This is a genomic window from Moraxella sp. TY6 (genome assembly GCF_048551375.1).
Lineage (GTDB): Bacteria > Pseudomonadota > Gammaproteobacteria > Pseudomonadales > Moraxellaceae > Faucicola.
In genome coordinates this window covers 1-56382 of sequence record NZ_JBLYZJ010000007.1, presented here as the reverse complement: position 1 = coordinate 56382, position 56382 = coordinate 1, and the positions used below count along the sequence as shown (strand labels likewise).

General features: G+C 44.3%; 62 protein-coding genes (1 of these 62 only partly in view). 9 read left to right on the top strand and 53 right to left on the bottom strand.

Annotation, left to right across the window (positions count from 1 at the left end; translation table 11 throughout):
* The 5 genes in view from ACK1U4_RS06795 to ACK1U4_RS06775 are tightly spaced (at most 2 nt apart) and all read right to left on the bottom strand, a layout consistent with a single transcriptional unit that may run on beyond the window.
* Window positions 1-60, bottom strand: the 5' portion of a protein-coding gene (locus ACK1U4_RS06795) for a baseplate J/gp47 family protein (RefSeq protein WP_419400128.1). The gene continues 987 nt to the left of window position 1, outside the view; 60 of the gene's 1047 nt are visible here — the first part of the coding sequence; its start codon is at window positions 58-60; its stop codon lies off the left edge, out of view.
* Window positions 60-425: a phage GP46 family protein gene (locus tag ACK1U4_RS06790; protein ID WP_419400127.1), complete on the bottom strand. Its 366-nt coding sequence runs from the start codon at window positions 423-425 to the stop codon at window positions 60-62. The genes ACK1U4_RS06795 and ACK1U4_RS06790 overlap by 1 nt, the downstream gene beginning before the upstream one ends.
* A 2-nt stretch (window positions 426-427) precedes the next feature.
* Window positions 428-892 carry a phage baseplate assembly protein domain-containing protein gene (locus ACK1U4_RS06785; RefSeq protein WP_419400126.1) on the bottom strand — a complete coding sequence of 155 codons (465 nt, stop codon included), beginning with the start codon at window positions 890-892 and terminating at the stop codon, window positions 428-430.
* Complete coding sequence (locus ACK1U4_RS06780; protein WP_419400125.1) at window positions 889-2079, bottom strand: phage baseplate assembly protein; 1191 nt, start codon at window positions 2077-2079, stop codon at window positions 889-891. The genes ACK1U4_RS06785 and ACK1U4_RS06780 overlap by 4 nt, the downstream gene beginning before the upstream one ends.
* The gene (locus ACK1U4_RS06775; RefSeq protein WP_419400124.1) at window positions 2063-3280 is read right to left on the bottom strand and encodes a DNA circularization N-terminal domain-containing protein; all 1218 of its coding nucleotides are present in this window, start codon (window positions 3278-3280) and stop codon (window positions 2063-2065) included. The genes ACK1U4_RS06780 and ACK1U4_RS06775 overlap by 17 nt, the downstream gene beginning before the upstream one ends.
* Before the next feature lie 170 nt (window positions 3281-3450).
* On the opposite strand from ACK1U4_RS06775, the gene ACK1U4_RS06770 reads away from it, so the two are divergent.
* Window positions 3451-3978, top strand: coding sequence for a hypothetical protein (locus ACK1U4_RS06770; protein ID WP_419400123.1), 528 nt, complete (start codon window positions 3451-3453; stop codon window positions 3976-3978).
* A gap of 1 nt (window position 3979) precedes the next feature.
* On the opposite strand, the gene ACK1U4_RS06765 is transcribed toward ACK1U4_RS06770, so the two are convergent.
* The 16 genes from ACK1U4_RS06765 to ACK1U4_RS06690 form a co-directional block, all read right to left on the bottom strand.
* A complete protein-coding gene (locus tag ACK1U4_RS06765) occupies window positions 3980-6136 on the bottom strand; it encodes a phage tail tape measure protein (RefSeq protein WP_419400122.1) in 2157 nt (718 codons plus the stop codon).
* Window positions 6133-6363 (bottom strand): hypothetical protein, encoded by a 231-nt coding sequence (locus tag ACK1U4_RS06760; RefSeq protein ID WP_419400121.1) that lies wholly within the window; start codon window positions 6361-6363, stop codon window positions 6133-6135. Before ACK1U4_RS06760 ends, ACK1U4_RS06765 begins: the two co-directional genes overlap by 4 nt.
* An 11-nt stretch (window positions 6364-6374) precedes the next feature.
* On the bottom strand, window positions 6375-6674 hold the full coding sequence (locus tag ACK1U4_RS06755) for a hypothetical protein (protein WP_419400120.1): 300 nt from the start codon (window positions 6672-6674) through the stop codon (window positions 6375-6377).
* Between the two features lie 2 nt (window positions 6675-6676).
* Complete coding sequence (locus ACK1U4_RS06750; protein ID WP_419400119.1) at window positions 6677-7051, bottom strand: hypothetical protein; 375 nt, start codon at window positions 7049-7051, stop codon at window positions 6677-6679.
* 65 nt (window positions 7052-7116) lie between these two features.
* Window positions 7117-7911, bottom strand: a complete 795-nt coding sequence (locus tag ACK1U4_RS06745; protein WP_419400118.1) for a phage tail sheath C-terminal domain-containing protein — start codon at window positions 7909-7911, stop codon at window positions 7117-7119.
* Window positions 7912-7937: 26 nt separating this feature from the next.
* On the bottom strand, window positions 7938-8492 hold the full coding sequence (locus ACK1U4_RS06740) for a hypothetical protein (protein ID WP_419400117.1): 555 nt from the start codon (window positions 8490-8492) through the stop codon (window positions 7938-7940).
* Complete coding sequence (locus ACK1U4_RS06735) at window positions 8489-8761, bottom strand: hypothetical protein (protein ID WP_419400116.1); 273 nt, start codon at window positions 8759-8761, stop codon at window positions 8489-8491. The genes ACK1U4_RS06740 and ACK1U4_RS06735 overlap by 4 nt, the downstream gene beginning before the upstream one ends.
* Window positions 8762-8817: 56 nt before the next feature.
* Window positions 8818-9429, bottom strand: coding sequence for a phage protein Gp37 (locus ACK1U4_RS06730; protein WP_419400115.1), 612 nt, complete (start codon window positions 9427-9429; stop codon window positions 8818-8820).
* On the bottom strand, window positions 9429-9866 hold the full coding sequence (locus tag ACK1U4_RS06725) for a gp436 family protein (RefSeq protein WP_419400114.1): 438 nt from the start codon (window positions 9864-9866) through the stop codon (window positions 9429-9431). Before ACK1U4_RS06725 ends, ACK1U4_RS06730 begins: the two co-directional genes overlap by 1 nt.
* 109 nt (window positions 9867-9975) lie before the next feature.
* Window positions 9976-10893 carry a Mu-like prophage major head subunit gpT family protein gene (locus ACK1U4_RS06720; RefSeq protein WP_419400113.1) on the bottom strand — a complete coding sequence of 306 codons (918 nt, stop codon included), beginning with the start codon at window positions 10891-10893 and terminating at the stop codon, window positions 9976-9978.
* A 17-nt stretch (window positions 10894-10910) separates the two neighbouring features.
* Window positions 10911-11840 (bottom strand): hypothetical protein, encoded by a 930-nt coding sequence (locus tag ACK1U4_RS06715; RefSeq protein WP_419400112.1) that lies wholly within the window; start codon window positions 11838-11840, stop codon window positions 10911-10913.
* Between the two features lie 10 nt (window positions 11841-11850).
* The gene (locus tag ACK1U4_RS06710) at window positions 11851-12267 is read right to left on the bottom strand and encodes a hypothetical protein (protein ID WP_419400111.1); all 417 of its coding nucleotides are present in this window, start codon (window positions 12265-12267) and stop codon (window positions 11851-11853) included.
* Between the two features lie 71 nt (window positions 12268-12338).
* On the bottom strand, window positions 12339-13451 hold the full coding sequence (locus ACK1U4_RS06705; protein WP_419400110.1) for a phage protease: 1113 nt from the start codon (window positions 13449-13451) through the stop codon (window positions 12339-12341).
* Between the two features lie 222 nt (window positions 13452-13673).
* Complete coding sequence (locus ACK1U4_RS06700) at window positions 13674-14153, bottom strand: phage virion morphogenesis protein (RefSeq protein ID WP_419400109.1); 480 nt, start codon at window positions 14151-14153, stop codon at window positions 13674-13676.
* A 177-nt stretch (window positions 14154-14330) separates the two neighbouring features.
* Window positions 14331-15683, bottom strand: coding sequence for a phage minor head protein (locus ACK1U4_RS06695; protein ID WP_419400108.1), 1353 nt, complete (start codon window positions 15681-15683; stop codon window positions 14331-14333).
* On the bottom strand, window positions 15683-17341 hold the full coding sequence (locus ACK1U4_RS06690) for a DUF935 domain-containing protein (protein WP_419400107.1): 1659 nt from the start codon (window positions 17339-17341) through the stop codon (window positions 15683-15685). The genes ACK1U4_RS06695 and ACK1U4_RS06690 overlap by 1 nt, the downstream gene beginning before the upstream one ends.
* A 219-nt stretch (window positions 17342-17560) precedes the next feature.
* On the opposite strand from ACK1U4_RS06690, the gene ACK1U4_RS06685 reads away from it, so the two are divergent.
* The 3 genes from ACK1U4_RS06685 to ACK1U4_RS06675 are packed head-to-tail and all read left to right on the top strand — an operon-like array spanning window position 17561 to window position 19500.
* On the top strand, window positions 17561-18577 hold the full coding sequence (locus ACK1U4_RS06685; protein ID WP_419400106.1) for a hypothetical protein: 1017 nt from the start codon (window positions 17561-17563) through the stop codon (window positions 18575-18577).
* Window positions 18578-18585: 8 nt separating this feature from the next.
* Window positions 18586-19146, top strand: a complete 561-nt coding sequence (locus tag ACK1U4_RS06680; RefSeq protein ID WP_419400105.1) for a hypothetical protein — start codon at window positions 18586-18588, stop codon at window positions 19144-19146.
* 18 nt (window positions 19147-19164) lie between these two features.
* Window positions 19165-19500: a hypothetical protein gene (locus ACK1U4_RS06675; RefSeq protein ID WP_419400104.1), complete on the top strand. Its 336-nt coding sequence runs from the start codon at window positions 19165-19167 to the stop codon at window positions 19498-19500.
* On the opposite strand, the gene ACK1U4_RS06670 is transcribed toward ACK1U4_RS06675, so the two are convergent.
* The 20 genes from ACK1U4_RS06670 to ACK1U4_RS06575 form a co-directional block, all read right to left on the bottom strand.
* Window positions 19501-21057, bottom strand: a complete 1557-nt coding sequence (locus tag ACK1U4_RS06670) for a hypothetical protein (RefSeq protein ID WP_419400103.1) — start codon at window positions 21055-21057, stop codon at window positions 19501-19503.
* Window positions 21047-21181 carry a hypothetical protein gene (locus tag ACK1U4_RS06665; protein WP_419421666.1) on the bottom strand — a complete coding sequence of 45 codons (135 nt, stop codon included), beginning with the start codon at window positions 21179-21181 and terminating at the stop codon, window positions 21047-21049. The genes ACK1U4_RS06670 and ACK1U4_RS06665 overlap by 11 nt, the downstream gene beginning before the upstream one ends.
* Complete coding sequence (locus ACK1U4_RS06660; protein WP_419400102.1) at window positions 21178-21729, bottom strand: DUF3486 family protein; 552 nt, start codon at window positions 21727-21729, stop codon at window positions 21178-21180. Before ACK1U4_RS06660 ends, ACK1U4_RS06665 begins: the two co-directional genes overlap by 4 nt.
* A gap of 94 nt (window positions 21730-21823) precedes the next feature.
* Window positions 21824-22141 carry a hypothetical protein gene (locus tag ACK1U4_RS06655; RefSeq protein WP_419400101.1) on the bottom strand — a complete coding sequence of 106 codons (318 nt, stop codon included), beginning with the start codon at window positions 22139-22141 and terminating at the stop codon, window positions 21824-21826.
* Window positions 22138-22479, bottom strand: coding sequence for a hypothetical protein (locus tag ACK1U4_RS06650; RefSeq protein ID WP_419400100.1), 342 nt, complete (start codon window positions 22477-22479; stop codon window positions 22138-22140). Before ACK1U4_RS06650 ends, ACK1U4_RS06655 begins: the two co-directional genes overlap by 4 nt.
* A complete protein-coding gene (locus ACK1U4_RS06645) occupies window positions 22476-22679 on the bottom strand; it encodes a TraR/DksA C4-type zinc finger protein (protein WP_419400099.1) in 204 nt (67 codons plus the stop codon). The genes ACK1U4_RS06650 and ACK1U4_RS06645 overlap by 4 nt, the downstream gene beginning before the upstream one ends.
* Window positions 22672-22938, bottom strand: coding sequence for a hypothetical protein (locus ACK1U4_RS06640; RefSeq protein ID WP_419400098.1), 267 nt, complete (start codon window positions 22936-22938; stop codon window positions 22672-22674). The genes ACK1U4_RS06645 and ACK1U4_RS06640 overlap by 8 nt, the downstream gene beginning before the upstream one ends.
* Window positions 22938-23510 carry a D-Ala-D-Ala carboxypeptidase family metallohydrolase gene (locus ACK1U4_RS06635; protein ID WP_419400251.1) on the bottom strand — a complete coding sequence of 191 codons (573 nt, stop codon included), beginning with the start codon at window positions 23508-23510 and terminating at the stop codon, window positions 22938-22940. The genes ACK1U4_RS06640 and ACK1U4_RS06635 overlap by 1 nt, the downstream gene beginning before the upstream one ends.
* Before the next feature lie 112 nt (window positions 23511-23622).
* The gene (locus tag ACK1U4_RS06630; protein WP_419400097.1) at window positions 23623-24018 is read right to left on the bottom strand and encodes a Mor transcription activator family protein; all 396 of its coding nucleotides are present in this window, start codon (window positions 24016-24018) and stop codon (window positions 23623-23625) included.
* 36 nt (window positions 24019-24054) lie between these two features.
* The gene (locus tag ACK1U4_RS06625) at window positions 24055-24516 is read right to left on the bottom strand and encodes a gp16 family protein (protein WP_419400096.1); all 462 of its coding nucleotides are present in this window, start codon (window positions 24514-24516) and stop codon (window positions 24055-24057) included.
* Window positions 24517-24581: 65 nt separating this feature from the next.
* The gene (locus ACK1U4_RS06620) at window positions 24582-24890 is read right to left on the bottom strand and encodes an HU family DNA-binding protein (RefSeq protein WP_419400095.1); all 309 of its coding nucleotides are present in this window, start codon (window positions 24888-24890) and stop codon (window positions 24582-24584) included.
* Between the two features lie 43 nt (window positions 24891-24933).
* A complete protein-coding gene (locus tag ACK1U4_RS06615) occupies window positions 24934-25551 on the bottom strand; it encodes a DUF3164 family protein (protein ID WP_419400094.1) in 618 nt (205 codons plus the stop codon).
* The gene (locus tag ACK1U4_RS06610; RefSeq protein WP_419400093.1) at window positions 25544-25801 is read right to left on the bottom strand and encodes a hypothetical protein; all 258 of its coding nucleotides are present in this window, start codon (window positions 25799-25801) and stop codon (window positions 25544-25546) included. The genes ACK1U4_RS06615 and ACK1U4_RS06610 overlap by 8 nt, the downstream gene beginning before the upstream one ends.
* On the bottom strand, window positions 25801-26367 hold the full coding sequence (locus tag ACK1U4_RS06605; RefSeq protein WP_419400092.1) for a hypothetical protein: 567 nt from the start codon (window positions 26365-26367) through the stop codon (window positions 25801-25803). Before ACK1U4_RS06605 ends, ACK1U4_RS06610 begins: the two co-directional genes overlap by 1 nt.
* Window positions 26364-26783, bottom strand: a complete 420-nt coding sequence (locus ACK1U4_RS06600) for a LysR family transcriptional regulator (RefSeq protein WP_419400091.1) — start codon at window positions 26781-26783, stop codon at window positions 26364-26366. Before ACK1U4_RS06600 ends, ACK1U4_RS06605 begins: the two co-directional genes overlap by 4 nt.
* Window positions 26771-27106: a hypothetical protein gene (locus ACK1U4_RS06595; protein ID WP_419400090.1), complete on the bottom strand. Its 336-nt coding sequence runs from the start codon at window positions 27104-27106 to the stop codon at window positions 26771-26773. The genes ACK1U4_RS06600 and ACK1U4_RS06595 overlap by 13 nt, the downstream gene beginning before the upstream one ends.
* A 111-nt stretch (window positions 27107-27217) precedes the next feature.
* Window positions 27218-27868 (bottom strand): hypothetical protein, encoded by a 651-nt coding sequence (locus tag ACK1U4_RS06590; protein WP_419400089.1) that lies wholly within the window; start codon window positions 27866-27868, stop codon window positions 27218-27220.
* A gap of 12 nt (window positions 27869-27880) precedes the next feature.
* A complete protein-coding gene (locus ACK1U4_RS06585; protein ID WP_419400088.1) occupies window positions 27881-28660 on the bottom strand; it encodes an AAA family ATPase in 780 nt (259 codons plus the stop codon).
* An 80-nt stretch (window positions 28661-28740) separates the two neighbouring features.
* Complete coding sequence (locus ACK1U4_RS06580) at window positions 28741-31071, bottom strand: Mu transposase C-terminal domain-containing protein (RefSeq protein ID WP_419400087.1); 2331 nt, start codon at window positions 31069-31071, stop codon at window positions 28741-28743.
* Window positions 31068-31337 (bottom strand): hypothetical protein, encoded by a 270-nt coding sequence (locus tag ACK1U4_RS06575; protein ID WP_419400086.1) that lies wholly within the window; start codon window positions 31335-31337, stop codon window positions 31068-31070. The genes ACK1U4_RS06580 and ACK1U4_RS06575 overlap by 4 nt, the downstream gene beginning before the upstream one ends.
* Before the next feature lie 153 nt (window positions 31338-31490).
* On the opposite strand from ACK1U4_RS06575, the gene ACK1U4_RS06570 reads away from it, so the two are divergent.
* From ACK1U4_RS06570 to ACK1U4_RS06560, 3 genes are all read left to right on the top strand, one after another.
* A complete protein-coding gene (locus tag ACK1U4_RS06570) occupies window positions 31491-32303 on the top strand; it encodes an ORF6C domain-containing protein (protein ID WP_419400085.1) in 813 nt (270 codons plus the stop codon).
* A 165-nt stretch (window positions 32304-32468) separates the two neighbouring features.
* Complete coding sequence (locus tag ACK1U4_RS06565) at window positions 32469-32690, top strand: hypothetical protein (RefSeq protein WP_419400084.1); 222 nt, start codon at window positions 32469-32471, stop codon at window positions 32688-32690.
* 380 nt (window positions 32691-33070) lie between these two features.
* Window positions 33071-35200 (top strand): SWIM zinc finger family protein, encoded by a 2130-nt coding sequence (locus ACK1U4_RS06560; protein ID WP_419400083.1) that lies wholly within the window; start codon window positions 33071-33073, stop codon window positions 35198-35200.
* On the opposite strand, the gene ACK1U4_RS06555 is transcribed toward ACK1U4_RS06560, so the two are convergent.
* From ACK1U4_RS06555 to ACK1U4_RS06515, 9 genes are all read right to left on the bottom strand, one after another.
* Window positions 35189-36982: a fructose-specific PTS transporter subunit EIIC gene (locus ACK1U4_RS06555; protein ID WP_419400082.1), complete on the bottom strand. Its 1794-nt coding sequence runs from the start codon at window positions 36980-36982 to the stop codon at window positions 35189-35191. The two genes, ACK1U4_RS06560 and ACK1U4_RS06555, sit on opposite strands and share 12 nt — an antisense overlap.
* A gap of 30 nt (window positions 36983-37012) precedes the next feature.
* Window positions 37013-37957: a 1-phosphofructokinase gene (gene pfkB / locus ACK1U4_RS06550; RefSeq protein ID WP_419400081.1), complete on the bottom strand. Its 945-nt coding sequence runs from the start codon at window positions 37955-37957 to the stop codon at window positions 37013-37015.
* Between the two features lie 10 nt (window positions 37958-37967).
* Window positions 37968-40922: a phosphoenolpyruvate--protein phosphotransferase gene (ptsP, locus tag ACK1U4_RS06545; protein ID WP_419400080.1), complete on the bottom strand. Its 2955-nt coding sequence runs from the start codon at window positions 40920-40922 to the stop codon at window positions 37968-37970.
* 351 nt (window positions 40923-41273) lie between these two features.
* On the bottom strand, window positions 41274-41915 hold the full coding sequence (pgsA, locus tag ACK1U4_RS06540; protein ID WP_419400250.1) for a CDP-diacylglycerol--glycerol-3-phosphate 3-phosphatidyltransferase: 642 nt from the start codon (window positions 41913-41915) through the stop codon (window positions 41274-41276).
* Window positions 41916-42237: 322 nt separating this feature from the next.
* Window positions 42238-43470 (bottom strand): NAD(P)/FAD-dependent oxidoreductase, encoded by a 1233-nt coding sequence (locus tag ACK1U4_RS06535; protein WP_419400079.1) that lies wholly within the window; start codon window positions 43468-43470, stop codon window positions 42238-42240.
* 177 nt (window positions 43471-43647) lie between these two features.
* Entirely contained in the window at window positions 43648-46611 is a 2964-nt protein-coding gene (locus ACK1U4_RS06530) for an insulinase family protein (RefSeq protein WP_419400078.1), read from the bottom strand.
* A 243-nt stretch (window positions 46612-46854) separates the two neighbouring features.
* On the bottom strand, window positions 46855-47430 hold the full coding sequence (locus ACK1U4_RS06525; protein WP_419400077.1) for a hypothetical protein: 576 nt from the start codon (window positions 47428-47430) through the stop codon (window positions 46855-46857).
* Between the two features lie 120 nt (window positions 47431-47550).
* Window positions 47551-47808 carry a type II toxin-antitoxin system YafQ family toxin gene (locus ACK1U4_RS06520; protein ID WP_419400076.1) on the bottom strand — a complete coding sequence of 86 codons (258 nt, stop codon included), beginning with the start codon at window positions 47806-47808 and terminating at the stop codon, window positions 47551-47553.
* Complete coding sequence (locus tag ACK1U4_RS06515) at window positions 47801-48094, bottom strand: type II toxin-antitoxin system RelB/DinJ family antitoxin (RefSeq protein ID WP_419400075.1); 294 nt, start codon at window positions 48092-48094, stop codon at window positions 47801-47803. The genes ACK1U4_RS06520 and ACK1U4_RS06515 overlap by 8 nt, the downstream gene beginning before the upstream one ends.
* 130 nt (window positions 48095-48224) lie before the next feature.
* Between ACK1U4_RS06515 and ACK1U4_RS06510 the strand changes: the two genes are divergently transcribed.
* Window positions 48225-49229 carry an adenosine kinase gene (locus ACK1U4_RS06510; protein WP_419400074.1) on the top strand — a complete coding sequence of 335 codons (1005 nt, stop codon included), beginning with the start codon at window positions 48225-48227 and terminating at the stop codon, window positions 49227-49229.
* 201 nt (window positions 49230-49430) lie between these two features.
* Here ACK1U4_RS06510 and ACK1U4_RS06505 read toward each other — a convergent pair whose 3' ends face one another.
* Genes ACK1U4_RS06505 through ACK1U4_RS06495 form a run of 3 tightly spaced genes read right to left on the bottom strand, consistent with a single transcriptional unit; the run spans window position 49431 to window position 54712 of the window.
* Complete coding sequence (locus tag ACK1U4_RS06505) at window positions 49431-50603, bottom strand: HlyD family type I secretion periplasmic adaptor subunit (RefSeq protein WP_419401975.1); 1173 nt, start codon at window positions 50601-50603, stop codon at window positions 49431-49433.
* Between the two features lie 51 nt (window positions 50604-50654).
* On the bottom strand, window positions 50655-52832 hold the full coding sequence (locus ACK1U4_RS06500) for a type I secretion system permease/ATPase (RefSeq protein WP_419401974.1): 2178 nt from the start codon (window positions 52830-52832) through the stop codon (window positions 50655-50657).
* A 56-nt stretch (window positions 52833-52888) separates the two neighbouring features.
* Window positions 52889-54712: a TolC family protein gene (locus ACK1U4_RS06495; protein ID WP_419401973.1), complete on the bottom strand. Its 1824-nt coding sequence runs from the start codon at window positions 54710-54712 to the stop codon at window positions 52889-52891.
* 294 nt (window positions 54713-55006) lie between these two features.
* Here ACK1U4_RS06495 and ACK1U4_RS06490 point away from each other — a divergent pair, with 294 nt between their 5' ends.
* Complete coding sequence (locus tag ACK1U4_RS06490) at window positions 55007-55855, top strand: hypothetical protein (RefSeq protein ID WP_419401972.1); 849 nt, start codon at window positions 55007-55009, stop codon at window positions 55853-55855.
* Window positions 55856-56382 lie beyond the last annotated feature (527 nt).

The following is a 56382-nucleotide window of genomic DNA, read 5'->3' as shown; positions in this document are numbered from 1 at the left end:
ATTAAGGTACTCATTGAGAATAGTCGCTCGAATTTGGTTAAAACTGGGAATTGGGTACATTATCCTGCTACCTTAATCGTGTAATTTGTGGTGTAAACTTGTCCACTTTGGTGGGTCAAAGTAATGATTAAATGAATATTGCCCCTGATAATTGGCAACTGCTCAATCACGGTGATACTGGCTAAAAAATAACGGTTTTTAAGCGGTTCTAACGCTTGCTTCGCCCATGCTACGGCTTGCAGTCGGATTTGTGGTGTGTCTTTGCAACGCTTGAGCCGATATAGCTCACTACCCAAATTTTTATCCGCAAAATAACTGCCTTTTTGGGTGCTAAGACGTAGATATACGGCATCTAGCACATCAATCACTGGCGGTGCAGTCAATGTGCTGGCAATATAATCATGTGTGACTAGGTTAAATTTCATCATTACACCATTGGATTGGTTGGCGGTGTGCCATCTGTGACATGGCTATGACTGTTGTAAATAGTACGGATTTCAGCCATTGAGCCTTGCATATCATTGATTTGACCGTTTGCTGTGATATTGCCGTGGGTTGTGATATTGCCCTGTACGTCAACATTGCCAATCATTTTGATACCAGCTTTACCTAGACGGATTTCATGTCCAAACTGGTCATAGATGACCACCTCACCTTCATTGGCAGTGACAACGATAGGGGCTTCACCACTGGCGATAATGACCATATTTGTCGCACGTCCACCGATAGGTAACATGACCACTTGACTATCAACAGGCAAGTCACTGGCAAAGCCCACTTGTTGCATGATGCGGACATTGTCGATAATCTCTTCAGACAGCCCAGTGACTTGTAACGGTGTACCACGGCGTTTGACAAAGCCACAGATGGCTTGACGGACTCTGTTTATCATTTGCGTTTACGCCTCACGGTTGTTTGTTTCTTGGCTTTTTTGGCTTTTGTATCTTTGATAAGCTCAACGTGTTGTATCGGTTGCATCCAGTCGCTAAATTTGCGTAGTCGTAGTTCGGTGGTTTTACCGTTTTGGCGGTCAAGCTTTAGGGTGCGACCATAAATCACCCAGTCACCAACGATTCTAGGCATAACATCAGATTCAAAGCTGACTTTCCAACCCAATTCAAGAGCGGCCCAAAATGGTAATGTTAGGACGCACTCATAAGCATCAAGCCAACTATCATGTAAAGCTTTTTGAGCATACTGCATGGCTTCGGCTTGGTTTTCTGCTTTTGATTCGTTAAGGATTTTCCGCCTTTTAATGGGCAATCTATCATCAGTGGCAATACCTCTAAAGTTATTGCCTTTATCATCCTGTCCAACAACTTCAACAATACTGTAAGCATTGGATAAGTCTTCAGAATAAGTAATGTTCGTGATTAAATTTGGCTTTTCTTCTGTGCTTTTTTTATTCATAATAAAAGTAAGCCCTTGTGACTGTTGCACATTAAAAGGATTACCAATACAGATTGCCCCATCAGGTGACATCCATACATATTGCCCACTGGCTTCAGCCCCTTTATTAATTGCATCCCATACACTAAGACCATCTTCAATGCCAACTTTAGCTTTTAGATAGTTGTTATCTTGTGGTAATATTTGCCAAGGGAGCGAACCTAAGTCGCTGTTAAAAATAAAACGATGAATAATTTCCTCAAGTGTCATATTCTGCCCTTGGGTGATAGGGGCGGAAGTATCTAATAGTTGCCCTGCTAAATCACGTCCTGTGATAGCCACGCCAATTTGTCCACGGCTGACCGTTTGCTGAATTTTGTCGATGACACCGACCATCAAAATACGACTTTTCTCTTTTAATTCAAGGCTTATTTGACATACTGCCCCACTTTTTACCACATCAGGTAAAGTTGTTAAATCCACACCCAGCCACGCAAATGACCAACCATCCGCAGGAATGCCGATGTCACTATCAATGCTGATATCGTCCCATTGATTACACTCTAATCCATTAACAATCAGTTTAATATTCCCCAATCGCTCTGCCACTTGTTCAGCAGTAACAGGTGGATTAAGGAGTAAGGCTTGAGGGGTTGTGGATAAAACTACATTATCATTTGGCATAGACATTTAACCTCGTACCAGCCATGACCATTGCAGGGCTTACCAAGCCTTTATTAAGGCGTAGCAGTTCATCAGCTCGGCTATGGTCAGCATATAGCCGATGAGCAATCAGTCGTAGGGTGCTATTGCGTTTAACGGTATATTGGGTCAAAGGTGGTTTTTTATTTACTGCCTCATTGGTAAGCTGTTGCAAGGTTGCCGAGGCTTGTTTGAGCTTGGCGACTTGTGTGCGTGTGTCCAATACGATTTTTGGGACATTGACACTCACAGGCGGTAATGGGTCAATCCGTCTGATAACCGTAATAGCGGTGTTAATGTTTTGCCGTACCACGTTGTTGGCGGTGATGATATCGAGTGGCGTTAGAACCTGTTGTATTTGGTCAAGTTTTAACAACTCCATCACGGTTTGTGATTGTAATGCCACAGGCAATACCGCCCCCACAAATCGCAAAGGCGGTATATCGGTATCGCTAAACATATCACCAATGCTTTCGATTTTATGGATGACTCTACGCCAATTTGCCATTGGGTCAGCATCGAGCGGAATATCGTGCATCAGTCCGATGGTGTCATTCACGATACCATTTAGCCAGTCAGGTGGACTGGTTAGGTCATAGATAGCTTGGGTATTGACCTGCAAAAACTGCCTTGCTTTTTTGATTTCGGCACGCACTTTTTCAGGGATTGAGCGTGTCAATTCCACTGCTTCAGGGGTACTCATTTGCTCCAGTTGCTCTTGATACACTTCTAATGTTTCGCTTGGTGTGTCCAAGATGACTGCGGTTGGCTGTTCTTCGACTGGGGGCAGTGGGGTGGGGACAAATAGTTCTTTGTTGTCACTGGCGGATTCAGCGATGACAAAATTAACGTCAATGCTACAGCTATCAACGGCATCAGGCTCATGCTTGATGCTATAATCCATGACTTGCACTTGCATTGAGCCGTACAATGGATGGACAAGCTCGCCTGTACCGTGCATATCTAGGGCAATGATAAAGTTGTCACGATAAATCTCGTAGTCATCACCCTCAAAAAATGCGGTGATATTATAACGGCGTGCATCATTCCCCATGTCTGATAGGTGGGCTTTATTGCTGTATGGCGACTGGTGGATGACGACAGATTTACTGCGAGTTTCGCCCAGTGCCGTGCTTTCAAACGGTATTTGGCGAAATGTTGCATCAAATAAGGTGTCTTTCCAAGCCATTGGTTATCCCATAAAAAACCCTGTCAATTTGGGTTAGTTTGACAGGGTTTGATAACTGGGGATAATTGGCGTAGTTCCGACTATTTTTGGATTTCGTTAGTAAAATTTCATAAGTTATTTTAGACTAAATAGGTATAATACCCCTCAATCCTCCATTTTATAGGTGTTTTATGAGTGTAGAAATTACCTTAGGTAAAGGCGGTCATCCACGATACAAGGAAGTATCAGACTATGGCAAACTAGCTACGCAATACTCCAATACTGATATCAACTTAGCCATTACTTATCTTGAAAAAATATGGGAAATCAATAACACAACGGACTATGATGCTGATTTAGCTCAACTGGTGCGATTGCCAAAATTTTTGCAACAAGCAGGAAGACTTGATGAAGCCTTGGTGCGATGCGATGAGTTATTAAATTCGTCAGTTGATAGAATGACGACTAGATGGTCTTTTCATCGTTTCGGCTCAATCATTAAAGATTACTTCCTTGCTCTTGATAGAGCAGGAATTTACAAATGCCTTGCTATTATCTATAAGCGTGAAAAAAATAAAGAAAAATCAGCATATTATAAAGAATTAGAGAGCCAACAACTTGCAATCGCTGATTCTCTAAATCAAGAAATTAAGATATTGGAAGATAAAGAACTTCAAATTTACCAAGACTGGAAAGATGGCAAACGCAATAATTTCTAAGTTATTTCAACCACATAGGAACAACCGCCCCACGCTTTAGGTCTGTGATAGGGCTTGCAGGCGTAGGATACTTATAAAACGGCATACTCGGCTGTGGATTGGTAATGTTTTGAATGATATTTTGACTAAAATCAATGGACTTAATCGCATTGGTCGTCTGCTGAATTGCCATTCTTGTTTGCTGTTGTTCAGCAATCATCTTATCGTATTTTTCTTGGTCGGCTACCGCTTGTTTGGCGGTTTCATCGCCCAAAAAGGCAAGCCCTTTGGCAATATATTCACCAGTTGCATCACCAAATTTTCTACCAGTTTCAGTACCATCAATGACATATTTATTAATTGCAGAGCCAATTTCCCAACCGACCATACCTGCAAGACCTAACAGCCCTGCTTTGGCGGCGATACTAGAAGCCCCTAACGCATTAACACCTGCCGTTGCCGAAGTCATCACACCGCCAAGACTGCCAAATTTAGTTATCAAAGTACCAACTGTCGCAGTAGCACCTAAAGTAGCTAACGCTACACCTGCCGTATATGCCCCAGTAGCAAGACCACTATGCTTTTCCATAAACCCTGCCATCTCAGTATTATAGGTTTTTAATGCCCCATTCACATTGAGATAGGCTTGATAGTTGATGTTTAATTGTTCATTAACATTTTGTTGATTGGTGGCAAATTCTTGAGTGCCTAACCATTGGCTATCCGCTTGAATCTCACCTGCACCACTACTCATACGATTATAAACATCATTATATTGTTGACTATTCTGTGATGCCGCCAAAAATGCCATACGGCTTTCTTTATCAGTCAATATACTGCCAATAAATGAACCTGTGAGCATTTTTTGCATAGCTTCTAATGTCTGCCTGCGTTCATCAGTCGTTTTGGCATTACTGGCTTCCGTTTTTAATTGCTGATATTTTTTATCATTTGCCATCTCACGGTCAACAAGTTTGGCAAGGGCTTGGACAGGCATAACCCCTTGTTCACGTTGCTTTTGAAAATAAGCATCAAGGTCAAATACCGTTTTTTTACCATCTTTTTTAGTATAGTCGCCTTTTTGTAAGGTGATATTTTTGGCAACTGCACTGGCAAGGTCAGGAGCAGTCAACTTACCCAATAAATTATTCACATAGTTACCTGCCTCATCCTGCGAACCTGCAACAAGCATGGCTGTCTGATTTAACGCTGTTAAATGCTTTACACCTTCTAAGCCTGTATAACCTGCGACACTAGCTTGAGCCAACTGTGACGGTAAAAACTTAGCTTGAGCTTTTAGACCAAATGCCCCTGCTTTACCACCAACATAAATAGCTTCTTGGGCGGTTGCTAACTTATCGGTACTAATACCAAACGTCTTGAGAGCCACTGCAACATTTGCCATTTCTGTCGCATTTGCACCAGAGGCAAAGGCAGTTTTAGCGGTAGCATTCAGAGCAGTTGGCAGTTCAGAAGCCGTAAATTTGCCACTATCTAGCATAAATGCACCTGCATTTGCCACATCTTCACGACTACCGCCATTGCGTACCGCATTTTCAACAGTTTGGCTGATTTGAGTCTTTAACTGATTACGTTGTGTTTCACTCATGCCAACTTGCGAGGCGTTCACAGTCATACGAGCCACTTGCTCATCATAACTACGAGCAGGTTGGATTTGACTATTAATGACAGATGCACCAGCCACCACGCCACCAGCAATGGCTGTACCTGTATTAATGGCACTACCAATACGTTGGGTTAATTTGGGGGTTGTGCGTAATTCATCATTCAGTTGTCTGACCTGTTGACGCATTGATTGATAGGCTCTACGCAAATCTTGACTGCTGACATTTGATGCTTGCGACAATCGCCGATACGCATTTTCAGAATTACGAATCTCATTAGTAATTTGCTGTTGCGTGCGTAGCCCCAAGCGATTCATATCATTCAAATTGCGAGCATATTGCACATTTTGTTGGGTGATACGATTAATTTGCTCTTGGGTCATACGAGCAGTATTAAGCCCCCTCGTATATTGAGCTTGTGTGGTACTGACCCTTTGCCACCCTTGATTGATTTGCTGTACGCCACGTTGTTGCTGTTGGGTCAGTTGCTGTAGCTCACGCCCTGCATTGCCAGTCAAGCGGATATTTAGACTGACGGTTTGGTTATTGCTCATAATTGCCCCTTATCTTTGACTAATTTTGACTTACGGCGTGTGGCGACTTGTTTGGTGCTGGTTGATTCAATCATCGTAGATTGGGTGGTGGGTGTGTTGGATGAATTGTTAGACTGATTCTTAGATTGGGCGTTAGATTTTGCTCTTTCGGTAGCCACCGTGACAAATTCTAACGCTAGCGGAATCGGCATACCCCACGCATCCGCATAGGGTACACCCAATCGCATAAGGGCAAGTGTTAAGGCGACTCGCTCGCTTGTTCCTTCTCTTTTTTTTCGAGGTCAAAGCGGATATTGGCAAGATGGTCGCCATCGAGCTTACTTGCCCCTGCCAGTTCGTCATAAGTCGGATTGCGACCCAAGTCGTCAATCACTGTCATTTGAGCCAGTTCAAGCAATCCGATAAACTCATCAGTTTTGGCACTGGATAACGCTTTATAGCTGTCAGCCACTGTCAATGTGGTGACGGTCACTGATTTATGGCGTTTACCATTGACTTCAATGCCAATCGGTAAGGTGGTTTGTTGAGATACTGCCATGATTATTCCTCAATTTTGTTAAGTGCAAACATTTCAAGGCTACGAGTTGCCTCACCATCGGTTTTGTAGCTTTCTGATACATCGGTCACGCTACAGTCAACATACGTGGTACGCTTACCACCGTCAATGCTTTCGACCACCACACGAGCGTCTTCCACGTTTTCCCAATCGAAGTCATCGACCTCATCGACAAACACCTCAAGTGACAAGCCAATGGATTTGATGGTTTTGGTTTTTTTGCGGACACGCCCCTCACGGTTCATAGTGGGGACAGCCTTGCGACCAGCCATGATTTTTGGGCTAATACTGCCACAGTCAAACTCACGACCATTGACATGTAGCACAATCGCACCTACTAATTGATTGCTTTCGCTCATATTTTTTCCTTGTATTTGGTAGTGGCGTATTGCATACGCCCAATGTTATGAGTAATGAGTAATGATTAATACACATCCAGTGTCACCGCCACAATGTGCATACCTCTGACCCAATCCGCTGGTATTCTCGCATTGGCTCGTGTCTTGTCATGCGTATCTTGTACCACCGTCAACTCTTTTTGACGATTGGTAACATTTTGCAAGATTTCAGCCTGTTCAAGTTTTAGGCAACGGCTCAACATCTGACTGCGTAAGTCTTTGCGAGTGGCTTCGGTGTTTTTACGCCGTGGGTTTGCCATAATCGCAGTGCGAATATCTTGACGGACATAGCGGAGGATTAACGCCCCATTGATATCCAGTAGCAGGTCATCAGGTGAGCCTTGCTCATTGACTTGGTAGGTTGAGATAAGGCGGACAATCGCAGGGTCATCTTGTGCATCCAATGCCACCACTGCCACGCCTTTATTGAGAGCTTGTTCGATGCGTGTGCGTGTCAAACGCTTGTCAGCGGTGACCACTGGCAGGTTTGGAAGTTTGATACCATTGAATGGCACGGCAGGGTCTAGTTCGGCTGAAATCGCCCCTGCAATCCCTGCGGACAGTTCAGGTTCAAAGCCTGTTGCACCGTGATAGCAGACAGCTACCACACGGTAACAGGCTTTGACTTTGGCAAACTGGGCGAAGGTGGTCGCTTGGTCAATGTCGCTGAATGGTACGATAAGGATGGCATCTTTTTGTTCAGTAGCTGAACTGACAAAGTCAAGATATTCTACCCATGCGTTGGCTTCTTTTTCATCTGTAATGGGTTTGGACAGAGCGATGATGCTGTGTCCGAGGGGTGATAAAATTTGATGGGTCATAGTAGTGTATCCTTCATTCTAAGATATTATTCAATTCTTACTGCATACAGCGATATTGGTGTACGCAACTGTGTTTGACCTATATAATCATCTCTATATGTATCACGTAATACATGACACGTAACACCTTCTGCTGAGATAACTAGTAATTCCTCGCCAATATTAATTTTACCAATAATACTATCTGGTACAGTGTAGGTCATACTATTAATATGAGTCCAATAGCTATTGAGCAATCCACTGATATTATTAGGCAATTCGGCTTTTGCTAGGTCTTTGTCATAAGGTCGCCCATTTATAAAGTCAGCATAGATTATTTTCTTGTTAGTCGACATTACTTCAGTAGATATGCCATAATATTCAGTAGGTCTATCCACACGCTCTTCTGCTGTTGGAAATTTCTCAAGGTGTTGTTGTATCAAGTATTGTGATAATTCGATCACACTATTGAATCTTGTACCATCCTGTTTAGACTTAAAATAAATTTCAACAGTCATCAGTTTTGATGAATTGATATTGTTATCATTAGTAGGTGAACCACTGTTAGGAGGCGGATTTCTATCAATGGGTAAGCTATTCACATCACTAACTGCTTTCCCAAGCATTCCACATTGACCCCCTGTGACATCTGTACCATCGTTGCCATCATCCGACCAGCCACACTACCAATCCCAAACTTGGCATCTGCGGTAGTCTTGTCATAGATTGCTGTTGGCACGCCATTATCCACAGCTTGCACATCATCTGTTACTAGCACAATCTTATGATTCTGCCCCACAAGCCCAGTGCGTTGGGTATTGGTATTAATCTCGGTATAGACCGCAGGGGTGCGCACTTGTCCAATGCTCATCGCATCATCCTTTTTTTGTAGGGTGAGTTAGCCGTTTGTTTGGCGTAACCCACCATTTAAGTTAATCGGTTAATATCACTGGCTATCGCTTGATAACCATGTGCTTCATCCAAGATATAATCCACCGTCACCACATCCAGCCAAGGCTCATCTATCTCATCCGCCACGCTCGATGTCGTTGCCGTGACAATCCAGTCATAGGCTAGGACACTGACGGTTTCGGCATTGGTACGAGTGTTAAATAGCGTTGAGATTGAGCCACCTTCTAGCGGTGCTATGGGTAAACCCAATCTACTACGTTCTAACGCCTGTTCCACATCACTGATAAGCTGATAACTACCCACCGTCAGCAGTTTGCCACTTTTATCAAATGCCCCTTGCCGTGCCGTTTCTTCGGTGCGTTGTGACTTTGCACCGACTAGCACGGTAAACACATATTCACGGCTTTTTTTGCGGTTACTGGTTTGGCTTGGGGCTTTGGCTTGTTTAAACGTGACCCAAATTGCAGGGAACTGGCTGACCACTTGAGCAAACTCATCAGGGCTTTGCAAGTCAAAGTCACCACCATACGACTTAATCTGACGCACGTTGTGACCGTGTGTGTCGTAGTAAGCCTTAATCGTGTCTTTGATACCTTGCTCTATCGCTGTGAGAATCGGCGTTGCCATTACCAACCACTCCCACCAAACACAGTCGGACGACCAGTGGTCATCTGTGCCAAGTTAGTCGATGGCACAGCATTGGCGGTAGTGGTACTTGCCCCAATGCCGATTTTGCCCTCATTGACTGCCTTAAGGTTATCCACTGCCAGTTTGTAGCGTTTTTCATCACGCTCACTGACACGGCTTGCCCCCAATACCACATGATAGCGAGCGATATCACACGCCATCATCTGCACAAATGGCGACTGTAGCACGGTGGGTACAGTCAGCTTTTTGGCAAGGTAGGCATCCACTTCCGCATTGGCACTATCAATCGCTAGTTGTAGCTTGATTTGATTAATCTCACCTGTATAAGGCGGTTCGTTGTCGGTAATTTGGACTAAATCCCCACGACCAAAACGAGCAATCATGGCATCAAGCGTGGCGTAGGTATTGGTATTCATCAGTCATTCCAAGGCGATTTGTAGGGGCTTATTGCATAAGCCCAATATTTGAAATTTCAAACAGGGCGTAAGCATTACGCCCCTACGACTCTAATTTTTGGGCTTGGTATTATTCTTCACCAGTTGATTTGTACGCCAACTGCCAAAATGAATATCCAGCACCATAGCGAGCCTCGACACCAAACTTAAACGTAGCACGGTTAAATACATCATCGCTGTCCATGCCAGTTTGTTTGACGAATGTAGGGATTTTACGAATCTGCAAAATCAACGGCTTCACAGGCATATGCTCATCCAGCAAGTACCATTCATTGTCAGTGTCCAAGTCGTCCAGTACCAGCAGTTCGGCTGTGCCTTTGTAGATATTGATACTGCCATCATCGAACTTTTCAGCCATAAGTAATTTTTTTGCTATGCCTTCTAACGCTGGTGGCACGACCAGTAATGTTGGGAGGACTTTTAGGCTACGACCAAATTCGTCTTTGATTTCACGCATTTTTGTACGAACTACACCATAACTGGTTTCAGCATCATCTTTACTGGCAACGGATAGTTTCTTTTTACCAAGGTTACTGTATTTGGTTTTTTTACCATTCACTAAAACTTCATGGTCGCTGGCGAAGAATGGTTTTTCGTCATAGCATAAGTTGACGTGACCGTTTTTTAGCAAGTCTGCAATCAGTTCATCAGGCAGTTGTGCTGCTGACCAAGTCGCTTGTTCGACTAACGTGCCGTATTGACCGATATTGTCGTCTTCGATGTCGTTGCGGTGTACTTCGATGGTGGATTCAAAGTCTTTATTAACAATCTGATAGCCTTGGGCTTTGAGTTTGTTAATGACTTTATCGCCAATCCATTCACGCATGGCAGGGAATTTGTCAAGCCAAGCATAGGTATTTAGCTTGCCAGTGGATGGCACGGACATTGCCATTTTTTGCCAGTTGGTTTCAGTGGCTTTAAACGCATTGTTAAAGGTCATATTTAGACCTGTGGCGATGGTGTTGAGCGTTGTTTGATTGATTTGCATAAGTTATTACCTATTAGTTATAATACTTCAATTGCTGAAATTGGTAGATTGTTAGTATTAAACATCACAATACCAAAATAGGGGGCATCCGTAATCATGTCATCAGTGATGATATTGCCACCATTGTAGCCACATTCAAAAACGATTCTGTTATCATAGCGACTAATACGGATTGTTTCGCCAACAGGGTTTGACATGTTAATTGTCTTTTGTCTCCCTACTACCAACATATCAAAATTTTCATAGTTCCCTGCTACAAAATCCAGCAAGACACCTTTTGCTGTACCATTTTTATAGTCAAATACATTTTCACTATAGCCAATAAAGATACTGAATGGTCCAGCAGGTCTAAAAAGCTCAATTCCATTTGATGGTATTTTATTTGTGATAGCCTGATAACCTTTCTCGCTATTTTGTAGAGTGCCATCTGTAAATTGTAGTTGCCCATTAACATACACACAGTTCTCTAAGTGATTAAAATCAATGTTTGACTTACCACTTGGTATCGGCATTGGCACAGGAGCTGGCGGTGTGTCTGATGATTTATGGCTAATCGTATTACCAAAGCCAATCTCCACCCACACATAGCCATCAGGCTCTACACCCATGATTTCACCGACTGACAACAGGTTATCTCCTGTTGTCACTACGGTATGACTAGCAGTCAATAGGGCAGTCTTGCCAATGTCTGCTTGAGTGATTGACTTATCTGTATCGCATTTGAGCAAATATTGCTGATTACGCCCCACCATCACCGCTGTTGAGCCATCAACCCCTTGGCTGTTATCGACATCATGTAACGCCATACCCATCAGTTTGACAGCGTCCGTATTGGTAGCAGGTACACCATAACCTTGAGCATTGACAGCGACCAATGCACCAAGGGTAATAACAACACGACTTGCCAATTTGATGCTATTACGTTTGCCATCTCTGTAATTCGTCATTGTCGTTATCCTATGCCATTACACCAGTTGGTACACCACCAACCTCTACCCAAACGTGCGTACCACCGCTGTCTAGCCCCATCAGTGTACCTGCGATAAGCTTGCCTTGCGTGGCTTTACCCACCACACCATCCGCTAGATAAGCCACTGGCTTACCAATGTCTGCTTGGGTTAGTGGAGCAGTGGCATCATTGGCAAGCATAAAATGACGATTGCGAGTGATAGTGATATAACCTGCACCATCCGCCCCTTTGCTGTTATCCATGTCATGCTCGGCACGTCCAAAAAATAACTTAGCCGTTGCATCATGTGCAGGGACAGCGAAGCCTTGTTCATTGGTAGCAATCATTTGATTAGTCACAATAGCTACCCCTGTTGCAACCAGTAACGGAATACGAATCCCATCACGATACGGCACATCTTTCATAATCTTTCCTTACATATAAATGATTTTATGTAGGGGCGTATCGCATACGCCCAGTTAAAGTATTAGGGTAATTAACCAGCCATATTACTTACCAAGTCTTTGGCATCTAGCCCCATCTGCTGTGCTACCAGTTCCACATCAGCGGTCAACGCAACTTGGGTTTGAGTGGGTGGCACTGGCTTACCTGCGGTTTGACTTTGGGTCAAGGCGGTGATTTTGGGTTGTTTTGCCAAAAATGCAGTAAAACCTGCCAAATCTTGCTTGGCATACAGCATTGCCCAGTTTTGTTGAGCAGGGAGTAGCTGACCATTGCTTAATGCTTCTTGTACTGCCTCTTCAGCTGGGTCTTTTTGGTTACCTTGCAGTTGAGCGATTTGCTCATTTAACGCAGTCACCACTTCAATCGGCACATACTTGGCAGGGTCGGGTTCTTTTTGCTCCAAAGTAGCAGGAATTGGTTCACCGACTTTATCAAGTTCAGCGGTTAGACTTGCCAAGGTTTGGCTATCATCTAACGCCAAGCCTTTAGCCGTGGCTTTGGTTTTGATAACGTCAATATTTTGTGACAAGGCTGTCACTGCTTGGTCTTCGGTAGTAGTGGTCGGCAAGCCAAGACTTGCGACAACTAGGGCAAGGAGTTTGTTCATGGGGTTGTCCTGTTGAGATTGATTGCTAGAGGGTTGGTTAATGCTAATCGTTGCTGTCAGCAAAGTGGGTTTGAGTTCGTCAAGAATGGTCAAAGCAGGGTCATTGGTCAGGGCGACACTATGCAAGCCATTCACCACGCCTTTGTTGTCATACAAGATGACAGGTGATTTAAAGCGGTACTCTTTATTGTCGATATATTCTTGGGCTTTTTTGGTAAAGTTATACTGTGTACTACACAAGCCGACACCATCGACATACACAAAGCCACCTGCTTTTAGCCACCCTGCCGCTGGGGCAGGTTTTCCGTTTTCTTTGGCAAGAATGGTCTGATGTTCGTAGTCGATTACCAAATCTTTGGCAGACTGATTGAGGGCGGTTGCTAATGCCGTACCGTTATCAGATTGCATCACCCAGCCGTCAACATCATCTGGACGACCATCCACCGCTTTGATGTTTGTCCCTTCAGGGAATATCAAAAAATGATTGGCAGGTATGCCAGTTTGGTTTAAGGCTAGAGATAATGCAGATAGTTTCATAAGCACCTACTAATGATTGATAGCCGTATCATGCCAACCTTTATCCCCAAAAGATAAATGGCAGATTTCCGAGTTTTTTGGGGTCTGATTTTTAATAAATTCACCGCATAAAAAAACGCCTGTATTTAGGCGTTTATGTTGAATAAGCTACAAAGATACCAAATTATCATTAACATCAAATCTAACACCCATCTAACGCACTTTAAATTGATATAAACCCCATTATGCAAATGCCCCTGCCAAATAATTATTTACCACCTCACGCACTGCCAAAAATCCGTCATAGCTGATATCGCCATTTTTATCCATCGGAATAAATGGACGAGCAGGGATATCACCCCAAGGAATTGGGCTATTGCGTTTGGTATAGCCATACTGTCCTTGCGTTGCTCCAAATTGGTGAGTGGGAGCATATTTTAAATTCGTGCCTACCGTTGCGGTATCGATGGTATGACTACTAGTAATACTCTTTTTAAGTTTACCTGTGTCTTGCAATATCCACCCTGCACCGCCTCTACGCCTTGCCAATGTCACAGGCGATAGCCCAGCCCATACAGGTCGTCCACCAAAATCAAAATTTAAGTTAGTTTCTGTGACCAATTGACGGCTGATATCCTCCATCAGCGGTTCGGTATTGGTGAGATGTTGCGAGGCGTGTTGTAATACCCTGTCTAGCTCACTGGCATCAAGATTAATTGTCATCTAGCACCTTGATTTTTGTTAGGTTTGATTGCATAATAAAGCTGTGGCTATTGTTTCCAATGGGTAACGGTTAAGAGCCAAGATTACTTGGTGCTTATTATGCTGTTCGAGTCAGCCGTAGTCACAGTCATTTGCAATTTTGCAAATGTGGATTGAAATGAGTCAGCTGTAGCCATTTTATATCTTCCCCTGTAACACCACATATTCAACTTGTTGCAAATTACCAATCGCCACAATCTGTGTGGTTATCACATTATTCCGCAATACCTTCATTTTTTTACCCTCTACTTTTAGCTTGCCAGCGTAATTCAATTTTACCGCAACTTTGTAACACATATTATTTGGCATCACATACGCCAGTAATATCGTAGGTTGTGTTTGTAGAGTGTCAAGTAATACCGCATCAGGCTTGGCAAGATGCTTTGGCAAATCCAAAAACCAACTTTGTGGTACTGGGTTATGCTTATCTGTTCGCATAGCATGAGTAACATCGTCATCAGTGATGGTAAGTACAGGCGTTTGTAGGTTAATCCCATGAGTTTCTAGCACGGTTACCACTTGACTATCCAACGCCCCAACGTGTTGGTATGCCCCTGTATTGCGTATCACCACAGGCGGAGCATTGGGGGGCGGTATCTGTGCCACAATCGGACTGGCAAATGTCCTAAAAGTTTTGGCAAGGTCATCGACCACACGAGGGTTGTTGAGGGTTTGCTCAAGCACTTTGGTAGCCAGTTTCGGCTCTGCCAATATCGCTTTGTCAAATAACGCTTGCATGGGTAGGACTTTGGGAGCGTGGTTAAACCCCACATCCGTCTTAAATACCGCTCCATTATCCAGTTCAAACAAAGTACGTTGGGCGGTATTGCCGTTTGGCAGTTCGACTACCTCCGTTGATAGCTTGCCATCGCTACTGCTGACGGTATAGCCGTAGCGGTCTATCTGCCCCTGTGTCAGCTCCACGATAGTACAGCGACAGTTATAGCCGTTGGGTGGGCTGATGGACTGCCAAGCAGGGTCGCTTTTTGCCATTACCTTGCCGTGCAATGCCTTATGCGTTGGGCGAGTACGATTGTCCATGATGGCGGAATACATGACAAAGGGGAAAGGGTCATGTTCACGCTCATTAAAAATCACCTTTTGCCGTCCTGCCTCATACGCACTTGCCATATTGGTGCGGTAGATGGTTTCTAGGCGGTGCTGTCCACCTGTGGCGACTTTTTTGGCATTGCCCTCACTATCCACATTGATTTGTCCATCATACCAGCCAGCTTTGGCAAGTACCTTGTCGATATCTTTAGCCCATGCTTTGTAGGTTGTGCCGTCCTGCATGGCTTTGACAAGGCTTTGCTGTACCGTACTTACCAAGTCCACATCCATCATCTTCGCCACCACAAAGGCACGGTCATGGGCGTTGTCGAGCAAATCGGTATAAGCCCAACTGGCTTGCGGATATCTTTGTTGCAGGTAGTGGATGGCATCAGTTGGCGGTGACCGAAAATCCATGCCAGTTGTTAGCCCTTTTGGCATTACTGACCCCCACGAGCGGTTAGCTGGTCATCAATGCCTTTCGCCATTGATACGGCTATCATCTGTTGTAGGCTTGCCATCAGCTTAGGGTTATCACTTGGCACATTGTCCGACAGATAGCCCAATGCCTCTTCAAAGCTATCAAAGCCTTGTAACGCTTGCACCATATCCGCCGTTAGATGTTTGCCAATATCTGCCAAAAATTCGTTAGACAGCACTGCATTCGCCCCAGTTTCTAACGCCATACGTTGGCTTTCTGCGGTGGTTTCGGCAGGGATAGGCTTATCCGCTTGGCTTTTGTTGAGCAAAGTAAGGTTAGCCAGTTGAGCGGTTAGCGGTGCTTGGTTTGCTGTATTGTTAGTTTGTACCATTGATAATACTGGCTCACCCTCATTCGCTAGTGGAATCCCCAGTTTCTCATGCCCCCATTCAACTGGGATTTTCATACCAATGCCAACAAGTTTTGGCAAGGCTTCGGCAAATACACTGATATCCTCATTTTCGGAGATATCAAATACAAACTTTGGATAACGTCTAGGCGATACATCGGGGTAGTTAATCCGCATCAACGCCCCAATCACATCACGGCTGATACTACTGGCAAGCTGTTTGGCATCGCTGTCACGGATTTCTAGGCGAGTTTCTTCATGTACTTTGCCGAGGGCATTGGTCGATGACTTACCATCAGCTTGACTGGTTAATGTACCACCCAAGATAGCTTTGGACTGCGACAGCTCACACCATTTCACCATATCCATAAATGGGTCGGACGAGCCTTTGGCAGCCTCTTTGAAGTCAATCATCATGCCTTGCGGAATTATCCCTGCCGCTCGATGTCCAATGTCCATCACTGCCTTGAGTAAGGTAAATTTCTCACCCTCTGTCGCCCCTGCTGGATAAGTTCCTAGGCGTAAGGGTAGCCCATAAATCTCCAAGAACTCCGCCAAGTCACGCACGCTGTAGTTCTTAAACACATACGACCATACCAAGGCACGGTGTAGCCCACCACGCACAAGGTAGCCTGATTTGGCTTTGTGGGTATGGACTAGCCATGCGTTTTCCCACAAGTCCTCATCATCACCAATACCGCCACCTGATAGGCGTAATTGATTGGGGTTAAATGGGTCGATAGTAAAACGATGCGGTGTCTGCCAGTTGATATCATCAATCAGCCAAAGGTTGCCATCACGCACCCAATGCAGTTCGTGGCATGAGTAGCCTTTGCCAATGGCATCTAGGCTGTCTGTGATGATTTGCTCCCAGTTTTCCACCGCTTCTAGCATAGAGGCGATGGCATCGGTGTATTTTTGTTCGTTAGCATCAGCATTGGCAGGGGCTTTGATTTGCCAATCCAGTTTGACGACAGCACGTTTGCGTTTGCTCATTTCGGCTAGGATATGCAGGTCACGCTCTTCCATGTCCTCAAACAAGGCGAGCATTGCCCCCATACTGCCTGCTTCGGCTTGGGTGAGTAGGTTATGGACTTTGCGAGGGGTCAGACCTACGGCAGGGTGTTCAAACTCCGCTCCATAGGCGGTCATACTGCGTTGCTCTTGATAAGAGGCGGTTTGCGTTTGGTTGAGTTGGTTTTTGTTAAACAGTTTGATAGAGTTGGGTATGGCTTTTAGGGCGGTGAGTGGGTGGTTGTACCATGACATAGGGCAGTCCTCAAGATTTTAGCTTGAGTGTATGCGGTTGGTAGGTTTTGGGATAGTTGGCGTTGTTCCGATTTAAACTATTTATACCTTGCAAAAAGCGTTAGATTTAACTTATGATTGTACAATATTACTTCTAACGTTTCAGAAAATGTCACGTCACCAATTGACGTTTTGTTTGTTCAGCCTCTATACGCCAACCCTTTAAAAGAGGATAATATCTTGAGCCGTAGTTTTAAAAAATCTCGCACAGTATACTACAAACAAGCAATAGTTGGAAAAAACCAACAGCTTAGTGACTTGTTACAACAAGCATTATTGGATGAAAATTGTAAATTCCCAATACCTGACAATCGTCATTATAAAAATAATGCCAATTCAGAAGATTTTTATTTTCTGAATGAAGTCAGTGTATTAAATGGCATGATTTATGGTGAATTAATCTACATTGAAAAAAATAAATTTCAGACCATTATCAGTTTTGAAGATGGGGTAAAAAGATATCCTACAAGATTAGTTACCGTTGATGATGTGAATAACACTACAGAAACTAATCTAAACCAATATCAAAAAGAATTTATAGAGAATACTTTGTATTTTGGTATTACAGGCAACCATGTAGCCGTTATTCAAAGTAGTTCAATTAGAATAAATAGACTGAGTGAGTATTTGAATTATTTACTGGGAGAAAGTGGTGCGAATTTGCTAGGTGGTAATATTATTTTATTTAAAGATATGCCTAGCCAACAAGCCAAAGATATCTTCAGAGAAAAACCTGCAAAGTCTGTTAAGTTAAGTCAAAAAATTGAAGCATCAAATGAACAGCAACCTAAAAATATTACGGGCTTTAAATCTGCAAATTTTTCTTTCAATAATGAAAGGTCTGGGCTTTTTAACGCTGTTATTCAAGAATTAGGTTTGGATAAAAAACTTTCCAAAAAACTCAAAGATAATCTTCAAGATGATAATTTATTTATTGATATAACTTTACGCATAAAAGGTAAAGTTAGTGAGACATCAGAATCTGGACAGACTATTATAGATACAATAGCGACATCATTGGTAAATCTTGATGATGAGGATTTTAGAGTTGAATATGAAGGTGGTGGTTCATTACGAGGTGATGAGTTTAGACAAACTAAAATCATTAAAGTTGAAACGTTTGATGATGGTATCAATCACATACAATTAAGAGCAGATTTATTCCAGTTTTTAAAAGAGAATATATCTGACAGTTAAGGCTGATTATGAACTTTTTATATGATAGCAAAGGCATTTTTAATATTACGATGATTATTACATCAATCGTAGCGTTTTCAATACTAATTGGATTTATTTTATTCAATAATCCAGTGCTATTTTCTATTAGTTTTAAATGGTTTCAAACATCAGCTTTTTTCATCGTAGCTTTAATCGCCCAAACATTTTTTAAGCTTAATGATACAAAAGAGCAAACAAAAATATTGGAATCTGAATTCAATCGTATTCAAGCAGACGTAAGTGATAGAACTGCAAGGTTATTAAGAGTATTAATATTTTATGTTTTGTCTGCAATCATACTTAGTGCAATACATAGTAGCATTGAACCAATTATTCCAAATATTGCCAAAGCCTCTACTTCCTTAACTACTTTTATCAAGTTTACTTATATTATTTCTATTAGTTACCTATTGACATGGACATTCAGTATTTATAATGCTTATAAGATTTATCAAGATATTACTGACTTGAAAGCTCAAATAGCACTCGGTGAAATTCGTAAAGAGGGTAGAAAAAAAGCATTAGATAGATTAATGGGTAAATCATAGAGTTTTGGAAGGTTTAACATGAAAAAATTACTTTTAGTTTATCTGATAGCTTTGCCTTTACTTGCTATTGCCAAGCCTTATACCCAAACGTATAAAGGCGGTACAATGCACATTTTCAAAAGCGATGATGGCAAAGTATTATTATCAAACGTGAAAACAGAAGATAATAAATCTATACTTGGAACATCTGAAGCTGAAAAATTTAAATATGTGGAAACCAAAGTAATACCTGATAGAACTGAAACTATGCCAGAGTATGGTAGAAAATGCACCGCATTCAAACAAGTTCCCATTTGTCGTGACGGTATTTGTCATTTAGGTTATGTCAGAAGGGCGGAAGGCAGTTGTGACTAATCACACAAACCCACCCATCTCCCCATAACCCCCACTTTCCCACATATCCTCCATCCCTTTCGGCACTTGTCCCCCAATCGGCACAGGTGTCCATTCCATACTCGCCATCGGCATGGTACTGGCATAATCACACAGCAAATGAGCAATCCCACTATCCCCATGTCGCTTATTACTGCCATCTTGCGAATTGGTGCGTTCCGCAGGGATTTTGGCGACCCCTTTCACCTTACGAAATAGCAAGTGGTCATCACGGATATCCTTATTGGCTGGCATATCCTCAATCGTCCCATCCTCTAGGCTTGCCTTAAAGTGAGGCGTATGCTCACGATACCAACCCTCCGACAGCATCACCGCCTCGACACGCTCACCCCACTTGATTTGCATTTGTTCCGCCAAGTAGCCACCGTTACCAGTCGCATCATGTGCCGACTTGATAAAGCGTGGTAGCCTGTCCGTCACATACACGAGGATTTGCTTTTGCTGATTGTAAGGGACTTTTATCATCTCCAGCACAAAGGCACAATAGCGTTTGAGGTTCATGCGTTGCCCCTGCACCCACATAGACGAAGCATCACGTTTGCGAGCGAAGTCCAAGCCATAAAAATAGCTGTCCTGTGGGGCAAGCGTATCAAGGATAGGGGCGACTGTCTGTGTTAGCCAATTGTCCACCTCCACCACACGAGCCTCTTCACTCCAAGTATCAAAGCCTTTGGGAGCGGTAAATGTCAACACAGGCACAGCCTCATTTGCCAGTCGCTCAAGCAATGCCGATGACAGCCACCGCCCTGACCCCTGCGAGGGGATGACATCCAGCTCCTCATCCGCATCATCACCATAAAAGTCATAGACTTCTTGCACCCAGTTGGCTTCTGCGATGGGGTCATACTCGATACCACGGCGGAGGCAAACACGCTTGTATAGCCCTTGCTCTACGGCTTCGGCAAAGTCACAGCGAAACACCGAGCCTTTGCGTTTACCGCCTCGCACTTCGTTAATCAGTTCGTTAAATGGGTTTTCATCACCGTTATGGGTTGAGATGATACGGACTTTACCACCCCAAATCAGCAACGCCAACGCAGCTTTAATCAGCCCTGCCAAATCCTCATGGAACGCTGCTTCATCAATGACGACCACGCCCTGCTTACCACGCAAGTTAGAGGGACGGCTAGATAAGGCAGTGATACGGTGCTTGGACTTGGGAAAGCGAATGGTAAAGGTTTTGATTTGCTTGTCTTCGTCTTCCCACAAGCCCTCTTCGATTTCGCTTGCCACATAGTCAAATGCCCTTGCCCACATGGCACAGGCTTCGATAAACTCCACCGTCATGTCTTGGTTATAGCCGACATAATACACATTCTGACCGCCATTTTTCTTGTCGCTAGAGGCGATAAGCACATTATCAGCCGCTTCCGCCCATGTTAGTCCGATACGGCGTGATTTTTCAGCGATTTTAAGTTGGCTGTCATCAGCGAGCCAAGCCTGTTGGTATGGCAATAACACCGCAGGGGCGGTGAGCGTGGCGGTGCTGTCGAGGAGTGGCGGTGTATTATTTACCATTGAAGTTACCAAAAAATGCCCAAAGCACAACACCAATCCAAAGCCCTTGTGTACTATGCCCTTTTAATTCCAATATGGTTGTACAGATAACCAAGACCGCAAACCCTAATGATTGACCTGTCATTCCGCAATCCCCAGTATTTCACGCCGTATCATCTGTACGGTTTCTGCATTTAGCCCACCTTTTGACACGATATTCTCCACCGCATCGGCAGCCTTTTGGGCTTTGTCTTTGACCTCAGTCTGCCATTTTTTCTGATTCACCGAGGCGGTGGTGATATTCGCAATCCCTTTACCTGCTTGCCCCAATAGCTTGAGGCGGTCAGCAGGACTCATAGCATTCTCTTCATCAGTGGCGTTTTGAAAGTCTAACAACGCATCAAAGATTTCAGACTGCACCAGTGATAATACCGCTTGGCTTCGCATATCGGCATCATCAGGGGCTTGCTCCGCAATCATCATCGCCGCTTGGGTACTGGCTTGTATCATTGCCAGTTTTTTCTCCACCTTTTGCCCATAGCGGTGGATAGATGATTTGCTAATCTCATAGCCTTGCTCACGCAACCATGTTTCAAGGTCAATGTAACCGTTAAAGCCATTCTCAAACAGTTTGTCATCAAGCAACTTTTTGACATCACTAGGCAGGCGGTCTATCGCACTTTCACGAGCCATACTGACCTCCTATCCCCAAATGCCTTTTGCCACGGCATAGCCAAAAACAAACCCAATAGCTACCCCAATCATTAAGCCAATTACTGCACCCATGTTAGCACCCCTGCCAGTATTTCACAGGACGAGCCACACCCACAGGGCAGTCGCTCACATATTCCACCACGTCCACACCCTCACAGGTCAGACAGCCGTGCCAATACCCATTGGGATAGCGTGATATCTCAATCATGCTTTTATCCTCAAGGTAGTCCATCTGTGTGTGTAACTCATTGGCAGTCACATCAGGATAGATTTCACGCATCACATCAAGTAGCAAGGTATCCATTGCACCGATAGGGCGTGCTTTGTCGAGGGCGTTCATCAGATGCCAACGCATTCCTGCACGCCGTGTACTTAATAAATCAATAGTCATTCTGATTTCTCTTTATTAGCAATTTTAACAAGGATTAACTGCACCGCATCAATTTTGGCTTCTACCACCGTAAATGACCGCACAAAGTCTGCTTTGGCGACATACTCACGAGGCAATTCGGCTTTCAGCATAAGTAGCTCACGGTCAAGTTTGCGAATTGCTTCGGACTCTTTACTCACGTTTTCATTGACTTTTGCAATTTCAGCTTTTAGCCCATCATCACGTTCTTTGAGCGAGGTTTCAATCCGCCCAAAAAAGGCTTTACCTGCCCCAAAGATTGACCCACCAATGGTGATGGCGAGCATAATGGCTTGATAGGCTTCAAGATTTAACGTCATCGCTTACCACCTTGTTCATGTTCTGTTTGGCATTTCATACACCGCACCGCCCACGGTATGGATTTTTTGCGAGCCGTGCCGATAGGTTCGCCACAGTCGATACACTCGGTGTCGTCTGTGGCTTCGTGGTGGGTTTTGGCGATTTGATATTGTAGCCAACGGTCTGCCTCTTCATTGGCACGGTCAACGATATCACCCATTCTCACCGCCCTTAATATCCCCATCTGATAGGGTTAAACTTATTGGCTCAATGTTTGGGTGTGACTGCTTAACAAAGCGTAGAATCAAGCCACACAAAGCCACCAAGCTAACCACGTGCTTTTGGTACTCAGCAGGGATTAACGCCATGATTTCAGGTGGCATAGGTACACTGGCAAAAAACACAATCAACGCAAACGCCCATGTGCTAAACCACTTCCACCCAGTCTGCCAATGCGGTACAAGTTCAAGGTTTTTCACTACTGAATCCCCTGTAGATACACGGTTTTACCACGCACTTTTTTGGCAGTCAGCACCTGCCCACGTTGGCGACCTGCTTGGTTTTTGTAGCCGATATGCACCCAGCTATTGTCAGTATCAGGAAATTCAAGAATGATTTGGTCAAAGCCAATCCCATGTTTGGGTAGTTCGGTTGCCAAAAACTGCACAATCTCACGAGGTGAACCAAAGGCAGGACATACAAAATCAATGGCAAAGCCGATACTGTGAGCAGAAGTCGGACTACCGCCCACCGCTTTATTGACGGCTGTTGAGCGGTAGCCACTGTTGATATGTACAGGCTTACCAAGTAGGTCACGCATTGGTTGCCATAGGTTGACACAGGCATGGATTAGGTTTTGCTTGTGTGCTTCGGTGGGTGTATTGGCGATACCACGAGCCACAGCAGTATTACTATGGGTGAGTTCGGCAAGGCTAAAGTTGGCGGTGATTTGCATGATATGACCTTTTCTGACTTTTCCCCCATCATACCCACACGCCACGCATGGCAATACTTGGCACAGTTCCGATTTTGCCCCATTGCCTAAAAACACGCTCAAACAAACAAGCACAAAAAAACCGTTAGATATATCACTATCTAACGGTTTTTGTGCTTATTGGCTCTCCCCCTGCCAAGGGCGGAGCTGGAGGGGGTAACATCCATAATCAAAACAAACTAAACTGCCTCATCGCATACACCGCATTGGCACGCTCTTTGATATCCTTTTCGATGATTTTGCGAATAGTACGGACATGAAGGGTAAACCGCTTGGCAAGGTCGTTTGGACATACCCCATCTTTGGCAAGTTTGATGATTTCGGCATTGCGGTTTTTTATCACGGCTTGTTTATTCAGCGGTACATCTAGCACACGCCCACCATAGTAGTGACATAGACGTTTTGCAACTTCCTCACCCAGTATCGTGACAAGCTGATGATTAGGGGGCAGACGGTCACAGGTATGCACATACAGCTCCGTACCGCCAAAGTTACCTATCAGCTTTTGAGCGGACTCTTCGCCGATGACCATAGCGATGTTTTGGTATGTGGTTGTGACTGCCATTTTACCCCCTACTTTTGTTTTGTTAATCTAACGATTTTAGACTTTTGTTGCGTTACGCTTGCTATTATATTCTAAAGCGACAATGATTTGGTGCATTTCTTGACCACCGCATAGATTTATTTTTTCTTTATTAAACATATTCTTAGCTATGCCGTTGGCGTAGCTCCATGTATAGCCACCATCGAGTAGCAGGGCTTCGATTTTGCCTAGCATGGGTTGTAGGACTTCATCAACTTGGGGCTTTTCTCCTAGATTTGGGGCTGATGATTTTGATGGATTGGGGGTGACGGTGAAGCCTTTGGTTTTGAGGGTGTCGAGTACGCTACGCAGTTGCGGTAGGGTGCAGTCTTTGGATGAGGTTTTGCCTGTGGTATTGGTGAGCATGGCACGGTAGGTGTCATCGTCTAGCCCCAGTTCGTTTTTGGCAACATGAATCAACGTGATAAGTCTGCCACGTTCTTTTTGTGCCTTGGTTTTTGGTACAGATTGTTTAGCCATGATTTTTCCTTACAAAAAAGGCGTGTCACCCACGCAACACGCCTTTGGTTAGTGGTAGATTGTGATTAGTTCACCGCATCTTTGAGGGCTTTTCCTGCCTTAAACACTGGGGCTTTTTTGGCAGGGATTTGCATAGGCTCACCTGTGGCTGGGTTACGACCTGTTTTGGCTTTACGGTCAGTGACTTTGAATGTGCCAAAGCCTTTGAGTTCGACTGTACCACCATTGGCAAGGGTGTCGATGACTGCCAGTTCAAATGCTTGTAGCGAGGCAGTGGCTTGAGTTTTGCTAATGCCAGCTTGTTCAGCGATTTTGGCGATTAATTCAGACTTGTTCATAATGTTTCCTTTTGTTGGAGTAGGGGCGTATTGCATACGCCCATTGAGATTGATTTACCAGTAACCGACTGGTAGCGGTTTAAACATTGCTAAAATCCAAGGGGATTTGGTTGTATTTACCCTCACTATCACGCTCATAGACACGGATATACTCTTTGCTACTGGTGACTTGGATAGAGTCGCTAATCGCTTCCATCGCTTTTAGCCATTTTTCATCATTAATTTGCAGACTACGCAAACCAAGGACACGGCGTGTATTGATTTTGCCCTCTTTATCGACTTGGAACGCATTATCAATGATGGCTTTGATGTTGTCGTTACTGTCCTTTGTCCATTCGTGCAAACATTCGTCAATCAGTGACTTGGCGACTTGTAGGCGTTCGTCAAAGACGATATTGTCATTAACTGCTAGTTGTACTTTATGTTGACCATCAAAGCTAAGGATGGTGGTATTACCCTTTTCGCCACCGACTTTGGTATCGTATTCACTGGCGGATAGTTGAACAAAGTCTTCAAACAAACTAAACAGTTTTTCTTTCTTTTCACGCATGGCTTCGCTAAGTTCTTTGGCGATTACAACCATGTCTTTGACAGTGCTATCACGCAGTTGGTCAATTGCCTTAACGCTATCAACAGGGACTAAGTGTCCTTTGGCGTTTTTGACGTAGCCTTCTGGGATTTGGGTTTGGTTAGCCATTGTCTTGCTCCTGTGCATTAAGTTTGTGGCGTGTAGCTTGTTCAACTGCGATTTTATGGGCTTTCTCAATCGTTTTTTTAACTTCTGGGTGATTGCTAATTTGATTAAATAACACTCGTTCTTTAGCCTTTAACAAGCGTTTTTCCAAATCAGGCAAGTCATGCACTGCTAAGAGTAATATTTCAATCGTTGCCATCATTAGACCATCGCTCAAAGAACCTTTGACTGGGTTTAATTTCATTTTTTGCATTAATACTGCTCCTTAATTCGCTCATAAGTTTCATCCATTGTTTCGCCACTGCCTTTGTTAGCTTGGCTTACAATATCCCAAGTTTCCTGAAATGTTTTACCATTTAGCAGGGATTTTTTTACCCCATTAAATACCACTGTCTGACCATACGCAGGACTGGCATTGGTCGTCTTAGCAGGGGCATCTTTGCGAGGGTCAAACTGCCTCATCACCGCATATAGCCAATTATGATTTTTTAGGGGTAATGTCAATCGCCCATCATCCCTTGCTTTGATAGCTTGCTCTATCGCCCACACCCACGCAGGGATAGGCGTATCAAAGGTTTGGCGGTCAAAGGTGACTTTACCTGCTTTGATGACTGGGTTTAGCTCTGCCAGTAGCTTTGCCACACGGTCAAACGATAGGTCACGCCCTGCCGAGCGGAATAAGCCAAGGTATTGAATGATGGCGGTTTTGAGTTCACTGGGTACATCAAAGGCTTGCAAAAAGGCTTCACCGCCTTTGTTCGCCATAATTAGGCTGTCAAGCGAATGGGTCGCACCACAGTTGGGGCATTTGGTTTTCATTTTTCCTCTCCAGCCAATCCTAGCTTGGCTCTTGCACTCGGAAGAAGCAGTGCTTCGCTATTTCCTCGTTCAGGACAAAACTCACATTTTTTACACGCTTGCCAGTGTCGCAATTTGGCTGGGTGATGGGTTGGTGCATCACCTGTGGCATGGTCGATACAGTAGCTACGGCTTACCGTGTCGTTGATATAGGGGCATAGCACCTGCTTACGGTACTCAATATACGCATCACGAATATGGTCGGTACTACCCACATACTTACCGCTCACAGCAAGGCTTAGACTGGGGCGAGCATAGCCGATTTTGTCAGCAATTGTGGTCAAGCTACAGCCATCTTGCTCCGCCTCCTCTTTCACCGCCTCAATCCAGTTATCCTTGGTGACAGGCGTGATTTTTAGCTGATTTAAGCTAGACATGACACCACCCCTACGCAGACGCACAACAGCCCAGCGACCACAAATATCAGCCCATGTACCTGACTTTGGAGTTTCTCAACGTTCACTTGCAGTGCCTCAATATCATCATCATGCAGTTTTTGTTGATTGTGCATAACATCAATTTTTAGCCAATCGCTAATGCGTTTTTCATCGTTTAGGCGTTGTTTTGATTGGTGCAGACGCTCCGCACGTCCTTTGTCTTGAGGCGTGAGTGGCTCATGGTTAATCACTGGAAACATAGGGCATTGTTGACTTTGCCCCTCATCAATCCAATTTTCAAACGTATTTTTAAACGTACTCATGCTTTAATCCTTCTTCATTTTTGGTTGATTTATAGTCGTTTCAACTAGAAACAAAACAGTGGTGTAGGGGCGTATTGCATACGCCCAATCATTCAAAGTATGACTTCTGATTTAATTCACCATACTTACAGATTTGGTCGGCTCATACACGATAATGCCGAGATTTTGGTCAAATACTCGCTTGCCACGTAGCACTTGCGGTGGCTTACAGCCTGTATCTTCCATTAGTTGATAAGTGGTGAGCATACCTTGCTCCACTGACACAGCTTTGAGATAGCCAGCTTCTGCCAGTTGACGTAGATAAGTACGCACCGTATTGACTTGTAGATTTGCCCCAGTGCTTGCCACGATTTGACGAGCATTAAAGGTCTTTTGAATACGCATTGCACGCCATGCCGATTCATTCAGCGGTGTTGCCACAGGCTTACCGAAGCTATCCACTCTTGGCGGTTCTTGTCCGATATCACGCACAATGATGTTTTGGAAAGGGCGTTTTGCCCCAATGACTTTGACAAAGCCCCCTGCAATCCAACCTTTTAGCCAATATTCCACTTGCTTACGGTTGGCTTGGGTGACTTGCTCACAGATGGCGGTGGTGGTGACACCCTCGCCAAGTCGCAGAATATCCCATACCTGCTCACGAGCATCTCGCACAATGCCATTTGGTTGATAGTCAAACGCAGGGTTACGCTCCCAGCGTTTCTCAACACCCCCTTTCATAAAGGGGGATTTAGGGGGATTTAATTGACAGCGACAACACATAACTACCCCCTATTAAAAGAATGACCGTGGTTTTGGCGATTCGCCAGTAATAAAGCCATGTGGTAATAGGCGTTTTAAGTCATCAAATGCCACAGAGCGTTGTCCATTTTCTCTAGCCTTCTGCCCCAACATCTCAAGATTGGTACACACACGGCGAGTTGAGCCACGCACTGCACCCACCAATTCAGCCAAAACAGCTTCATCAATCGCCACTTTTTCGCAGTATATTTGAGCCAATAGCATTGCATCCGCTATGCTTGCAGGTTGAGCCTGTACCCAATTCAATACACGACCGTGGAATCGCTCCCAACGCTCCAATTTTTTAGGTAACATCTCTTCCCCAATAATGATAATTGTCCCCTGTGAGCTTTCATAAATATCTCGAATCAGCTCAACCTTGCCACCTTTACCCCCTGCCGTCACCAAATGGTCAAACTCATCCACAATCAACGGCTTGCCACTTTTTGCCAGTTCACTACTGATTAAATCCAGCATTCCTGTCGCTGTCCCCACTGGGGCAATATTCATTTCACGTAGCACCTTTTCCAAAAATGACTTCTTGGTGTCAATGCTTGAAGCTTGCACATAATAAGCCCTTGTCAAAGTCGCCACATAACTGGCTGACACCGACTTACCAAAGCCACTGGGGGCATAAAACACACAGATACCGGGCAGATTTGGGTTACGGTCTTTTGTGTATTTAATCGCATCGTGTAGCATTGCGACATTCGTGACTTGAGCCACACCACCGCTCACAGGCGATAAGTTGACATTACTTGCATTTTCTTTCATACTATTCCTCATTGTTACGGTAAGGTGCGTCCTACGCACCATTGCTCTTGTAGGGTGCGTTCCACGCACCATTACAAAACTTAGTTAATAAAACCCTTGTTAAAACCATCAAATCGGATAACATCGGACTGCCATCCATCGTTATTCCCCATAGCGTCCACACCTGTGGGCGTTGTATTTCCTCCCTTATAAGTTGCCATCTTGTTTCGCCAAAGTTTGGTATCTCGAAACAAATCCCAAAAATCAAAATCGTTAGAATCAAGCATTTCACCTGCGGTTTTGCGTGCATCTAACGCCAGCCAACGCTCAAACTTCTCATTATCATTGTCGATGACCGTATCCAAGGTGGTAGCAGGTTCGTAGGTTGGGTTAGCCGTTTTGGCATAACCCACCTTATCCACAACAATCTCAACCGCCTCACCCTCAAGCACCTTCGCCCAGTTCGCCTGTGCCAAATCAATCTCCGCTTGGGGCAATCGCATGGTGTCGATATGCTGTAATACACGACTTGGCGACATGGTTTCCAAAATCTCTTTGCCCTTGTTTTGATTGCGTTTAAGCTGACCCTGCAAGCGTTTTTGGCGTGTCTGCTCAATGACCGACTGCGGATAATAGGCTTGTCGATTGGCATGGAGTTTTGCCACTGCCAATAGTCTGCCGTCCCAGTCATACACCCAAATCTGCATTGGGTCATGTACGTCATAGCCGACCTGCAACCGCTCACCGTGGTACTCAGTCAAATCTTTGCTAAAGTAGATATGATTAAAAATCTTAATCTCACAGCGTTCCACCGTGGCTTCAGTGCGAGGTCGGAACAAGTCCAACGCCTCGGCTTCGCTCACTGTCACAAGGCTCAAGCCATGCTGTGGCATTTCCGCCACCTTCAAGTCCCAATATTCCTGCGGTGTCATATTGCCACGTCTGCCAGTCAATTTATTCACACGGCGAGGCAATGAGCTATGCGGTTGATTGTTATACTCATTCACCGCCTCCGCACACAGTTTCAAAAACTCATCCCACGACACCAACGTATTAGACTGCCCAAACTCCTTGATTTCTTGGCGAGTTTTCTTAAACACCGCTTGCTGTCTTTGTTTGTCCATATCTTTGCCAATATAGGTCGGTAGGCGTTTTGCCAATCGCACCCAAATCGTCTGATGCGAGCGTTCAATGATACCTTTAGCTTGTGAGTTGTATGGCAAACTATGCTTAATTTCAGTGCCAAGCCTATCCATCAAACCCACGCCCTCAGCACTCATTAAGGCATTTTTATAGCCTGTACCGTTATCGACATAAAAAATCGCCATCACACCATTCACACACACCGCCATTGTGATAGCCGACAATACCGCCAGCCCACTTTCTGCCAAATCCACTGAGTAGCCAACTACTTTACGGCTTGCCACATCAATAATGACGGTGATTTCAGGGCGAAATGGCTTGCCACTCAAAGGGTGAGCCACTTCCGCATCAAAGGTATGACCATCAGCGGTATAAATATCCGTTGGAAACAACATAGACGTATCACGGCGGATAAAGGGCAAAATATTCTTAATCTCACGGCTACCCATCCGCCCACGTTGTAATTCAACATTGCCAACACGTTGTTTTAGGAAATACTCCGCTTGGCTACGAGTTGGCACGTTTTCACCGTTCAATGCCTGTGCCAGTTGTCGCATGACTTCGCTCAATGTTGGCTTGGTTGGCTGTTGCCATAGCTTCAATAGCAACGCAGACCAGCTGTGTACCACGATTTCACGACTTTTCGGAGCGAGTAACGCCACTAGGCTATCATTCTCAGTGGCTTCTTCTGCTATTTTCAGCCAGTTAAATAAAGTCGCACGGCTGACCTTAGCGTTACCGCCATTCTCCGTTTTAGCCCCTGCCTTAGCCCCTGCCTTGGCATTGGCACGTCTTAGCGTATCAGCGAGGGTGGCGGTCAGTTTACCGTCTTTGCTATCGCTGACCATTTTTTCGACTGCCTTGGTTTTGCCAATCAGTTCAGCCACTTCAAGCACATGGCGGACGATAGCGAGGCGAGCCGTACCGCAGTTACGTTGCCAGTCTGCGAGTAGGGTAGGGTTAGCATTGACTGCCCGTATCTCACTCCCCCCTTTTTTAAAGGGGGGTTGGGGGGGATTCTTAGCCGTAGCGTGGGTTAGCGGAGCGTTACCCACGATTTGTGCAGGTAACTCAACGCTATCAGCCATTTGCTGAAGCAACTTAGCTTTAATTTCAGCTTGAATTTCTTGACAAAAACTATCAACAGCATATTCCACACCACCACCACGACCTTCTCTATCACGAAAAGACCAGTTTTCTTTAGAAGCTGTCCGCTTGATTGTCCGCTCACTTGCACCATTTAAAACTCCTAACTGGTACAATTCTTTAGCAGAATAATAGGCTTTCATACCGCCCCCAAAGCCAACTCATTTTTTAATTCAGTAATTTTGCTTGTACGCCTTGCTTTACGCTCCTGTTTCTCTTTATAAAAAGGAAACATAACTTCAAACTCATAATTTCCTGCCAAAGCTACAGCTTTTGCAATTTTTTTACTGCCATGTCCATCACGAATCACAGTCGCTACCGATTGAGGACGCACATCTAACGCTTCAGCAATCGTAGTTGCGTTGTAACCTCGTTGCTTTAACGCTTGATAAATTTCATCAGCATTCATACAATCACCTCATATAGTTTCATTTACATTCATTTTTTAACTTCAATAATGAACTGCGGTAGCTACTTCACTTCATTGAGTGCAATGTTATCCAAATATATTTGGCATGTCAATATTATTTGGAAATTAATTTATTAATAAGGATTATTTGTTATGTTAACCAAAGAAGATATGGGTATTAGATTAGTTGAAGAACGTAGTAGATTAGGCTATTCGCAGGCTAATCTTGCTCACCAAACAGGCAAAACAAGAGAACAAATGCGATTATATGAAGTTGGAAAAAGCGTTATGTCAGCAGAATTTTTAGCCCAAGCATCACAACTTGGCTTAGATATTCAATACATTATTACTGGCATAGAATCCAAAAATATTTCTGACGTGATGAAAGCAGAGGAAAAGGAAACTATTACCAACAACATTCAGGGTAATGTTAGCAATAGTGTTTTTGCTGGGTCTGGCTCAACAGTTCATCAAGTCAATACCCAACAGCACATAACTCGCACCAAAGCCGAAGTCAAAGCAGGGGATGAACATATTACCGATGAACAAAAAGCCAATTTACAAAGATTGGTGAATGAAATTGTTGAAGCTGAACAAAAATACCGCACACCAAAATCTGCAAAGTCTTTCAGAGCAGTATGGGCTTCTCTTAACAAACATTTAAAAGTCACCTCATATCACCTAATACCATTAGAAAAATATGAAACTGCTAGAAAATATCTGCAACAATGGATAGGGCGATTAACTTCAACAAAAACTGCCTTGAAAACTGATATAGACTCTGTTCGTAAACGCCAATATTCTTATATTCACACCAATATTAAGAAACTGAACCTACAAGAATGGTATGATGATTACTTACAGAAAAAATTTGATGTCACCAGTTCAACTCAGCTTGATAATGACCAACTTAGAAAGCTTTATAACGCTGTTGCTTACCAAGTAGGCAAAGCCAATACAAAATAAACTGGATTAAACTTAGACAAAATAAACCAATAACTTTTTTACCGTGTCTAAGTTTAAATTTTTATTTCCTTTTTTGTTTGTGTAAGTTATTGTTTTTTATTAAAAAATAAAACTACGACAAGTTGTTTATATTTTGTCCTACTGTCCAAGTTTATTGCGTATAACTTGGACAGACATCCCCTAATTGCAGAGAACGGACACACCACCAAGGACGGCATCAAGCGAGAACTGGCACAGCTTCTAGCCACCAACACCACACCAGCCATCACCGCCACCATTGACCACATCACAGGCACACGCATCACACTGACCGCCTCATCACCTGCGGACATGGCGACACTCATTAACGCCACACTGACACCTTCTTCCCCTGTCGAGGTCGCTTAACTTACACCGAATTAGTCTAAAATAACTTATTAAAATCACCCCCTCAAAAAAGTTATCCACATTTAGTCTAAAATAAAATAGAAAAAGCCCCATCATCACGATAGGGCTTCTACTCTCACCAACACTTTTCCTAAATCCTTGCTACCACTGACTTCCAACCAAATTCCATCCCATTTTTTCCCACATTATCCAATCCCTTCCCATTTCCCTCCAACCCCCTTCTAGTCTAAAATAAACTATCAAATCACAGTAGGTTGGGTCGAAGTATGAGACCCAACGCAATTTGTTGAAAATGTTGGGTTTCGTACGCTCAACCCAACCTATGACATATAGCCAATCACTTTATTTACGCCCATTTTTAACATTCACAGACCACGACCATGACCCCAATCCGACACGATATTTTAAATCTCAATGAAGAAAAACTGGTACAGCTTGCCAATGTCGGTTTGGTGAAACGGGCAAATAAAGCCCTTGATAATGGCGATATTCCCAATATCACACTGACCGCCGATAGCCTTATCAGCGAATTTAACGATGGGCATAAAGTGACTTGGCAAACCGACAATAGCATTACCGATAGCCAATGCACTTGCCCTGCTCCGATGTGTCGTCATCGAGTGCAGACCGTGCTTGCGTATCGCCAAGCCCATGATAACCCAAACGTCACCGTCAGCAGTCCGCATGAGATTAGCCGTGAACAAATCGAAAAACTTGCCAATGCCACGGTACTCAAAAAAGCCCAACGCCTGTGCCAACATGGCTTGACCATGAAACTCACCCCCATGCAAGACAACCAATGTGCCAGTGCGGTGTTACCGATGGCAACCGTCAAATTTTGGGGTGGGGCAAACCTCACCGAAGCCAGTTGTGACTGCCTACAAAAACAAGATTGCGAGCATATCCTACTCGCCAGTATCGCCTATCAGCAACTCGACACCGCCCCCAGTCGAAGCATTGATAGGGTGATGGATAAACAACAGCTTGAGCAATTTTTTGCCAAATCGCCCCAAGCACTATCCCCCCAAGCCACATCATCGAATCCTGCCAATGAGCCAACCACTAGCCATGAAATGCCGATTTCATTTTCTCTAAAAACTGATAGTTTGACGAATGCAGAAATTGAGCTATGGTCAGCCTTATTGACCGATGGGGCGACCGTAGGGCGATTGCGTTATCAACGGCTGATTCAAGATATTAGCGATAGCCTTGCCAAATCCAAAGAAATTTGGCTTCAAGCGATTTTAAACGATTTACAAAAATGGCTTACTGCCTATGAGAATCGGCGTAGCGACTTTGAAGCGGATAAAGGCTTTGAATTATTAAGCGAATATGTGTTACGCAGTTTGGCTCGGCAAAATCCTACGTTGCATAACACGGTATTGGGCGTTGGTTTGGCACATGAAACCCCAATTATTACGGCTCGCTTGGTTAGCCTTGGCTGTCGTATTACGGTGAATCATGCTGTCAATGACACTGTGGGTGATAACGGCATGGGCGGTAACATCATGGGCGACAACCGACAAGCCACGGTGATGTTATTTGACAGCAAAACCCAAACCCTATTGCCCTACCGTCATGCGTTTGGAATGGCTGACACACTCGACAATTCGCAACGCCTGAGCCAGTTGCAACGCTTGCGTATTTCCTCAAGTATAAGCTTACAACAGCTTGCCACAGGGCAACTGACCTGCCAACGGGCAAAACGCTTGGCAAACCATGAGTTGATACTTGCCACATCTCGCAAAACCTACAATCAAGTCTTGCCCCAACAAGGCGACTGGGCAACGATAGCCAGTGTTTGCCAAACCCACCTTAGCCACCAACGCCAGCTCCCCATGTTTTTGCAAGGTCGCTACCAACAGCCCAATTTTATCGTGTTAAACTTTACCCGTATCATCGAGCATGGCTATGACCCTGCCAATCAGCAATATGTAGCGATTGTTGAAGATGAAAGTGGCACACAATGGCTGATTTATCGGCAGTTTCAGCCCCACACGCCTTTTGCTTTGCACTCGATGGCGACCGCTTTTTTACAAGCCCAAGGCAGTTGTATTGTGTCAGGGACATACCACATTGAGCAAGGTATTTATCAGCTTGAAGCGTGGGCAGTGGTGACGGATAGGTTGTATGTACTGGATATTGACGACAGTATTCATCATCAGCCGTTAGCCCTACAAAACGCACCAACCCTATATATCCCCAATCTAAGGCAACATCATAATGTGATTGACAAAACGCTATTTGATTTTACACAGCAATGCGTCAAACGCTTGGTCAATGGGGAAAGCCACCAAACCCTGTCGCAATTTATGTCCTCATTGACATCTTGGGCTGAAAAATTTGGGGCATTGGGTTTGGCGGATTTGGCAGACGCTATTAATGGCTTGGTTAAAAATGATTTGCCTAAAAATGACTTGGTTAAAGAAGAGCTGTTTAAAGAAGGCAATTCGCAAAATGCCTTGCCTCATTTGCTGATGATATTGGCAAAAATTCGGTTATACCTCTAATTTATCATTGACCAGCTTAGGTTTTAACACCGCATAGGTTACCCCTGTGACCACACTACCGATAGCGATGGCGAGCAAATACAGTAAGGGAGCATTGATGGCATTGGGAATTAACAATACAAATACCCCACCATGCGGTGCTGCCAAGGTAATATGAAATAACCCAACCAACGCCCCTGTCAAACCACCACCAATCACACAGCTAGGAATCACACGGCTTGGGTCTTTGGCGGCAAACGGAATCGCCCCTTCAGAGATAAAGCATAACCCCAACACAAAGGAAGCCTTGCCTGCATTTTGCTCCTCTACGGTGAATTTTTGTTTGGCAAACCAAGTCGCCAATGCCATCCCAATCGCAGGGGTCATACCACCTGCCATCGCAGCCGCAATGGGGAATTGGTTGGGGGTGGCAAGCGTCAATAAGCCCACCGAAAAAGTATAAGCGGCTTTGTTAATTGGGCCCCCCATATCCACGCACATCATCGCACCCAAAATCAGCCCTAACAACACGGTGTTGGTCGTACCCATGTTGCTCAAGAAGTTTTGCATTGCATTTAGCAAATACGCCACAGGCTCGCCCACGACATAAAACATCAATAAACCAATCGCCAGTGAGCTAAGTAACGGCACGATTAAAATAGGTTTTAATGCTGACATGGTCTGTGGTAGGGGGAGTTTTTTGACCAAAAATAAGGCGATATAACCTGCCAAAAAGCCCGATACAATCGCCCCCAAAAACCCTGCCCCAAGCTGGGCGGATAGCAAACCACCAATCAATCCTGCTGCCAAGCCCACTCGGTCAGCAATCGAATAAGCAATATAGCCAGATAAAATCGGAATCATCAGGGTAAAGGCGGCTTTACCAGTTTGCATTAACACATCGGCAAGACTGCCCTCATTTTCAAACGCCTTGATGCCAAAGATAAATGACATGGCGATTAACAATCCGCCTGCCACCACAATCGGCAACATAAACGACACGCCTGTCATCAAGTGTTTATAAATCGTGGACTTGATGGAGGTGCTGTCACCACTGGTGCTACTTTTGGTGGTTGCAGTCGGTATTGAGCCTGCGGTGGCTTGCTCGATTTTGGCATGGCTAATGGCTTGCTCAAAGGTTTTGTTAGTTTGTTTGAGCGCCATCCCTGTTGAGGTGCGGAAGATTTTTTTGCCTGCAAAACGGTCGGTATTCACCTCAATATCTGTCGCCAAAATCACCACATCCGCATCGGCAATGGCTTGTTCGCTCAAGATGTTTTTTGCACCCACTGAACCTTGCGTTTCGACATCCATATAATAGCCGAGTTTTTCTGCCCCCAACTTCAAGGCATCCGCCGCCATAAAGGTATGGGCGACCCCTGTTGGACACGCCGTAATGGCGACAAAGCGTAACGGCTGAGTGGCAGAACTGGCTAAAGCAGTTGGATTGGCTGAATTAGCTTGGCTTGTAGGATTTGGGTCGTTAAGAAGGTCGGTGAAGGCAGATGCTAGGGCATCATTGTTCATCAGCCCAAGGTGGCGTTGGGGTAGGGCAGTCGCACCATTTGGCAGTGTGATGTTCGGTACTCGCTCGCCACCCAGCCATAATAGCAGGGTATTCTTAAGACTATTGTTAACAGTATCGTTTTGCAGTCGCTCAGTGAGCTGTTCGGCACTGCTAAACGTGCTGACAGTGATGCCTTGAGCGGTTGCCAATTGGGTTAGTTTTTTGGCGATGACAAGACCTTGGGTAGGCGGTGTGGTATTGCTAATTAGATATAGGTGTTGAATGGGGGTTTGCATGATAAAATCCAAAAAAATCAAATAGTTAAATTATACCAAAGGTTCGATACTGACTTGAGCCATTAACGTGTTTAGCCGACTGGTATCAGGCAGTTGACAGCCAATTTGGCTGACCGTATGGCTCGCTAATGCGGTGGCTTGTCGTAGCGTTTCGGTGGTCGAAAGTGCTGTGGCGATGCCATGCAACACCCCTGCTAATAAGGTATCGCCTGCCCCCACGGTACTTTTGACAGTGACTTTTGGTGGATTTGCGTGCAAGGATTGCGTGGGGTTGAGCCAGTTGACCCCTTGTTCTCCCATTGAGATGACCCAGTTTGGCGTATGATTGTGCAAGGTATGGCTAAGATGAGCCAATAATGTGCGTTGCTGTTCAAGGCTTTCGGCAGGTAAGCCAAAGCTTTCTTGCAGTTCATCGGTATTGGGTTTGAGTAAAAATGGGCTATGACTGACCGCTGTGGTCAGGGCATCGCCACTGCTGTCAATGGCAAGCTTTGGATTGTGCTGTTGAATGGTGGTAATCAGCTCGGCAAAGTCCGCAAGGCTAAAGGCTTGAGGTAGACTACCTGCCATCACCACATAGTCTACCTGTTGGCATAGCTTGGGCAATATTGTCAGTAGCTTGGCTTTGTCCGCATCCGTGACGCTAAAGCCTTTACCATTGACATCGGTCATTTGCCCATTGTCTTCGGCAATCTTGATGTTTTGTCTGGTTTCACCCATCACAGTAACAAAAGCATTGTGTAGCCCTTGTGTGGTGAAGTCTGCCAAAAAAATCGCTTGATTGGCTTCACCCAAAAACCCTGTCACCCACACATCATGCCCCAAGGATTTTAGCACTTGGGCGACATTTAGCCCTTTACCAGCAGGGCGACTGTGGCTGTGACTCGCTCGATTCACCTGACCAACGGCTAAGGTTGGCAATTGCAAGGTAATGTCTATCGCAGGGTTGAGGGTGATACATAAAAATTTTGCCATGACAGTCTCCTTAGATAGTAGCCGATGTTAAGGCACGTACTTGGCTTGCAGTCGCACTGGCTAAGGCTTGTTTGGCAAGTTGTTGGCAGTCAGACAGGTTAAGTGTGCGAATTTGGGCTTTGACAAGTGGGATTTGTTTGGCAGAAATGCTCAATTCATCAACCCCTAACCCCAACAGGATTGGCACGGCTTGGCTATCACTTGCCAATTCACCACACACACCGACCCATTTGCCGTGGGTGTGAGCCGATTGCACCGTACGGTCAATCAGCATCAATACGCTCGGATGTAGCCCATCCGCTTCGCTCGATAGCACAGGATGACCCCTGTCAATGGCAAGGGTGTATTGGGTCAAATCATTGGTGCCAATGCTAAAGAAGTCCACCTCTTGAGCCAAGATAGGGGCAAGTAGGGCGATAGACGGCACTTCGACCATGATACCCACTTGTAAATCAGGGCAAGGGTAGTCCAGTAGCACCTCATCCAATATCGCTTTGGCGGATTGCCAGTCTTCTAACCGCCCAACCATCGGAAACATGATACGGAGCGGACGACCATTGGCAGATTTGATTAAGGCGATAAGTTGTTGGCGTAACAGCTGTGGTTGGCGTAGTGTCATGCGAATCCCTCGCACGCCCAAAAATGGGTTTTCTTCGGCAGGCATCGGCAGATAAGGCAGTGGTTTATCCCCACCAACATCCAGTGTGCGTACCACCAATGGGCGACCTGCCAACGCATCAAATACGGTCTGATAGTCCTGTATTTGGCTTGCTTCATCAGGGGCGGTGCTGTGCGACATAAATACCAATTCGGTTCGCAACAACCCCACAGCTTCTGCCCCTAATGCCACAGCTTGGGCGGTATCATGGACATTGCCAAGATTCACAGCGACTTCGACTTGGTGGTTATCTTGGGTCACCGCAGGCTCAAGGGCATGGGCTAGTGCTTGTTGTTGTTGCTCGGCAAGTTTGGCTTGCTCAGATAGCGTATGGGTCACACGCTCGCTGTCAGGATTGACGATAAATTCACCTGTCACCGCATCCACCAGCACCGAGCTGGTATTGGTAATACCTAAAATCGCTTCACCTGCCCCCACTAAGGTGGCAATGCCCAAGCTACGAGCGACAATCGCAGTGTGAGAACTTGCCCCACCGACTGCGGTCAAAATCCCCAATACTTGACTAGGGTCTAGTTTGGCAACATCACTGGGTACTAAATCTTCGGCAATCAAAATATATGGCTCATTGGGGGCGAGCGATTGGCTAACACCGCATAGCTTGGCTAACACCTTATCACCGACATCACGCAAGTCCATCGCACGTTCGGCAAGCAAACGATTGCTTAACCCCGACTGCTCAGCGACACTCTTATCAATATGCCGTGACCACGCCATCGGAGCGGTCAAGCCTTGTTGTAGACCCGTTTTGACAGGATTCACTAGCTCTGGGTCATCCAATAATGCCAAATGGGCGGTAAAAATCGCTTGAATATTGGGATTGGTGGCGTGTTCGATGTCGTGTTGTAGGGCGTGTTTGACCACATCAATGGCATCAGCCAACTTGGCTTGCTCTTGACTGGCATCGCTATGAATGCTCGAAGCCAATTCTGCAAATTCAAACGCTACTTGGGTTTTGACAAAGGCTTGTCCCACCGCAAAACCACGACAAGCCACGATAGCTGGATAGGCTTGATTGTCTTGTAACTGCTCAATTGGCAGTTTATTTGGCGTAGCATTTGTATCACTGAGAGCAGGGGCATTGGTTACCGCAAGGCTATTCCCATCAAAGCTATTCGCCTCAAGGGCGTTCGTTGCCACTGTGGGTAGAGGCTCTATGGGGTCGCCTAGCCCTTGTTGAATGGCTTCGATTAACTGGGGTAATTGGGCTTCGGCATCGGTGTTTGGTTCTGCCATCAGCGTCAAGGTATCCCCAAAACTTGCCCCCAATGACAGCAATTTGGTCAGGCTTTTGGCAGATACATACTCAGTTTGAGCGGTTTTGACCAACACATCGCCTGTTAATGCTTGGGTCAGTGCCACCAACTGCGTGGCAGGGCGGGCGTGTAGTCCATTCGGCATTGCCAGTCTGACAGATTGGCTTGTCCAGTCTGGGATGATAGTCGCCCCAGTACGTTGTGCCAAATAGCGAGTTGGGTTGTCTTGATGAGCCAATTCTTTGAGCAAATTGGGCGTGGCTAAAACATCCAATAATTTGCCTAATGCTTCTGCATCCATGCTTGGATGGTCGGCAATCGCCACCAATAATTGCAACTGATGCGACTGTTTGGCAATCTCAAATGCCAAAGGCGTTGCGAGGCTCACCAAGCTGACCGCAGGCTGTTGCACCGATTGCGAACTGATGACCGACCACACGCCATCACTTAGCTCAATGGCAGTATCTAGCGATAATTGTGCCAAAAAACCTTGTCCGACCCGTTGGTGATTTTTTAGCAGTTGGGTTGCTTTCAGTAATACATCATCAACATCCGTTGCCATCACTGAAGTGGCGATGAGTTGTTCGTGTAAATACAACTGCGGTGGGGTGGCTTGTAAAATCGCCAAAATCTCATCGGCAGTGTTGGCGGTCTGAATCGACTCACTGACATCATCCCGTAAGGCTTTGGTCAGTTGTTGTAATACTTGTAAATGTTCATCGGATTTTGCCGCAATCACCACCGCAAGATGTACCACATTGCCCTGTTCATCCCATACCAAGCCTTTGGGAAAATGCACCAGACGCACACCAGTTTGGAGAATTGCATCACGAGATGCAGGCGTACCATGAGGAATCGCAACCCCTTGTCCAAGATATGTGGCACTTTGAGCCTCACGGTCTTGTAAGCCTTGCAAATAGTCAGGGGTGGTGAGCTTTTCTTGCACCAAAATCGATGCCAATAACTGCAATGCCTCGGTTTTGTTATTTGCCGATTGGTGCATCACCACGGCTTGTTTATCGAGTAATACCATTCATTATTCTCACAATGTCAAAAGTAGAAAAGGGCATAATAGTTGTTTAAATTAACCTGAGTTCGGGGTAAGAAAAATTATAAATCATTGATATTGCTATCATTTAAATCTCCCCCAACCCCCTCTTTACGAAAGAGGGGGCTATACCCCCATAACTTAGACTAAAACGATAGGTAAGTCCCCCTTTGAAAAAGGGGGATTTAGGGGGATTATATGGAAAATGCTAATACTTCTTATCTCGAGTTCAGGTTAAATTAGCAATAAGATAAGTTGTATAGGGGCTGGTATACGCCCAAAATTTTTAATAAGGTTGTTAATGTATTTTAGAATGTATCATGCAAGACATTATTTTTACCCTTGTTTAAGGTAAGGCCATGCCGCTTTTAGATAAATAAACATCGACCATAGCGTCAACACCACCGAAATCATCATCAAGACATAACCGACTATTTCCAAGGATTCCCAATTTAGCAATAACACCGTAATCGCAATCATCTGAAAAGTCGTCTTGAGCTTGCCGACATACGACACAGCGACACTGGTGCGATTGCCAAGCTCTGCCATCCACTCACGCAATGCCGACACCGCAATTTCACGAGAAATAATCACAATTGCCGAAATAGCCATCACAATATCAGGATGCCACTGCACCAAAATAATCAAGGCGGCTGCCACCATTAACTTATCTGCCACAGGGTCAAGAAACCGCCCAAATGCCGAAGATAAATTCATCTTACGAGCAAAATAACCATCCAACCAATCGGTAATGGCCGCCAAAATAAATACAAAAGTTAACAAAAAATGTCGCAGTAAACTGTCACTAAAATGATACATACCGATATTGGCAATCGCATTATCACTAATGGCAGGTTGATTGATTCCCATCGCAGGGGGCCAATAGGCAATTGCCACAAACAGCGGAATCATAACAATTCGAGCGATGGTGAGGTTATTGGGTAGGTTAAAGATAGAGTTGGCAGGCGTTGGCTTCATCAATGTTTCCAATGGCAAACCCCTTCCATGTCAGAATATATAGTTATATTGGGTGGGGTGTAACCGATGTTATTGCGTTTGCAACTCACGTGGGTGGCGTGGATTGAAACAAGGGAATGTAAATGTTATTGTTATTTATCATGGGATAAAAATACCATTGTATAAGAAATAATTCAAGCGTAACAAGGTGTAATCAACCTAGTGAAAAATATGCCAAAAATGCTAATATACTAAGCATACAGCAAGACGAAAATTAAAGAAAAGTTGCTTTTCCTCAACCCGTTGCCCCCTCCTGCAACGGGTCTTTTTTATTACGCCTTTATTACGCCACTTGCCCCACCACAAAACCACTTGCCCACGCCCATTGAAAATTATATCCCCCAAGCCAGCCTGTCACGTCCAACACCTCACCACAAAAATATAAATTCGGCTGAAGCTGACTTTCTAAGGTTTTGGAAGAAATCTGATCGGTTGCTACACCACCACGAGTCACTTCTGCGGTACGATAGCCCTCTGTACCTGATGGCATCAAGCGAAACGCATTGAGGCTTTGTCCGATTTTTTGCAATAACTCATCTTTGATATTGGCAAGCTCGGTTTCGGCAACTGTATCAAACACCAATTGTTGCAAGGTTAATACCAACTTTTTGGGCAAAGGTTCACTACCTGTTTGTTTGGCGACCACTTCACCCAACACCGTACGAAGCAGGGATTTTGGATGGGATTTTTTATGTGCCAATAAAAATTCAGCAACATCAACATGGGGTAAAAAATTGATAAAAATCGGCTCACCCACTTGCCAATAATTGGATAGCTGTAGGCTTGCAGGCCCTGACAGACCTCGATGGGTAAACAACAGCGGTAATTTAAAGCTGATACGCTCATTAAATGCCACCACCTCAAGGCTAATGCCTGCCAATGCCTTCAATGCCTCACCGACTTTATCCGTCAATGTAAAAGGGACTAGCCCTGCTGTAGTCGGCACAAGCTGATGACCAAATTGTTCGGCAATCTGATAGCCAAAACCAGTCGCCCCCATCGTAGGGATGGACAAGCCCCCTGTGGCAATAACCAACGATTGACTGTGGATTTGGCTAGTTTTGTTGTTGTGTTGCACACTGACCATAAAGCGATTTTTATCATCATTATTAATGGCTTGAATGGCTTCAATAGTGGTTTTTAATTGGATTTTTACCCCAACTTTATCACACTCACTGAGCAACATTTGTAAAATATCATCCGCAGAATCATCGCAAAATAATTGCCCATGCTCTCGTTCATGGTAGGCTATGCCATGCTCGATGACCATGCCAATAAAATCCCAGTTGAGGTATTTGCTCAAGGCGGATTTGACAAAGTGGGGGTTATTGCCCAAATAATGCGTGGGTTCTACCGTATAATTGGTGAAATTACAGCGACCGCCACCGCTCATAAGGATTTTTTTGCCTGCTTTGTTGGCGTGGTCAAGTACCAAAACCTTGCGTCCTCGCCTGCCTGCGGTCATGGCACAAAACAGGCCAGAAGCCCCTGCACCAATAATAATAACATCATACATGAGGGTATATCTCTTAATGATAGGACTTACATAAACCATTGAAACCATTCAAATTGTTGGGTATCGCAAGCTCTACCCAACCTACGATTTGGTTAAATGCGTAAGTCCTAGTTATATTAAAACTCTTTCTATACCTAATTTTTGCCACAATGGTTTGGAAAGCGGTCTATTATTTTCCTAAATAACCCTTTCCACCATAAACCCCACTTTTTCCACCACCTCCGCTTTATCATACGGAGCAAGGGTCGCACGAGTAAAGGGTTTATCTTTAAGATAGGTCATCGCCACTCGTTGCAAGTCCGCCAAAGTCACCGCCAAAATCTTGGCTCGCATGGTCTGTTGCCATTCTTTGCCACGCCCATGCAGTTCAGCAAACAAGGCTTTCACCGCCTCACCTGCTGGGCTGGCAGGTTTATCCATCCCTGCCATCAAGCCCAAAATCGCCTCTTCAAGCCACGCATCGGTTTTTTCCGATTGTTTTTGCTCAAGCAACCAATCAACACTGGCTAAAAAGTCCGCAAAAGTTGCCTCAAAACGTGGGTCACGATAGCTATAAAACTTAAACGCACAGGCATTGCTATCAAAACTCGCCCCACCGCCATACGCACCGCCTGTTTCACGAATGGTGCGGTGCAGATAGTTGTTGCGTAGCACGCCAGACAGCACCATCAAAGCAGGTGCGTCCGCATGGTCGGCAGGTACGGCTTGGAACGCCATCGCATTGTGAAACACGTTGGTTTGGGCAAGCCAAGCGATGTCCGAGCTATCAGTGCTAATCGCAAAATTTGGTAAAACGTCAGTCGGTGCAGTCACCGCATCCGCCCAACTATCAACAATCGCTTGTTTTAGCGTGGGTAAATGCTCACTTTCGGCAATGATTAACGCCTGTTTTGGCAAGGCTTTAATGGTGTTGTGCAAGGCGGTTAAACGCTCGCTTAACGCTTGCCATTGCCCTTTGTCCGTTTCGGCTTTTGCCAAAAATTCTGTTAAGTCATTCAAAGCAGGTAATCCACCACGCACATATTCAAGGCGAGCGATTTGGCTCATATTGCGACCTGCGGTTTGCATGGCGTAGGCGTGTCCGCTGTTTGCCAAGCGTGATTGCCAACCGAGTTGTTTTTGCGTGAGTAATTCTTCAATCCGCTCAAATTCGCTAAACACGGTGTCATTTAACACTTGTTTGAGCAAATCAATGGCTTCGAGTTTTCGGCTCAATGAGCGTGTCGCCACCACCAAAAAGCTGTCCATTTTTTCAGGGTCATTCGGTGAAGTGCGTTGGCTGATTCGCACCGTCACACCGCTAGAATGGCGAGCTTGCAACGCTTGAAAACTGCGAGCATCGACATCTTTTGTCCCCACTTCGCTGATGAGCGTGAGATAAGTGGACAAATCTGGGTGCTGAATAATCGCCTCGTGACCGTCCAACGGCAAAATCACTTGGTAATAATACAAGCCATTCGTCCCTGCCTCGTATTCATACATCACGCTGTCGTTTCCGCTTAACGTGACCGCTTGTTTTGAGCCAGTTTTAAACTGAATATCGGCAGGAATATCGGCAAGCCCCACTTTTGGCAATAAATCCACATCATCAAGCGTGGCTTGGCGTTCGGCTAAAATTTTGGCATTTTTCACCAAACTTTGGCGTGTTTCATCGGTCAAAGTATTGGCAATTTCATCCAATTTGGCTTGTTCATCTTTTGCCAATTGCTCTGATTTGTTGGCATCTGGGACAAGGGTCAAGCGTACACGGTGCGGATTATTGAGCAAATGTGTTTCAATTAATTGTTTGACAAAATTAGGGTCTTCCACCGAGGTGCGTAGCCAATTCAAATCGGCATCAATATCCCACACCGCCATTGGGTCGCCATCGTGAATGGCGGTGCTAAAGCCCTCCAGCATCAGATTCAAGCCATACGGCATACTGTCGCCACCGATATGGCGTTGGTCGATTTCGATTTGGTGTAAAATGGTTTCGGTTTCGATAGGGTCAAGCGGTTGTTCGGCAACTTGACGTAACACCGCCAAAATCCCGTCCTCAATCGCTTGGGCGTGCTGTGCCTCCGAGCCTCGCACCCCTGCATAAAACACCATTTGATAATGGCTATCGTCCAATCCAAGTAACGGCGTGGGGGCGGACGCAAGCGGATGACTGTCAAGGTACGCACGCAACGGCGAGCCAGCGTGTTCCACCAATACCCCCTCCAAAAACCGCAACGCCAACCGCTGACGAGCATCCAAAATACTCGGCAATAGCCAAGCCATGACATGGTGGGTTTGTTTGGGTTTCACGCTATCGACTTGGTAAGTTTCGGTGACGCTAATCGGCTGTGGCAACGACTGCTCTAGGCGTGAGGCGTGTTTTTTACCTTTACCAAAAACTTTATCCGCTACCGCCAACGCATCTTCATGCAAGCGTGCTTGGGTCTGTGCCACAGGAATATTACCAAAACTCATCACCACCGCATTGCTAGGGTGGTAGTGGCTTTGGTGAAATTTCACCAAATCGGCATGGGTGAGTTCGGTAATCGCAGACGGCTCACCGCCCGAATTATAGTGATAAGTGGTCGTTGGGAAAAGATGACGAGCAAGGGTATGATAAAGTTGGTCAATTTCGCCACTCATCGCCCCTTTCATCTCGTTAAACACAATGCCTTTGTATTGCGGTTTGCCATTGTCATCAAGCTCAACACGAATCCCCTCTTGAGCAAAATCAAGCGGATTTAAGTTGGGAAAAAAGGTCGCATCAAGATACACCGACAGCAAATTAAAATAGTCTTGGCGGTTTTGTGTCGCAAACGGGTAAGCCGTCCAATCCGAGGCGGTAAAGGCATTCATAAAGGTGTTGAGCGAGCGTTTGACCATACTAAAAAATGGGTCACGCACAGGGTATTTCACCGAGCCACACAGACTGGTATGCTCAAGAATATGAGCCTCGCCACGGTCGGTCATCGGCTGAGTGCGAAAGCCAATCATAAAGGCATTTTCGTCACTGGGGTGGGCGAGGTGATAGTGAATCAAGCCTGTGGCGGTGTGTTCGCTGACCAATACGTCTAGCGAAAGGGAGGGGATTTTATCGTGTTTTAACAGTTTAAAAGCGGGGTGTAGGGTTAAGTCTAAAGCGGTATCTGCGGATGTGGGCATAAATTTTCCTGTTGTTAAAAATCAGAATCTGTAGGGGCGTATTGAATACGCCCTCATTTTTCACGTTTGTTTTTGCTTGTCAAAATAAAGTGAAAGTATAGCAGTTTTGTCGGATTTGTTTTTGATTAAATGGGGGGCAAATTGAGATTGTTAAAGGTCGTAGAGGTGGGAAAATTTTTGAAATTGGTGAATAAAAAAGGATAGAAAGTTATTCTATCCTTTCTCCAAGCTAGTAGAATCGATTCATTGAAATGAAGAATTTGGCATTGTAGGAAAACGGAAAATATTATCTTCTTTTTGGATGGCAAAACATTCTTTTCCGCTCCATATTTTATAGGTTTCACTATCGCCATAAAAATTAACTAAATCTTCAAGCCCACAAATATTTGGTGAATTTTGGCTGTAGCTAATTTTAGGGAACTGTGTTTTAGCTATTTTTTCATATTTGTCATAACTAATAACATAGGGAAAAGGATAAACTTCACGAGTTTTAGGATTAACAACGGCTAAATAAGTTTCTGCGTAACTGCCAGATTTACGATTAACTTTAACATCAAATCTAATTAAATTAAGGTTGCCATTATAGTTAGGCTTGCCTGATTTTATAGCTTGGTTGTACTTACTAATAGCCTGTTTACCACAAAAATCAAAGTGCTTTTCTTCCGCATTCGCTTGACAGGGCGTATCATAGTTATGATAAATAAAACCAGCTATTTTATTACCTTCAATTATATTATTGATGACTGGATTTTTTGAGTAAGCAGTAATTGTTAGTAAAGCACCACCAATCAATATTGTTCCTTTAACTACATTTTTCATAAGTAGTCCTATTATCGAGCCAATTTAGTCAAATATTATTCATAGTTAAGTATATACAAAACTAAGAATATTTAAAATAAAAAAATGAGCGGATAATTTTATTCATTTGGCATACAAAATTCAGCCGAAAATTTCTGAATGGCTGTTTAAATAATACAACTCAACCGCCTCATCAGTCATCTTATAAATCAGCACCAAATCAGGTTTAACATGGCAATCTCGGTAGCCTTTCCAGTTACCAGTCAAAGCATGGTCACGATATTTTTCTGCCAACGGTTGATTTTGGGTCAAGCAATACAACACATCAATCAACTCAGAGCTGAGTTCCGCCTTTTTAAAATCCTTATCAAAAGAACGAGTTCTTTTTAGTTTACGCATTTTTCAGTTCCAACAACTCAGCTAAAGAACTTTCGGTAAACTCACCATTTTGCATTTCTTGCACTGACTGACGCAGACGAGCCTCACCTGCTGGCGATAGGGTGTAGTCTGATGAGCCAGTCGGATTGGCATAATCAAAAGAAAGCGGTACTCGCTTGGTATTGGCGATTTGTTTTAGAAATAGTTTAAAGGCTTGCGTGGGTGTTAAGCCATAATTATCAAGCACGGCAAAGGATTCATCTCGTAAACCTTCTTCAATCTGAATATGATAACTAATCGCAGTCATGGCAAATTCCTTGCAAAAATTATCAGTTAAGTATAAACAAAATGTGGTGTGTTTAAAATAAAAAATTAGCGGATAATTTTATTCATTTGACATACAATGACAATAATTTTTCACTTAAAAAGGACAAAACATGACCAAAATCCTTGGCATCGGTAACGCCCTTGTGGACAGCGAATTCACCGTCACCGACCCACAACTCACCGCCACCACCCTCACCAAAGGCAACATGACCCTCGCAAGCTCAAGCGAACAAGCTGAACTGGTCGCATCGCTAAAAAACCAAAACATCACCGCCCACAAACAAGCCAGTGGTGGCTCTGGGGCAAATAGCATTTTTGCCATTGCAAGCCTTGGCAATCAAGCCCTGTATCTTTGCCGTGTCGGAGATGATGAACAAGGCAAATTTTACCTTGATGACCTACAGCAAGGCGGTGTCGCCACCCTAGCCACTGCCACCACGCAAGGCGGTACGACAGGTAGCTGTATGGTTCTCGTCACCCCAGACGGTGAGCGTACCATGCAGACTTTTTTGGGGACATCGGCAGAGCTAGACGAGCAGAATATTGACTTTAATGACCCCCAGTTACAAGCATTTGGGGCAGGGGATTGGCTATATATTGAGGGCTATTTGGCATTTAACCCAACCGCCCAAACCGCTATCCAACAGCTAAAAGCCTTTGCTCGTGACAAACAAATGAAAGTCGCTGTGAGTTTTGCCGACCCTGCGGTGGTAAAATTTGGGCGTGAGGGCATTGATAGTATGTTGGCAGGCGGTGTCGATGCGGTATTTTGTAATGCGGAAGAGGCGATGATTTTTACCAATCAACCGACTATTGAACAAGCCAGTCAAGATTTGCTAAAAGTCACCAGTCTTGCAGTCGTGACCAATGGGGCAAAAGGCACGTGCGTCACCACTAGCGAACAGACCTTGGCGATTGAGGCAGAGCCAGTCGCTCAAGTGGTCGATACCAATGGGGCAGGGGATAACTTTGCAGGGGCATTTTTGTTTGGCTTATCAAAAGGCTACGACTTGGCAAAATGTGGTAAATTAGCCAGTCAAGTGGCAGGCAAGGTGATTGGGCAGTTTGGGGCAAGGCTTGCGGTAAATGAGTATCAAGCGATTTATGCGAATTAAGCCAAGTTTGGGTTAAGCTATAGTGAATTAAATCAAAAATCAGACTGTAAAATTTTGGGCGTATGCAATACGCCCCTACGAAACTGTCTTATTTCTAGTTTAAACAACTATACATAATAAGCCATTGATATTTCTGTCATTAAAATCTCCCAAACCCCCTCTTTACGAAAGAGGGGGCTATACCTCCATATATTAGCTCAATTAACGCTCACCCATCCCTTCAGATAAGGTTTTGGTAATTGGTTTGGTGAGGTAATTTAACACGGTACGCTCTAGGGCTTTGATTTCTACTGTCGCTGTCATCCCCGGACGGATGATGATATCTTTGCCACGCCCTTGGAATTCCGCCCCTTTGATATGCACTTGCACACGGTAATACGGTTGTTCGCCTTTTGGGGTTTGCTCCATTAGTGTATCTGGGCTGATATAGGTGACTTTGCCACTCATTGAGCCAAAAATCGAGTAGTCATACGCATCAAGTTTGACATTGGCTTGCTGACCTTCTTTGACATACGCAATGTCGGCAGGGCGGACTTTAGCTTCGACAATCAAGTCACTACTGGTTGGCAGTAATTGCATGATGACTTCACCGGGTTTGACCACACCGCCAATGGTGGTGATTTTGATGTTATTGACTTTTCCATCGGTTGGGGCTTCAAGGCGTTTTTCTTGTAGCACTTGGCTACGGTCACGCATTTGTTCTTCTTCAGATTGCAGTTCTTCTTGAGCCTTGGTCATTTCGGCTTGGGCTTCTTCAAAGTATTTGTTGCGTTTGTTGTTGATTTGGGCTTGGATATCAGCCACTTGACGGCGTAGCTTGATGATGTCGGCTTGGCTAACATCGCCATATTTTAATAAGGGTTCGTTCATGCTGAGTTCTTGCTGGGCAAGCTTTAGCATACTTTCCAGTGAAGAAACATCTTGATTAATGGCTTGTTTACGGCGAGTGTAGAGTTCAGTTTGGTTTTGTACATATTCGCTATATTTTTTGACATCATCAGAAAATACCAATGGCTTGTTAAAGATTTCAGCTTCCAAACGGGCAATCTTGGCTTTTAGGGCAGCGATTTTGGTGGCAGAGTTATCCACAGCGGCTTGAGCTCTGGCTTCTTCTAATACAACCAAAAGTTGACCTTTTTTGACATTATCGCCTTCTTTGACGAGCAGTTTGGTCAAGATACCGCCATCCACAGCTTGAATTTCTTGGGTTCTGGCACTGGCAATGACTGTGCCTGTGGCTCGGGTGACTTGGTCAATTTTGGCAAACGCCGCCCAGGTGATTAAGGTGATGATGGTAAGTAAGGCTATCCATATCACCCATCTAGCACGGTTGGTGTTGGGTTGTAGGGTGTGGTGTTGGTAGTTGTCTGTCATGGTGCGATACTCTTACCCTGTGTTTTTTTGCTTTATGGTGAGTGTTTGGGTTTAAGGGTTAGGTTTATTTTGAACTTGTTGTTGCTGTTGGGCAATCGCTTGTTGGCGTGCTTGCTCTTCATTTTTTTGCAACTGGGCTAAAACCGCCTGTTTTGGACCATCCATGACAATTTGGTTATTTGCCATGATGATAATGCGGTCAACCAAATTGAGCAAGCTGGTTTTATGGGTCGAAACAATGAGGGTTTTACCTGGTTTTTGCATTTCTTGGGCGATGACTTGTAAGCATTGTTGTTCTTGGATATTATCCATCGAAGCGGTTGGCTCATCGAGTAGCCAAATGCTAGGGTCAGTTAATACCAAACGGGTGAATGCCACCAGTTGTTTTTGTCCACCTGATAAGCCTTTACCCCCTTCGCTGATGGGTAGGTCAATACCACTCGAGTGGCTCGATACTAAGCGAATCAAGCCAGTGCGGTTAAGGGCTTGTTGTAGCACGTCATCAGGTGGTGTGGGCATGCCAATTAGCAGGTTTTCTCGTAGTGTACCTTGGAACAAACGGTGGTCTTGTTGTAGGTAGCCGATTTCTTGACTAAGGCTTTCACGGCTGATTTGGTTGATGTCTAAGCCATCGAGTAAAATTCTACCTTCCGTGGTGGCATATAGCCCAGAGAGCAGTTTGAGTAAGGTGGATTTACCTGAGCCGATTGCCCCCAAAATTGCCACTCGCTCACCTGCTTGAATATTGAGGTTAGCCATCTGTAGGGCTGGACGGTCATTGCCTGTATATTTAAAGATGACGTTTTCAGCTTGATAATGACCTGCGATTTTTGAGGGTGATAGTGGATAATTGACCCCTTCATTGTCTTGTGCCAAGGTAAATAAACGTTCGATATTGGCTTGAGCTGCTTTGGCATGAGAATACTGGATGAGCATTTGTGGAATTGCCATGATAGGGGCAAGAATACGTCCGCCTAAAATGGTACAAGCAATCAATCCCCCTGTGGTCATGTCGCCTGACATGACAATATACGCACCCACAATGACCAAACCAACATAGCTGATTTGTTGAAGCATTTGCACTGAGTAGTTTAGATTATCATTGATATGCTTGACTTTAAGGTCGTTGTCAATGGTAGTATTCATCACATTAAGCCAACGTGATAAAAACTTCCAATTCCCTGCCCCTGCCTTGATGGTTTCCATGCCTTCAACAGTTTCGACCAAGATCCCTGTTTTGGCATACGAAGCGGCAGCCCCTTCAGCGGCAGCTTTGTCCATTTTTTTACGGCTAGTTAAACCAACTGTAATACCGATGATAGCAGCCACAATCGGAATCAACGATAGCCAAGGTGAGCCAATTGCCCCAATAATGACGATAAACAATAGACTCATTGGCAAATCAACCAAGGTAAACAAGGTTGAAGCAGTAAAGAAACTGCGTACTTGTTCATAACCACGAAGCTGGGCGGCTAATGAGCCAACTGAGCCAGGCATTTGGTCGATTCGCACCTTGAGTAAACGTTCAAAGATATCTCGTGATAAGTTACCATCAAGACTGACCACCATTCTATCCATGATTTTGGAGCGAGCGAATTTCATAAACATTTCAAACAAAATAATCAATGCCACGCCAGAGGATAAAATAATCAGCGTGTATTCACTGCGGGTCGGAATCACACGGTCATACACTTGCATCGAAAACATCGAAGATGCCAATGCCAAAAAGTTAATCATCAAGGACGCAATTACTGCTTCAAAAACCACCCCTTTATGACGTGTGAGGTTGTTTTTTAATAATTCACCAAAGCTGATTTTACGTTTTTCGATATGTTGTTGGGTGAGTTGAATTTTGCTAATAAAGCTAAAGTCATGGCTTTGACAGCGAGAGGCTTTATGCGTTTGTTGGAATAACCATTGATTGGGGGCAACTTGTTGCACGATACGTCCCCAGCCGTGGATAGGGTGAAATGCCAACAATGGCATATACGCTCCATCAGGTTGGGATAAGACTTTGGGTAAATCGTGAATACCCAAAATCTGCAATAGTGTCAATACTTTATCCGTGGGATTGGTGTTGCTTTCGATACTCTCAGCACTGGTTTGCAGGCGGACTTTATCAATAGGAAAGCCCTGTTCTTTAAGTAAAGTGGCGACTGCCTCAGTAAATTCGTTCGCTGAATGATCCATGACAGGGACAACGGCTTGGGTAGGTGACGGATTAAGCATTGATGATTGCCTTTATTATTCTATAATTGATTTGATTAATAGTGTTAATATAAAAATTAGTGTGTTTTTGTTTCCACAATTTCAAGCTTTTTGATAGTCGCAACGGTCATCACAGGTTCTTTAGTATTAGCTACAGTGACATTGGCAGGCGTATCGGTTGTTGAAGAAATCACTGGTGATACATTTGTGCCAACAGGTATTGACTCCTTCACAGCATTGTTTTCTAGCTTATTCTCAGGCGTAGGGGCTACCGCAGTTGTAATGGTGGGATTCAAATCAATACCCGTTTGCTCATTATGGTTATTTTTTTCAATAGGACTTGGGTCAATATTGATTTGCTCAACCTTTTGTTGGCTACTTTGTTCGCTGTTATTTGGCTCGCTATTATTTTGCGGAACATTGGTTTTTTCAGTGTTTTTCTCAATGTTGCTTTGTTCAATGTTGTTTTGCTCAATATTATTTTGTTCAACACTGCTGGGTGCTATATTATTTTGCTCAATAACATTTTGACTGGTGCTGTCTTGTACAGATGTGCTTGGCTCAACGCTATTTGGGTTAAGATTAAGGTGATTCAAATTAAATGTTGGTAGATTGTAGTCTTTTAGCCAGCCTTGAAATTCAGAATAAGGATGGTATTCTGCGGTTGGCTCGGTTAAAGGTTGGTAGTTTTGCCAGCCCATACGCCCAAAGTCGACTTGTAGTTTATAAAATGCCCCAATCATTTGGCTTTGGACTTGTAACAGTTGTTGTTGATAGCCTGCTTTTTCACGCACTGCATTCAACACTTCAAGCCATGTCTTACGCCCTGCGATAAACTGTCTGCGGTACGAATCTACTACGATTTGAGCTCCAGCAACCGCAGCGATTAGTGACGTTTCTTGGTCTTTGGCACTAACAAATTGTTGATATTGGGTTTGGATATCTTCCATCACTGCCCGTCTGGCAACTTCTTGAGATTGCTCTAGCCCTGCAACACGGGCTTGCGAGGCACGTGCAATGGCAGCGGTGGAAAAACCTGCCCCTGGTTCGTAGCTTAGACCGAATGAGAATTGTCCTTCATTATCATTGCGTTTATGGTAATACAAATTTTCGTATTGTGCGTAAATGGTCGGATAACGAGCGGATTGTTGGGCTTTGACTTGTTGTTTGGCAGCTTCGATTTGGAATTGTTGTTTGATGACTTTTGGGTTATTGATACCTGCATCACTAAATGCCATACGTTCAAAATCTTTTGACTGTGACTTTACATATTTGGCAAGCTGATTGAGGGGGGCAGGGGATTTGTCTTGGGGATTGATGGATTCACCAATCATTTGAGCAAGGCGAGCTTCAGCGATGCGTTGTTGTTGTACCGCACCTTGATAGGCATTTTGGTCTTGTAAAATACGGTTGGTGACCAAGTCCAAATCAATACGAGCGGACACCCCTTGCTCAACACGGCGTTTCATCATTGCCTCAAATTCATCCAACTGTTTGAGGTTGTTGACGTATAAGCCTTGTAATGCAGTCGCATAAATATAACTTTGCCAAATATCAATGGTATTTTTGGCAACGGTATTTTGTTGCTCATAGATATAGGCGGTGGCAGCCTTATCATCATACATGGCTTGATTGACGGCGGCCGTTAATTTACCGCCTGTCCATAAGGGTTGACGAATATTAGCACGGCTGATTAGACCATCATTTTTATCATAGCCAGAGGTGATGGACGGTACGGGAAACACGCCGAGTCTAGCAGCTTTCACCCCTTCTTGGGTTGCTTGTTCTTCCGCAATTGCCGAACCGACCAGTGGGTGCGTTTGTACGGCTTGGCTAATTAGACCATTAATATCAATGAGATTGGTGGTATGCCCTACGGTTGTGACGAGTGATAATGGCATCATCCATGCTAGTATTCGTAGACGTTGATAATAGCCAGTTAGTGTTGTTAAAATAGATGAATCAGTATTCATATACTGGGTATTTGTCGTCTTACGTAATTGGTCAATGTGATGCATACCATAACCTACAAAATTTAAAATAATTATTGTTAAAATTAACTTATTATAACAAAATTTTAGTAAAAAGCCTCGTTTTTATTCTGCTTTCTGCTCTTTGGTCATACAAGCTATGCTAAAATTTATGCCATTTACTTTATACTACTTAAATATAACCATTGACTGTAATTTACTATTATGACTTTACCAATCCTCCCAGACCAGCCAGAACAGCCAACTAGCAGTGCATCTACCCATACTAAACCAAAACCTAAAAAGCATCAAGAGCTGACTAAAGCTTTATTATTCACCGTCATGTTACATGCGATATTGGCAGGGGGCTTGATATGGTATTGGCAAAATCATCACCAATTCGATTCATCTACTAAGTCCACAACCACCAAAGCGAGCAGTTCAGCCAATACAGCTGTTATCACACCAATTATTGCCAGTCAATTACCCGCTTCTACCATAACGACCTCTGCCAGTGCCTCAGTACCTGCCTCTCAGCCAGTGACAAATTCTGTCAGTTCCACTGCGCAACTGACAAAAAATACCCATACTAATATTAATCAAACATCAAGTTCCAATATTATGTCAAGTATGACATTACCAGTTGATAGAATAAATGCAAACCTATTAAATATACTCAATGCTCAACAAGTTATTGTCCATGAAGCCCCTGTTAATCAAGTGCTTACTAGCCGTGATATCCCAATGGCATCCTCAAAAACTGCAAACAAAAATACAACTAACCTCGGTAATGAGGTGACAAACAGTGATATTGCCAATAAAAATCGCACTAACCCCAAAAATCAAAGTAATTCCAATCTTGTTAAAGCCCAACCTACCGCTCCAAAAACTGTGACTGAAAAGCAAGCCAAACAACTATCAAAAGAGCTTGATATGGATAATAAAGAGCTGACGGATTTGATTGACCAGATTAAAAATGATAATAAACAAAAGATTGAGAAACACCAACAGCAAAACAACCCTTCCTATAGCGAACAAATTTCTATCCAAAATGCCAGTACCCCTTCCAATTAGTCGCAGGCTCACTATTTTAGAGCTGACACATTTTTATAGCTTATGGGGTTGAGCATGCTAAACTCAATCCATCCAATGCTTTCAATACTTAATGGCTAACAACATGCTTTAATCCAATCGACCGATGGGATTTTTGTGTCCATCCCATATTTAAGTGTATTGTTTAGCTTTTATTTTATTTTCTTGTAAAGGGTATGAAACTTGCAAGTTCACGTTTTAGTTAATATCTATCTAATATTAAAGTTATGTTTAAGAAAATGAATAATACTTGCATTATTGATATAGTTACCCAATATCTGATAAATGATGAGTTTTATCCATTATTCAGCATTAGCTTTATCTATTAAACGATATAATTTAATGTAAGAACCTCTTTGTCACAGACATTGTTTGTTGATTAAAGAGAGTTTAAATTTAAACTAATTTTTGGGATTGGGGAATAATCACATTTATGAAAACTGTAAACATTAAAGCCTATACCACTGACAAAATTGTTAAAGAACTACAAGTTGTCACCAATGACGGAC

What these genes read in the sequence shown, in the direction of transcription:
- ACK1U4_RS06755 (WP_419400120.1), bottom strand. Translation starts at nt 6,674, where the DNA reads ATGGCAGTATCTCAACAAACCACCTTACCGATTGGCATTGAAGTCAAT.
- ACK1U4_RS06695 (WP_419400108.1), bottom strand. Translation starts at nt 15,683, where the DNA reads ATGCCAAAAGGGCTAACAACTGGCATGGATTTTCGGTCACCGCCAACT.
- ACK1U4_RS06510 (WP_419400074.1), top strand. Translation starts at nt 48,225, where the DNA reads ATGACCAAAATCCTTGGCATCGGTAACGCCCTTGTGGACAGCGAATTC.
- ACK1U4_RS06495 (WP_419401973.1), bottom strand. Translation starts at nt 54,712, where the DNA reads ATGCCATTATCACTCGTCACAACCGTAGGGCATACCACCAATCTCATT.
- ACK1U4_RS06715 (WP_419400112.1), bottom strand. Translation starts at nt 11,840, where the DNA reads ATGACGAATTACAGAGATGGCAAACGTAATAGCATCAAATTGGCAAGT.
- ACK1U4_RS06615 (WP_419400094.1), bottom strand. Translation starts at nt 25,551, where the DNA reads ATGGCTAACCAAACCCAAATCCCAGAAGGCTACGTCAAAAACGCCAAA.
- ACK1U4_RS06570 (WP_419400085.1), top strand. Translation starts at nt 31,491, where the DNA reads ATGTTAACCAAAGAAGATATGGGTATTAGATTAGTTGAAGAACGTAGT.
- ACK1U4_RS06605 (WP_419400092.1), bottom strand. Translation starts at nt 26,367, where the DNA reads ATGAAAACCAAATGCCCCAACTGTGGTGCGACCCATTCGCTTGACAGC.
- ACK1U4_RS06560 (WP_419400083.1), top strand. Translation starts at nt 33,071, where the DNA reads ATGACCCCAATCCGACACGATATTTTAAATCTCAATGAAGAAAAACTG.
- ACK1U4_RS06535 (WP_419400079.1), bottom strand. Translation starts at nt 43,470, where the DNA reads ATGTATGATGTTATTATTATTGGTGCAGGGGCTTCTGGCCTGTTTTGT.
- ACK1U4_RS06645 (WP_419400099.1), bottom strand. Translation starts at nt 22,679, where the DNA reads ATGGGTGATATCGTTGACCGTGCCAATGAAGAGGCAGACCGTTGGCTA.
- ACK1U4_RS06530 (WP_419400078.1), bottom strand. Translation starts at nt 46,611, where the DNA reads ATGCCCACATCCGCAGATACCGCTTTAGACTTAACCCTACACCCCGCT.
- ACK1U4_RS06515 (WP_419400075.1), bottom strand. Translation starts at nt 48,094, where the DNA reads ATGACTGCGATTAGTTATCATATTCAGATTGAAGAAGGTTTACGAGAT.
- ACK1U4_RS06780 (WP_419400125.1), bottom strand. Translation starts at nt 2,079, where the DNA reads ATGTCTATGCCAAATGATAATGTAGTTTTATCCACAACCCCTCAAGCC.
- ACK1U4_RS06770 (WP_419400123.1), top strand. Translation starts at nt 3,451, where the DNA reads ATGAGTGTAGAAATTACCTTAGGTAAAGGCGGTCATCCACGATACAAG.
- ACK1U4_RS06585 (WP_419400088.1), bottom strand. Translation starts at nt 28,660, where the DNA reads ATGAAAGAAAATGCAAGTAATGTCAACTTATCGCCTGTGAGCGGTGGT.
- ACK1U4_RS06710 (WP_419400111.1), bottom strand. Translation starts at nt 12,267, where the DNA reads ATGAAAGATGTGCCGTATCGTGATGGGATTCGTATTCCGTTACTGGTT.
- ACK1U4_RS06720 (WP_419400113.1), bottom strand. Translation starts at nt 10,893, where the DNA reads ATGCAAATCAATCAAACAACGCTCAACACCATCGCCACAGGTCTAAAT.
- ACK1U4_RS06505 (WP_419401975.1), bottom strand. Translation starts at nt 50,603, where the DNA reads ATGACAGACAACTACCAACACCACACCCTACAACCCAACACCAACCGT.
- ACK1U4_RS06680 (WP_419400105.1), top strand. Translation starts at nt 18,586, where the DNA reads ATGAACTTTTTATATGATAGCAAAGGCATTTTTAATATTACGATGATT.
- ACK1U4_RS06700 (WP_419400109.1), bottom strand. Translation starts at nt 14,153, where the DNA reads ATGACAATTAATCTTGATGCCAGTGAGCTAGACAGGGTATTACAACAC.
- ACK1U4_RS06575 (WP_419400086.1), bottom strand. Translation starts at nt 31,337, where the DNA reads ATGAATGCTGATGAAATTTATCAAGCGTTAAAGCAACGAGGTTACAAC.
- ACK1U4_RS06760 (WP_419400121.1), bottom strand. Translation starts at nt 6,363, where the DNA reads ATGCGATTGGGTGTACCCTATGCGGATGCGTGGGGTATGCCGATTCCG.
- pgsA (WP_419400250.1), bottom strand. Translation starts at nt 41,915, where the DNA reads ATGAAGCCAACGCCTGCCAACTCTATCTTTAACCTACCCAATAACCTC.
- pfkB (WP_419400081.1), bottom strand. Translation starts at nt 37,957, where the DNA reads ATGGCAAAATTTTTATGTATCACCCTCAACCCTGCGATAGACATTACC.
- ACK1U4_RS06490 (WP_419401972.1), top strand. Translation starts at nt 55,007, where the DNA reads ATGACTTTACCAATCCTCCCAGACCAGCCAGAACAGCCAACTAGCAGT.
- ACK1U4_RS06600 (WP_419400091.1), bottom strand. Translation starts at nt 26,783, where the DNA reads ATGTCTAGCTTAAATCAGCTAAAAATCACGCCTGTCACCAAGGATAAC.
- ACK1U4_RS06595 (WP_419400090.1), bottom strand. Translation starts at nt 27,106, where the DNA reads ATGAGTACGTTTAAAAATACGTTTGAAAATTGGATTGATGAGGGGCAA.
- ACK1U4_RS06630 (WP_419400097.1), bottom strand. Translation starts at nt 24,018, where the DNA reads ATGGCAGTCACAACCACATACCAAAACATCGCTATGGTCATCGGCGAA.
- ACK1U4_RS06785 (WP_419400126.1), bottom strand. Translation starts at nt 892, where the DNA reads ATGATAAACAGAGTCCGTCAAGCCATCTGTGGCTTTGTCAAACGCCGT.
- ACK1U4_RS06625 (WP_419400096.1), bottom strand. Translation starts at nt 24,516, where the DNA reads ATGGCTAAACAATCTGTACCAAAAACCAAGGCACAAAAAGAACGTGGC.
- ACK1U4_RS06675 (WP_419400104.1), top strand. Translation starts at nt 19,165, where the DNA reads ATGAAAAAATTACTTTTAGTTTATCTGATAGCTTTGCCTTTACTTGCT.
- ACK1U4_RS06775 (WP_419400124.1), bottom strand. Translation starts at nt 3,280, where the DNA reads ATGGCTTGGAAAGACACCTTATTTGATGCAACATTTCGCCAAATACCG.
- ACK1U4_RS06520 (WP_419400076.1), bottom strand. Translation starts at nt 47,808, where the DNA reads ATGCGTAAACTAAAAAGAACTCGTTCTTTTGATAAGGATTTTAAAAAG.
- ACK1U4_RS06690 (WP_419400107.1), bottom strand. Translation starts at nt 17,341, where the DNA reads ATGTCATGGTACAACCACCCACTCACCGCCCTAAAAGCCATACCCAAC.
- ACK1U4_RS06745 (WP_419400118.1), bottom strand. Translation starts at nt 7,911, where the DNA reads ATGACCCATCAAATTTTATCACCCCTCGGACACAGCATCATCGCTCTG.
- ACK1U4_RS06620 (WP_419400095.1), bottom strand. Translation starts at nt 24,890, where the DNA reads ATGCAATACGCCCCTACTCCAACAAAAGGAAACATTATGAACAAGTCT.
- ACK1U4_RS06650 (WP_419400100.1), bottom strand. Translation starts at nt 22,479, where the DNA reads ATGACGTTAAATCTTGAAGCCTATCAAGCCATTATGCTCGCCATCACC.
- ACK1U4_RS06765 (WP_419400122.1), bottom strand. Translation starts at nt 6,136, where the DNA reads ATGAGCAATAACCAAACCGTCAGTCTAAATATCCGCTTGACTGGCAAT.
- ACK1U4_RS06790 (WP_419400127.1), bottom strand. Translation starts at nt 425, where the DNA reads ATGAAATTTAACCTAGTCACACATGATTATATTGCCAGCACATTGACT.
- ACK1U4_RS06610 (WP_419400093.1), bottom strand. Translation starts at nt 25,801, where the DNA reads ATGCAAAAAATGAAATTAAACCCAGTCAAAGGTTCTTTGAGCGATGGT.
- ACK1U4_RS06660 (WP_419400102.1), bottom strand. Translation starts at nt 21,729, where the DNA reads ATGGCTCGTGAAAGTGCGATAGACCGCCTGCCTAGTGATGTCAAAAAG.
- ptsP (WP_419400080.1), bottom strand. Translation starts at nt 40,922, where the DNA reads ATGGTATTACTCGATAAACAAGCCGTGGTGATGCACCAATCGGCAAAT.
- ACK1U4_RS06655 (WP_419400101.1), bottom strand. Translation starts at nt 22,141, where the DNA reads ATGACTATTGATTTATTAAGTACACGGCGTGCAGGAATGCGTTGGCAT.
- ACK1U4_RS06750 (WP_419400119.1), bottom strand. Translation starts at nt 7,051, where the DNA reads ATGAGCGAAAGCAATCAATTAGTAGGTGCGATTGTGCTACATGTCAAT.
- ACK1U4_RS06735 (WP_419400116.1), bottom strand. Translation starts at nt 8,761, where the DNA reads ATGAGCATTGGACAAGTGCGCACCCCTGCGGTCTATACCGAGATTAAT.
- ACK1U4_RS06525 (WP_419400077.1), bottom strand. Translation starts at nt 47,430, where the DNA reads ATGAAAAATGTAGTTAAAGGAACAATATTGATTGGTGGTGCTTTACTA.
- ACK1U4_RS06705 (WP_419400110.1), bottom strand. Translation starts at nt 13,451, where the DNA reads ATGAAACTATCTGCATTATCTCTAGCCTTAAACCAAACTGGCATACCT.
- ACK1U4_RS06590 (WP_419400089.1), bottom strand. Translation starts at nt 27,868, where the DNA reads ATGTGTTGTCGCTGTCAATTAAATCCCCCTAAATCCCCCTTTATGAAA.
- ACK1U4_RS06555 (WP_419400082.1), bottom strand. Translation starts at nt 36,982, where the DNA reads ATGCAAACCCCCATTCAACACCTATATCTAATTAGCAATACCACACCG.
- ACK1U4_RS06580 (WP_419400087.1), bottom strand. Translation starts at nt 31,071, where the DNA reads ATGAAAGCCTATTATTCTGCTAAAGAATTGTACCAGTTAGGAGTTTTA.
- ACK1U4_RS06725 (WP_419400114.1), bottom strand. Translation starts at nt 9,866, where the DNA reads ATGAATACCAATACCTACGCCACGCTTGATGCCATGATTGCTCGTTTT.
- ACK1U4_RS06670 (WP_419400103.1), bottom strand. Translation starts at nt 21,057, where the DNA reads ATGGTAAATAATACACCGCCACTCCTCGACAGCACCGCCACGCTCACC.
- ACK1U4_RS06665 (WP_419421666.1), bottom strand. Translation starts at nt 21,181, where the DNA reads ATGACAGGTCAATCATTAGGGTTTGCGGTCTTGGTTATCTGTACAACC.
- ACK1U4_RS06730 (WP_419400115.1), bottom strand. Translation starts at nt 9,429, where the DNA reads ATGGCAACGCCGATTCTCACAGCGATAGAGCAAGGTATCAAAGACACG.
- ACK1U4_RS06500 (WP_419401974.1), bottom strand. Translation starts at nt 52,832, where the DNA reads ATGCTTAATCCGTCACCTACCCAAGCCGTTGTCCCTGTCATGGATCAT.